Source organism: Shewanella sp. BJSY2023SW001, assembly GCF_047314685.1.
Classification (GTDB): domain Bacteria; phylum Pseudomonadota; class Gammaproteobacteria; order Enterobacterales; family Shewanellaceae; genus Shewanella; species Shewanella indica.
Genome location: NZ_JBKORF010000036.1, coordinates 1 through 57,671, shown reverse-complemented (window position 1 = coordinate 57,671; position 57,671 = coordinate 1). Strand labels below are relative to the sequence as shown.

47 protein-coding genes (1 of these 47 running past the window's edge) are annotated in these 57,671 nt (G+C 51.8%); 26 read left to right on the top strand and 21 right to left on the bottom strand.

Going from position 1 to position 57,671, the window contains the following annotated elements; genetic code table 11:
- Positions 1–322: the final stretch of a DNA topoisomerase III gene (locus tag ACMHXH_RS08460; RefSeq protein ID WP_162206274.1), read on the top strand. 1,715 nt of this gene lie to the left of the window's left edge; 322 of the gene's 2,037 nt are visible here — the last part of the coding sequence; its start codon lies off the left edge, out of view; it ends in the stop codon at positions 320–322.
- 10 nt (positions 323–332) lie between these two features.
- Here ACMHXH_RS08460 and ACMHXH_RS08455 read toward each other — a convergent pair whose 3' ends face one another.
- Positions 333–524: a DUF4250 domain-containing protein gene (locus tag ACMHXH_RS08455; protein WP_162206273.1), complete on the bottom strand. Its 192-nt coding sequence runs from the start codon at positions 522–524 to the stop codon at positions 333–335.
- Positions 525–1,036: 512 nt separating this feature from the next.
- On the opposite strand from ACMHXH_RS08455, the gene ACMHXH_RS08450 reads away from it, so the two are divergent.
- Together ACMHXH_RS08450 and ACMHXH_RS08445 are read left to right on the top strand one after the other, a co-directional pair.
- Positions 1,037–2,209, top strand: a complete 1,173-nt coding sequence (locus ACMHXH_RS08450) for a porin (protein WP_039032790.1) — start codon at positions 1,037–1,039, stop codon at positions 2,207–2,209.
- A gap of 91 nt (positions 2,210–2,300) precedes the next feature.
- Positions 2,301–3,056: a hypothetical protein gene (locus ACMHXH_RS08445; RefSeq protein WP_162206272.1), complete on the top strand. Its 756-nt coding sequence runs from the start codon at positions 2,301–2,303 to the stop codon at positions 3,054–3,056.
- Positions 3,057–3,117: 61 nt separating this feature from the next.
- On the opposite strand, the gene ACMHXH_RS08440 is transcribed toward ACMHXH_RS08445, so the two are convergent.
- The gene (locus ACMHXH_RS08440; RefSeq protein ID WP_071475949.1) at positions 3,118–4,641 is read right to left on the bottom strand and encodes a sigma-54-dependent Fis family transcriptional regulator; all 1,524 of its coding nucleotides are present in this window, start codon (positions 4,639–4,641) and stop codon (positions 3,118–3,120) included.
- A 167-nt stretch (positions 4,642–4,808) separates the two neighbouring features.
- Here ACMHXH_RS08440 and ACMHXH_RS08435 point away from each other — a divergent pair, with 167 nt between their 5' ends.
- The 3 genes from ACMHXH_RS08435 to ACMHXH_RS08425 are packed head-to-tail and all read left to right on the top strand — an operon-like array spanning position 4,809 to position 8,460.
- Positions 4,809–6,368 (top strand): flavocytochrome c, encoded by a 1,560-nt coding sequence (locus ACMHXH_RS08435; RefSeq protein WP_039032793.1) that lies wholly within the window; start codon positions 4,809–4,811, stop codon positions 6,366–6,368.
- A gap of 26 nt (positions 6,369–6,394) precedes the next feature.
- The gene (locus ACMHXH_RS08430) at positions 6,395–8,032 is read left to right on the top strand and encodes an HAL/PAL/TAL family ammonia-lyase (RefSeq protein ID WP_162206299.1); all 1,638 of its coding nucleotides are present in this window, start codon (positions 6,395–6,397) and stop codon (positions 8,030–8,032) included.
- Between the two features lie 44 nt (positions 8,033–8,076).
- Complete coding sequence (locus ACMHXH_RS08425; protein ID WP_039032795.1) at positions 8,077–8,460, top strand: cytochrome c3 family protein; 384 nt, start codon at positions 8,077–8,079, stop codon at positions 8,458–8,460.
- A 203-nt stretch (positions 8,461–8,663) separates the two neighbouring features.
- On the opposite strand, the gene ACMHXH_RS08420 is transcribed toward ACMHXH_RS08425, so the two are convergent.
- The gene (locus ACMHXH_RS08420; protein WP_162206271.1) at positions 8,664–9,950 is read right to left on the bottom strand and encodes an alpha/beta fold hydrolase; all 1,287 of its coding nucleotides are present in this window, start codon (positions 9,948–9,950) and stop codon (positions 8,664–8,666) included.
- Positions 9,951–10,142: 192 nt separating this feature from the next.
- Here ACMHXH_RS08420 and ACMHXH_RS08415 point away from each other — a divergent pair, with 192 nt between their 5' ends.
- The 3 genes from ACMHXH_RS08415 to ACMHXH_RS08405 all read left to right on the top strand — a co-directional run bounded on the left by ACMHXH_RS08415 (position 10,143) and on the right by ACMHXH_RS08405 (position 12,967).
- Positions 10,143–10,790, top strand: coding sequence for an MBL fold metallo-hydrolase (locus ACMHXH_RS08415; protein WP_028781082.1), 648 nt, complete (start codon positions 10,143–10,145; stop codon positions 10,788–10,790).
- Positions 10,791–10,991: 201 nt separating this feature from the next.
- Positions 10,992–11,495, top strand: coding sequence for a DUF1097 domain-containing protein (locus ACMHXH_RS08410; protein ID WP_162206270.1), 504 nt, complete (start codon positions 10,992–10,994; stop codon positions 11,493–11,495).
- 56 nt (positions 11,496–11,551) lie between these two features.
- The gene (locus ACMHXH_RS08405; protein ID WP_162206269.1) at positions 11,552–12,967 is read left to right on the top strand and encodes a methyl-accepting chemotaxis protein; all 1,416 of its coding nucleotides are present in this window, start codon (positions 11,552–11,554) and stop codon (positions 12,965–12,967) included.
- Here ACMHXH_RS08405 and ACMHXH_RS08400 read toward each other — a convergent pair.
- The 7 genes from ACMHXH_RS08400 to ackA form a co-directional block, all read right to left on the bottom strand.
- Entirely contained in the window at positions 12,964–13,095 is a 132-nt protein-coding gene (locus ACMHXH_RS08400; RefSeq protein ID WP_274380899.1) for a hypothetical protein, read from the bottom strand. The genes ACMHXH_RS08405 and ACMHXH_RS08400 overlap by 4 nt on opposite strands.
- Positions 13,096–13,112: 17 nt before the next feature.
- Positions 13,113–13,919, bottom strand: a complete 807-nt coding sequence (gene xthA / locus ACMHXH_RS08395; RefSeq protein ID WP_025011773.1) for an exodeoxyribonuclease III — start codon at positions 13,917–13,919, stop codon at positions 13,113–13,115.
- Positions 13,919–14,218 carry a YciI family protein gene (locus ACMHXH_RS08390; protein WP_071475945.1) on the bottom strand — a complete coding sequence of 100 codons (300 nt, stop codon included), beginning with the start codon at positions 14,216–14,218 and terminating at the stop codon, positions 13,919–13,921. Before ACMHXH_RS08390 ends, xthA begins: the two co-directional genes overlap by 1 nt.
- Positions 14,218–14,763, bottom strand: coding sequence for a septation protein A (locus ACMHXH_RS08385; protein ID WP_039032799.1), 546 nt, complete (start codon positions 14,761–14,763; stop codon positions 14,218–14,220). The genes ACMHXH_RS08390 and ACMHXH_RS08385 overlap by 1 nt, the downstream gene beginning before the upstream one ends.
- Positions 14,764–14,858: 95 nt before the next feature.
- The gene (locus tag ACMHXH_RS08380; RefSeq protein WP_039032800.1) at positions 14,859–15,299 is read right to left on the bottom strand and encodes a hypothetical protein; all 441 of its coding nucleotides are present in this window, start codon (positions 15,297–15,299) and stop codon (positions 14,859–14,861) included.
- Between the two features lie 511 nt (positions 15,300–15,810).
- The gene (gene pta / locus ACMHXH_RS08375; protein ID WP_039032801.1) at positions 15,811–17,952 is read right to left on the bottom strand and encodes a phosphate acetyltransferase; all 2,142 of its coding nucleotides are present in this window, start codon (positions 17,950–17,952) and stop codon (positions 15,811–15,813) included.
- Between the two features lie 93 nt (positions 17,953–18,045).
- Positions 18,046–19,245 (bottom strand): acetate kinase, encoded by a 1,200-nt coding sequence (ackA, locus tag ACMHXH_RS08370; RefSeq protein WP_025011777.1) that lies wholly within the window; start codon positions 19,243–19,245, stop codon positions 18,046–18,048.
- A 159-nt stretch (positions 19,246–19,404) separates the two neighbouring features.
- On the opposite strand from ackA, the gene yfbV reads away from it, so the two are divergent.
- Entirely contained in the window at positions 19,405–19,848 is a 444-nt protein-coding gene (gene yfbV, locus ACMHXH_RS08365; protein ID WP_028779375.1) for a terminus macrodomain insulation protein YfbV, read from the top strand.
- A 1-nt stretch (position 19,849) separates the two neighbouring features.
- Here yfbV and pflA read toward each other — a convergent pair whose 3' ends face one another.
- Genes pflA through focA form a run of 3 tightly spaced genes read right to left on the bottom strand, consistent with a single transcriptional unit; the run spans position 19,850 to position 23,841 of the window.
- Positions 19,850–20,590: a pyruvate formate lyase 1-activating protein gene (gene pflA / locus ACMHXH_RS08360; protein ID WP_215773002.1), complete on the bottom strand. Its 741-nt coding sequence runs from the start codon at positions 20,588–20,590 to the stop codon at positions 19,850–19,852.
- Between the two features lie 57 nt (positions 20,591–20,647).
- Positions 20,648–22,930 (bottom strand): formate C-acetyltransferase, encoded by a 2,283-nt coding sequence (gene pflB, locus ACMHXH_RS08355; RefSeq protein ID WP_215773001.1) that lies wholly within the window; start codon positions 22,928–22,930, stop codon positions 20,648–20,650.
- 29 nt (positions 22,931–22,959) lie between these two features.
- Positions 22,960–23,841: a formate transporter FocA gene (focA, locus tag ACMHXH_RS08350; RefSeq protein ID WP_071475943.1), complete on the bottom strand. Its 882-nt coding sequence runs from the start codon at positions 23,839–23,841 to the stop codon at positions 22,960–22,962.
- A 940-nt stretch (positions 23,842–24,781) separates the two neighbouring features.
- On the opposite strand from focA, the gene ACMHXH_RS08345 reads away from it, so the two are divergent.
- Positions 24,782–24,994, top strand: a complete 213-nt coding sequence (locus ACMHXH_RS08345; RefSeq protein ID WP_162206267.1) for a DUF997 family protein — start codon at positions 24,782–24,784, stop codon at positions 24,992–24,994.
- Positions 24,991–26,439 (top strand): sodium/pantothenate symporter, encoded by a 1,449-nt coding sequence (gene panF / locus ACMHXH_RS08340; RefSeq protein ID WP_039032806.1) that lies wholly within the window; start codon positions 24,991–24,993, stop codon positions 26,437–26,439. Before ACMHXH_RS08345 ends, panF begins: the two co-directional genes overlap by 4 nt.
- A gap of 82 nt (positions 26,440–26,521) precedes the next feature.
- Here panF and ACMHXH_RS08335 read toward each other — a convergent pair whose 3' ends face one another.
- The 5 genes from ACMHXH_RS08335 to cysK all read right to left on the bottom strand — a co-directional run bounded on the left by ACMHXH_RS08335 (position 26,522) and on the right by cysK (position 36,153).
- Complete coding sequence (locus tag ACMHXH_RS08335) at positions 26,522–29,170, bottom strand: TonB-dependent receptor plug domain-containing protein (protein WP_039032807.1); 2,649 nt, start codon at positions 29,168–29,170, stop codon at positions 26,522–26,524.
- Between the two features lie 304 nt (positions 29,171–29,474).
- The gene (locus ACMHXH_RS08330; RefSeq protein ID WP_039032808.1) at positions 29,475–32,369 is read right to left on the bottom strand and encodes a TonB-dependent receptor domain-containing protein; all 2,895 of its coding nucleotides are present in this window, start codon (positions 32,367–32,369) and stop codon (positions 29,475–29,477) included.
- Positions 32,370–32,796: 427 nt separating this feature from the next.
- Entirely contained in the window at positions 32,797–33,801 is a 1,005-nt protein-coding gene (locus ACMHXH_RS08325; RefSeq protein WP_335911555.1) for a TDT family transporter, read from the bottom strand.
- Positions 33,802–33,892: 91 nt separating this feature from the next.
- On the bottom strand, positions 33,893–34,963 hold the full coding sequence (locus ACMHXH_RS08320; protein ID WP_335911554.1) for a methyltransferase: 1,071 nt from the start codon (positions 34,961–34,963) through the stop codon (positions 33,893–33,895).
- Positions 34,964–35,184: 221 nt separating this feature from the next.
- Positions 35,185–36,153 carry a cysteine synthase A gene (gene cysK / locus ACMHXH_RS08315; protein WP_039032811.1) on the bottom strand — a complete coding sequence of 323 codons (969 nt, stop codon included), beginning with the start codon at positions 36,151–36,153 and terminating at the stop codon, positions 35,185–35,187.
- 212 nt (positions 36,154–36,365) lie between these two features.
- On the opposite strand from cysK, the gene ACMHXH_RS08310 reads away from it, so the two are divergent.
- Both ACMHXH_RS08310 and ACMHXH_RS08305 read left to right on the top strand, forming a co-directional pair.
- A complete protein-coding gene (locus ACMHXH_RS08310; RefSeq protein ID WP_335911553.1) occupies positions 36,366–37,538 on the top strand; it encodes an RDD family protein in 1,173 nt (390 codons plus the stop codon).
- An 11-nt stretch (positions 37,539–37,549) separates the two neighbouring features.
- Positions 37,550–38,674 carry a beta-ketoacyl-ACP synthase III gene (locus ACMHXH_RS08305; protein WP_335911552.1) on the top strand — a complete coding sequence of 375 codons (1,125 nt, stop codon included), beginning with the start codon at positions 37,550–37,552 and terminating at the stop codon, positions 38,672–38,674.
- 80 nt (positions 38,675–38,754) lie between these two features.
- Here the strand turns inward: ACMHXH_RS08305 and cysZ are convergent, their stop codons facing one another.
- Positions 38,755–39,525 carry a sulfate transporter CysZ gene (cysZ, locus tag ACMHXH_RS08300; protein WP_071475941.1) on the bottom strand — a complete coding sequence of 257 codons (771 nt, stop codon included), beginning with the start codon at positions 39,523–39,525 and terminating at the stop codon, positions 38,755–38,757.
- Between the two features lie 242 nt (positions 39,526–39,767).
- On the opposite strand from cysZ, the gene ACMHXH_RS08295 reads away from it, so the two are divergent.
- From ACMHXH_RS08295 to ACMHXH_RS08245, 11 genes are all read left to right on the top strand, one after another.
- Positions 39,768–43,193 carry a chromosome segregation protein SMC gene (locus ACMHXH_RS08295; RefSeq protein WP_335911551.1) on the top strand — a complete coding sequence of 1,142 codons (3,426 nt, stop codon included), beginning with the start codon at positions 39,768–39,770 and terminating at the stop codon, positions 43,191–43,193.
- A 21-nt stretch (positions 43,194–43,214) separates the two neighbouring features.
- Positions 43,215–44,186 (top strand): cell division protein ZipA, encoded by a 972-nt coding sequence (gene zipA / locus ACMHXH_RS08290; RefSeq protein ID WP_335911550.1) that lies wholly within the window; start codon positions 43,215–43,217, stop codon positions 44,184–44,186.
- Between the two features lie 74 nt (positions 44,187–44,260).
- Entirely contained in the window at positions 44,261–46,267 is a 2,007-nt protein-coding gene (ligA, locus tag ACMHXH_RS08285) for an NAD-dependent DNA ligase LigA (protein WP_335908326.1), read from the top strand.
- Positions 46,268–46,622: 355 nt separating this feature from the next.
- Positions 46,623–47,108 carry a DUF2919 domain-containing protein gene (locus ACMHXH_RS08280; protein ID WP_101094802.1) on the top strand — a complete coding sequence of 162 codons (486 nt, stop codon included), beginning with the start codon at positions 46,623–46,625 and terminating at the stop codon, positions 47,106–47,108.
- Between the two features lie 291 nt (positions 47,109–47,399).
- Positions 47,400–48,608, top strand: a complete 1,209-nt coding sequence (locus ACMHXH_RS08275; RefSeq protein ID WP_039032817.1) for an HD-GYP domain-containing protein — start codon at positions 47,400–47,402, stop codon at positions 48,606–48,608.
- 117 nt (positions 48,609–48,725) lie between these two features.
- Positions 48,726–49,547, top strand: a complete 822-nt coding sequence (locus ACMHXH_RS08270) for an SDR family oxidoreductase (RefSeq protein ID WP_335911549.1) — start codon at positions 48,726–48,728, stop codon at positions 49,545–49,547.
- Positions 49,548–49,582: 35 nt separating this feature from the next.
- Positions 49,583–50,203, top strand: coding sequence for a thiol:disulfide interchange protein DsbA/DsbL (locus ACMHXH_RS08265; RefSeq protein ID WP_039032819.1), 621 nt, complete (start codon positions 49,583–49,585; stop codon positions 50,201–50,203).
- 414 nt (positions 50,204–50,617) lie between these two features.
- Positions 50,618–50,884: a DUF4212 domain-containing protein gene (locus ACMHXH_RS08260; RefSeq protein ID WP_039032820.1), complete on the top strand. Its 267-nt coding sequence runs from the start codon at positions 50,618–50,620 to the stop codon at positions 50,882–50,884.
- An 11-nt stretch (positions 50,885–50,895) separates the two neighbouring features.
- Positions 50,896–52,629: a sodium:solute symporter family protein gene (locus ACMHXH_RS08255; protein WP_039032821.1), complete on the top strand. Its 1,734-nt coding sequence runs from the start codon at positions 50,896–50,898 to the stop codon at positions 52,627–52,629.
- Positions 52,630–52,846: 217 nt separating this feature from the next.
- Positions 52,847–54,694, top strand: coding sequence for a DUF294 nucleotidyltransferase-like domain-containing protein (locus ACMHXH_RS08250; protein WP_162206261.1), 1,848 nt, complete (start codon positions 52,847–52,849; stop codon positions 54,692–54,694).
- Between the two features lies 1 nt (position 54,695).
- Positions 54,696–55,367: an exonuclease domain-containing protein gene (locus ACMHXH_RS08245; RefSeq protein ID WP_039032823.1), complete on the top strand. Its 672-nt coding sequence runs from the start codon at positions 54,696–54,698 to the stop codon at positions 55,365–55,367.
- Between the two features lie 168 nt (positions 55,368–55,535).
- Here ACMHXH_RS08245 and ACMHXH_RS08240 read toward each other — a convergent pair whose 3' ends face one another.
- Together ACMHXH_RS08240 and ACMHXH_RS08235 are read right to left on the bottom strand one after the other, a co-directional pair.
- Positions 55,536–56,240, bottom strand: a complete 705-nt coding sequence (locus ACMHXH_RS08240) for a DUF3379 domain-containing protein (RefSeq protein WP_413737955.1) — start codon at positions 56,238–56,240, stop codon at positions 55,536–55,538.
- Positions 56,233–56,796 carry a sigma-70 family RNA polymerase sigma factor gene (locus ACMHXH_RS08235; protein ID WP_039032825.1) on the bottom strand — a complete coding sequence of 188 codons (564 nt, stop codon included), beginning with the start codon at positions 56,794–56,796 and terminating at the stop codon, positions 56,233–56,235. Before ACMHXH_RS08235 ends, ACMHXH_RS08240 begins: the two co-directional genes overlap by 8 nt.
- 324 nt (positions 56,797–57,120) lie before the next feature.
- Here ACMHXH_RS08235 and ACMHXH_RS08230 point away from each other — a divergent pair.
- The coding region (locus ACMHXH_RS08230; protein ID WP_413737953.1) for an IS4 family transposase at positions 57,121–57,671 on the top strand (551 nt) is incomplete at its 3' end.

Below are 57,671 nucleotides of genomic sequence, written 5' to 3'. Positions count from 1 at the left end.
GGATATGACGGCGCTGTGGGAAAGTAGCCTGGATGCGATTTGTCGCCGTGAACTTAAATATCAGGCTTTTATGCAGCCCTTGACGGCTAAATTGGGCGAGCTTATTGAGCAGGCCAAGGCACAACTGCCTACGGCCTTGAGCGGCGTGAAAAGTACAGGCTTCAAAGGACGTAAACGTCGCAGTGGCGCTTATGCCGCTAAGGCCGGTGCCTCCAAGGGCGCAAGCATCAAGAAGGGCACTGGCGTTAAGACCGGCACCGCCAAGCGCAGCTATCGCTCAGCGACCAAGAGCAAAACCAAAGCCCAGTCTGCAACTTCCTGAGGACTGGCGGTTATTTCAAGCGTCGGTATTGGTTGGACAGGGGATGGTACTCGTATCCCAGCGCCCTGAGCTTATGCTCGAGCAGGGTAGGTGACAGGTCAAGCTCGTAATAAAGTGCATCTTTGTCCGGGCAACTTAGCCTCAGTTTCTCATTGACTATGCCCAACAGTATTTCGGCGGGCAGATGTTGCAGGCTTTCCATATTCCCTCCAAGTGTCAGCTATTGACTGCCCCATAATGCAATAGAGTTGGCTTGGGTTGCAAATCTCACCTGAGTGTATTTAAAGTTTTAAAAAAATCAACATCTTAATAAAGTAATTTTATTTTCTGTTCCAGGCGGTTTTATCAATCTTTTTACCGGTTCCTGCTAGATCAAATATTCGCAAACACTTTAACTAAATTCAATATAATTGTTTAAAAATCAATCTGTTAATGTTTGTTATCAAGGTATTTGATTCTGCCCTTGTCGATACGCATGCATTCCTTTTGCTGCAGAAACAGTTCGCTTGTTACAACGATATTTAATTCTTCTCACGGCATTTAACGCTTTCCAATCACGATATTTCACGATTTGTCGATCCAGCGCAGGAAACCAGGGGCTGGAATTGGCTTTTTTACAGCTGGCACGCAAACTGCAGCCCTCGAGTAACACATATAAATATGTCTAATAAATCAGCGTATTAAACGCGTTTTACTTATAAAAGGGTAATGAATATGAACAAGAAGATCCTGGCACTTGTGATCCCGGCTATGCTGGCAAGTGGCGCTTCCCAGGCTGTGGAGCTGTATAAAGATCAGACCAACAGTGTAAACATGATCGGCTGGCTGGGTTTTGCTGCCTTCAATGATGGTCATGAAACCTCTGTTATCGATAATTTCTCTCGCGTAGGTTTCCGTTTTGATCGTCAGGAACGCAATGGCTGGCGCGCCTTTGCCCACACTGAGTGGGGCATCAACATGGTGACCAGTGATGACGGCCTGATCTACACCCAAGGCCAGGGCGGTGGTCAGATGCGCGCCGAGAAGAACAGTGACTTCTTGTTCAACCGCTTGGGTTATGTGGGTATGGCTCACGACAAGTGGGGTACTCTGACTTTCGGTAAGCAGTGGGGGGCATATTATGATGTGGCTTATACCACAGATATCCTGGATGCCTTCACTGGTTGGTCTGTTGGTGCCTACACCTTTGGTGACGGCGGCCTGACAGGTGCCGGTCGTGCCGATGCTGCCTTCCAGTATCGCAATACCTTCTTCGGCAAGCTGCATATCGCCCTGCAGTATGCTTCCAAGCAAAATGACGATGTTGCCCTGTTTGACGAAAACGGCGTGGCGCTCAACGATGGCTCTGAGCTGAGCTTTGACTCCAGCTATGGTGCCAGCGTGACTTACTATGTAACCGATAAGTTCAAGGTGTTGGCCGGTTTCAACCGTGGTGACTTTGAAGGCAACCTGGCCGGTGTCGCCGTTGATGATACCAACCAGATCGTCGGTATCGGTGCCCAGTACGGCAGCTTCTACCAGTATGCTCCAGGCCGCGAAGCAGATGGTCTGTACGTTGGCTTCAACGCTCACAAGAGCAAGCAAAACGAACTGGTTGGTGGCAACCTGTACGATTCTACCGGTGGAGAATTCATCGTTGCTTACCAGTATGACAACGGCTTTGTTCCTTCATTCCTGTTGAGCTATCAGGATCTGGATACTGATGCCAACACCGCCATCCAAGGCGACTGGACCCGCCAATTTGCAGTTCTGGGTCTGCACTACCGTTACAGCCGTGACACTGTGATGTATGCCGAAGCCAAGATTGACTTCAGCAGCATGGATGACAAGTCCTGGGAAGATCTGCAGGACAACAACTATGCGGTAGGTATCCGTTACTTCTTCTAAGGGGCTCCCTGTATTTCCCTGCAAAGGCCACCTTAGGGTGGCCTTTTTTTCACTTTTGTTGCCTTGATTCGAAAGGAGAACAAGCGAAACTATGACAGTGAGTAAAGGTCTGTGGTTAACGGCATTATTTAGCTTGTTGGCATTGGGAGAGACTGGTGCCGCCGCGGCATCTACTCGTGTGGAAATTGGTTACCTGGGGTTTTCCGGGGATACCCGTAGCGACAATCGCGGCGCTTTCAACCAACCTTTTGTGGCTTTGAGCTATTTTAATCGTGATGAACATAACACCTTTTATCAACTATTGAAGGTGGAGAACCCGGCTAAAGCCGTCGCCGATAAACGGGTTGCATTTAAATCTTTGACCATTTGGCATTATCGCCTTAATGAAGAGCGTACCGCCTTATGGTTACAAAATTTTCTCGGTACTCATAAACATTTGACCGAAGATAATTTCTATTTGGGATTAAAACAGCATTTTGATTACGGCTCGCTGCGTTTTAATCTGGGGCTGGCGGGGCACTATAGCGTAAGCCAGTCCAATCTGACCGACAGGGATTACTCAGGGGTATCCGGCGTGGTGCTCAATGGCAACAGTTATTACGACTTGCCAGTGTTTCCCAAGGGCTGGAAATTAAACCTGGATTATACTGCGGCTTTTGGGCGTGACCGCGAGCATGCGGCGGTATTTGGTTATGACGACGATTATGGGCATCAGTTGTTTGCAGCGATCTCCGGTTCATTAGTCAAAGATCTGAACCTGAAACTGCAGTTGACGCATTACCAAAGTTGGGGCACTGCGCCCAACGATGGTTTGGAATACAGTGTTGCCGTCAATTACGCATTTTGATCTATTAAACCAATAAGGCCGAAAGAGATGACTTTCGGCCTTATTATTTTTGAGTTGTCGATTACACAATTCCCAGTTTTTTCATTTTGCTGCGCAGCGTATTGGGGTTGATATCCAACAGCTCGGCAGCGCCGCCGGGGCCGTAGAGTTTGCCGCCGGTCACTTTAAGGGCGTGCTCTATGTATTTACGGGTCATGGTTTCCAATGGTACCAGTTGATTGCCCGCATGACTGGGGTCGACCACTATGGTCTGGCCGCTGGCAGTGGCCACGGCTTCGGTTTGCGGCGCCAGGAAACTGAAGTCCAGTGGTCCGGCCGGGTTTTGAATGATGGCCCGTTCCAGCACATTGATCAGCTCCCGGACATTACCGGGCCAATTGTACTGGCTGAGAATGGCCAACTGCTCAGGGCGGATGCAGGGGAGTTTGAGCAACTGGAATCGGGCGCTCAGCTGTTCAATGAAATGCTGTACCAATAGCGGAATATCTGTCCTTCGTTGGCGCAGAGAAGGGATATCAATCGGGAATACTGCCAGTCGGTACCAGAGATCCTCGCGAAAATCCCCCTGATGCACCATGGCTTGCAGGTGTCTGTGAGTCGCGGCAATCACCCTGATATCCAAATGCACCTGTTCATGGCCGCCGACCCTGGTGATGGTGCTGTTTTGCAGTACCCTGAGCAATCTCACCTGAGCCGAGAGTGGCAGTTCACCAATCTCATCGAGGAAGATGGTGCCGCCATTGGCTTGTTCAAAGTAACCGGCCTTGCGCGACTCGGCGCCGGTAAAGGCGCCTTTTTCATAGCCGAACAACTCAGAGTCGATCAGGGTTTCAGGAATGGCGCCGCAGTTGACTTTGACAAAGGGTTTGCCGACTCTGGCCGAGAGTTCATGAATGGCGTTGGCGATCACTTCTTTACCGCAACCGGTTTCCCCCAGCATCAATACTGTGGTGTTGAGGTGGGCGATGGATTGCACCTGTTGCATCACCTGCTTTAGCCCTGAATTGGCACCGACCACACCGTTTTGTACATCAAGAGTGCGTTTGAGGCTAACGTTTTGTTTTGCCAGCGCCTGATTTTCCAGCAGCAGATTACGACCTCTGAGATTGAGGGCGGTGATCAGGGCAAAGGTACTCATCTGCGGCGCCAGCATATCTGCGTGGCGGGGACGGAAAGTGCCGACGCTCTTGGAGTAAAAGCCTACTATGCCCAAATGGGTATCTTCCATCGACATACGTAAAATGATCAGTGAGCGGATCCCGGGGATCACCTTAGGGGCAGCCTGGGATGTCACGGGATCATGATCAATGTCGTTAACAATCCTCACCCTGGGCCTATCGGGATCTTCCAGTGTTTTGGCCAGTCCCTCAGGGAGGGATACCTGGATATCGAGGGTACTTGCCTGCGTTTCGCTTGCCTGGGCGATAAATTGTATGTCATTGAATTCTTTTCGATAAATGTTAATGAATAGGCCGTCGAGTGGCACTGAGTCACGTACATAGTCGAAGTAGTGTTTAAGCGAGGTTTCCAACTGCAGGCTACTGCAGAGCCGCCTGGTACACTCGTAATAAAAGTGTTTTTCCATTGATATTTCAAATAAACCGCGAAGTTTCGTGATTGTAGATCTTTATATTTCGTGATTCTGTGGCCGTAATCATAAATCTCCCCCTGAGCACCTCTTTTTGGTTAGTTGGCATGGCCGGTGCAACTGGTTGACTGAGTTCTTTCCCTGCATGAAAGGAAAATAAGTACATGACAGAAAAACAGAAAATAGACAGTAGTCGTCGTCAGTTGCTCAAAGGCGGCGCCGCTCTGGCAGTGACCGGGGTGGGGATGGCTGTCAGCAATGGTGCCATGGCCCAGTGCCGCGAACAGGCGCCGGAATCCTTTGATGAACTGGTAGACGTATTGGTAGTCGGCAGTGGCTTTGCCGGTATGGCTGCGGCGCTGCAGGCCCGGGAAGCCGGCGTCAGCGTAATGGTTATCGACAAGATGCCTGTTTTTGGCGGCAACTCAACCATTAACGGTGGTGCCATGGCGGTTGCCGGTTCTCCGTTGCAAAAGCAGGCCGGTATTGAAGATTCAGTTGATGCCATGGTCGCCGACATGTTGCGCGCAGGTCGAGGCATGAATGATGTTGAGATGCTCAAGCTGGTATGTAACGGCACGGCGGAATCTTGCCAGTGGCTGATAGATTATGGCGTCAAGTGGAAGCCTTTCGTACAGCATTTCGGTGGTCACAGTGTGCAGCGGGTACTGCAGACAGTTGAGAGCTCCGGCGCCGGTATCATACGTCCGCTGGTCAAGGCTGCCCGCGCCAAAGGCGTGATCATGAAAAATCAAACCAAGCTCGAATCTTTTATCCGAGATGATGAAGGCCGCGTGATCGGGGTCGAGGTTCGTGAAGGTTATTATTTCCCAAGGGAGCGGACAGGTAAGATACGCACCATAGGTGCCCGCAAAGGGGTGATCATGGCGACCGGCGGCTTTGGTCGGGATATCGAATATCGCATGATGCAGCTGCCTGAGCTGAACAATGACCTGGACTCAACCAACCATCCGGGTGCCACATCTGAAGCACTGAAGCAGATGATGCTTCTGGGTGCCAACCCTATCCATCTGGATCAAATCCAATTGGGTCCGTGGGCATCACCCGATGAGAAAGGTTTTGGAACTGCATCCCAGTTCAACACCATTGCCACTTATCCTCACGGCATAGTAGTGGATGTGCGCACCGGTGAGCGTTTCTTTAATGAGTTGGCCGACCGTAAGGCGCGTGCCGATGCCATCATGACCCGCAGAGATGAGCACAACAACCCTGTGTATCCCATTGGCTTTACCAATGCCGAAGGCGCCAAGAATGCCCAAACTTTGGATTGGGGCATCAAGTACAAGGTGATCACCAAGGCCGATACCTTGGATGAGCTGGCCAAGGCTTATGGTATGCCGGCCGACAAGCTCAAGGCGCAGGTGGCCCGTTGGAACGAAGCGGTCAAGAGCGGTGATGACAAAGAGTTTGGTCGACCAATGCAGGAAGCCATAGTGCTGGACAAGGGCCCATGGTACGCAGTGCGTATGTGGCCGAAAGTTCACTACTGCATGGGTGGTGTCAAGGTTAATACCAATTCTGAAGTTCTGCATCTGGTCAGTAACCAGCCGATTGCAGGCTTGTATGCGGCCGGCGAATCCACCGGCGGTATTCACGGTGCCAGCCGTCTAGGTGCTTGCGCCGTGGCTGAAGGTATTGTTACTGGCCGTAACGCCGGCCGTAATTGTGCTGCTGCCAAGCCGGTTGCACTGAAACAAGCGTAACAAATTCAATAATAAGGAGTAAGATGATGAACAAATCTCTAATGCTGGCGTCGCTGACGCTGGGTCTGATGTCAGGTAGTGCTCTGGCAATGGAACAAGTGGTTCTGGATGGCAAGCATATGACTCAGGATCAAGCCTGGGCCATTGCCGATGGCGCCAAAGTCAAAGTAGCCTCTCAGGCCCGTACCAAACTGGTTAAGGCGCACGAGCTGTTGATGGAAGCTGCGCGTCTGGGTAAGCCGGTTTATGGTCTGACTGTAGGTGTGGGCCTGAACAAAGACCACAAGCTGTTTGATGCCAACGGTAAACTGAGTGCCGCTGTTATGGATGCTTCCCGCAGCTTCAACTACAGCACATTGCGCGCTCACAGTGCCGGTGTTGGCGAGCCAATGCCTGTACGTCTGACCCGTGTGGCTCTGGCCGTGCGTCTGAACACCATTTTGGCCGGTCAAACCGGGGTTCAGCCTGTGGTTGCCGACCTTTACGAAGCCTACCTGAACAAGGGTATTACTCCTGTCATTCCTTCACAGGGTACTGTGGGTGAAGCCGACATCCTGCTGGCTTCTCACGTCGGTCTGGCGATGATTGGTGAGTGGGAAGTGTTCTACAAGGGCAAGCGCGTAAGCAGCCGTGAAGCCATGGCTGATGCCGGTGTTCCTTTGCTGGAGCCTATGGGGAAAGATGCCCTGTCTATCCTGTCCAACAACGCAGTGGCTGTAGCCTATGCAATGAAGGGTTATCAGGATGCCAAGCATCTGCTGGAAGTGTCTCCAACCGTATTCGGTTTGAGCCTTGAAGGTTTGAACGGTAACGTGGCGCCTTTCCTGCCACAAACCAATGACATCCGTCCTTTCCCATATATTCAGGCCACCACCAAGGATATTCTGGCGCAGCTGGATGGCAGCTATCTGTGGCAACTGAATGATGAGCGTCCGCTGCAGGATCCTCTGAGCTACCGTACCACAGCCTATACTCTGGCCAGCGCCAAGAAAGCCCTGGTGGATCTGGGCGAAGTGATCGATATCCAGATCAACCACTCAGACGATAACCCAGCCGTAGTACTGGGTGCCTCCAAGGACTACAGCCAATTCCCTCAGGTTGCCAAGTACATGGTTGAAGGCAAGGGCGGTGTGTTCCCAACCACCAACTTCGAGCCTCTGCCTGTCGCCCTGGCAGTACAGAACCTGAGCACTGCTTTGACTCACGTGTCTCACAACAGCGTGATGCGTACTATCCACCTGTCTGATGCTCACTTTACCCGTCTGAGCCGCTTCCTGGCCGGTCCGGAAAATAATGGTCATGCTTTCGGTGCTATCCAGAAAGCCTTCGTTGACATGCAGGTACGTAACAAGCAACTGGCTAGCCCGGTTTCATTCGATGGTGTTCAGATTGCCGGTAATATTGAAGACACTTTCACCAACCTGAAACTGGCTTCTGACAATCTGGTTCAGATTGTTGATAACACCAACACCATCTATGGTCTGGAGCTGCTGCACTCTACTCAAGCTGTTGATCTGCGCAAGATGCACGATAAGAGCTTGAAGCAGGGTAAAGCCACAGGCGCCATGTATGAAGCTTATCGTCAGAAAGTGCCTTTCGTAAGCAAGGATCGTCCTTTCACTCCTGATATTCAGGCGTCACACGACTTTATTGCCAACTACTGATAGAAGAGCGGGGCAGGTCACTGCCCCGCAACAGGAAGCCCAAGATGTTGAAGATGATATCCACTGTTCTTGTAGCCTGCGCCTTGATGCTGCCTGGAGCGGCCAACGCCATGAAGATCAAGGACTACCATAAAGAAGTCATGACGACTGAAAATGGTCGTATTGATTGCGCCGCCTGCCATGGTGACGCTAAGCGCAAGACTATTCCCGATGCGACAGCCTGTGAAGCCTGCCACGGTACTCCTGAAGACGTTGCCAAGCAGACTGCACGTCCGGCCAACGCCGGTCATGATGTTGAACCCAACCCCCATGACAGCCTGCACTATGGCACGGACTTGCCATGTACTTACTGCCATCAGGAGCACAAAGAGAGCAAGGTTTATTGCAATCAGTGCCATGAGTTCACTTATCCAGCAATGAAGCGCTAAGTCGGCGGTTCGAGTCTCCCTGTATTTTTGGATTGGACCCCGTCCGTTTTTTCCACCGCAGCCAAGGCTGCGGTTTTTTTTTGGATAAAAAAGGTCTGCCAAAAGAGCAGACCGGGACGACACCAAAATAAGCGTTTAAGCAAAGCGTCAATGGATGTGGAACCAAGTTCAGTGTGCGCTTTGTAAATTAACCTAAGCTGAAATCACCTGAGTGCCTGGCCACGATTGAGGGCGATAAGCTTATCCAAGATCCGCTCACCATCCATGCGTATGCCATTGTGCTCATACTCAGAGGTCAACCAATACTTGAGGTTGCCCACCTTGGCGGCGGTTTCCAGGCTGTAGGCCTGCTCGACATACATATCTTCGCTGTAGATGGCAGCGGCGACAGGTACGCGGTTGTTGGCGAGAATGTTAGGGTCATAGAGTGAGGGCCAATCGGCTTTGGCGGCCAGCAATTCGGCGCAGGCTTTCAGCGGCTTGAGGTTGGCAAACTGTTCGAACATCCAGGGATAAATCATCTCACCACTGAAAAGCAGCTCTTTGGCGTCCGGGGCAAAAGCCGGATATTCGGCCCGCACCCTGTGGGCAGCCCAGTTGGCGGCTTGCTGCTGGCAGTAGATGGACTCGTGCATGATGGCAAACAGTGGGTTGGTATTGTAATCCAGCATTTGGCAGAACTGCGCCTCAAACAGAGGATTCAGTGCCTTGCCACTTGGGGTATCTATCAAGGCTTGCTCCAGCAGATAGTAGACGGCCTCCGGCCCTTGCTCCATGCCTAAGTTGACCCCCAAAAGTTGCAGCATTTCCTGGGTCAGCCGCTCTCCTGTAGCCAGGCGCGCATCATGGTTATTGATAAAGTCTCTGAGCTCGACCAATAGGGCTTTGGCATCCTTGAAGCGGGCAAAGAAATCCTGGTTTTTGGCCAGCAAGCGCTGATAAGTTGCCCGGTAAACTTCGGCTGCGGGGCGCTCAAGGGAAGGGATACCGCCGGTAATATAGGCTTCCTTGAGTCCTTGCGGTGCGGCGCTCAGGTATCTGAGTACGCAAAAACCACCGAAACTCTGACCAAGAATGCTCCAGGGAGTATCAGGACTAAGTTGCGCCCGAATCGCCTCGGCATCGCGGATGATGTTGTCGGCGCGAAAATGGCTCAGATACTCGGCCTGCTCGTCAGGCGTCATGCCGTCCAGCGTCTTGAAGCTGACCGGACTTGAAAGACCAGTACCGCGCTGATCCAACAAGAGTACCCTATACTCCTTGAGTGCTCTTTTAATCCAGCCACCATTGGCAAGGGGGCGGGCGGCACCAAAGCCAGGGCCACCCTGAAAGAACACCAAGAGTGGCAGGGTCGCGGCGTTATCTTGGGTGCCGATAAGCTGCCGGGCAAAAATTTGCAGTTGTTCCCCGGTGGGATGCTGATAATCCAGTGGCAGAGAGAAGAAGTGTTTGCGGCTCAGGATGCCAGCAAGACGGCTGTCTGTTATCATGTAGGGCCTTGGGCTTGATAGTGGATGGCTCAAAATTGTATACAAAAATCCCTGCGCTGCAAACCGGCGCCAGAAAAGCCGCCTATCTGGCGCTTTCCTGCCCGGGATCAATTTTTCTGTTGCAGGGTTGATGGATCATGCACCGAGACGATCTATCGATCATGGAACGATAACAGCCTGCGAGTGTGTGTAATGAAATACCAGATCATCCCAGTGACCCCTTTCCAGCAGAATTGCAGCCTCATCTGGTGTGAGAAGAGTGGCAAAGCCGCTGTGATAGATCCAGGTGGTAACCATGAGCGCATCATGGATGCCCTGGCGCAGCACGGCCTGCAGTTGCAATATATTCTTTTGACTCACGGCCACATAGATCATGTTGGTGCCGCCAAGGCTTTGGCCACCGAATGTGACGTGCAGATTATTGGCCCGCATATCGACGATAAATTTTGGCTGGAGAACCTGCCACGCCAAAGCCAGAACTTTGGTTTCCCGGCCTGCGCCGCCTTCGAGGCTGACCGCTATCTGGAAGATGGCGAAGAGGTTATCTTGGGCGAGCAGGCATTGCAGGTGTTTCACTGTCCGGGGCATACACCCGGGCATGTGATCTTCTTTGACCGCGAAGAGAACCTGGCTTGGGTGGGAGATGTCCTTTTCCGTGGCTCTATAGGCCGTACTGACTTTCCCGGCTCCAACTATCAGCAGCTGATTGACTCCATTCGTTACAAACTCTGGCCTTTGGGCGAGCAGGTCAATTTCATTCCCGGCCACGGCCCAATGTCGAGCTTTGGTGAAGAAAGGCGTAATAACCCCTTTGTTGCCGATCAGCTACTGGCCGATTGAGGCATTCCAGTCGCAACAGACCCGGGCATGCCCGGGTTTTTATTTGGCTAAAATTCACTCCATTATTGTTTTTTTACTACCAAACGTTTGCAAAGTGAGCCGGATCTCGGCATTAATAAGCCCTTTTTTGGTGTAGATCCGGTTTTTGTTATCAAAATCGGGGTAATTTAACCAATGTTTACATTTTGTGGAGATACTCCTATGCAACAGCGTTGGCATGCAGCAATATCTGCCGGTCTCTTGGCCACTGTCTGGTGTGGGGTTGCCGACACCTTTGGGCTGCTCACCTGGATAGGGTTTCTAGGATGCAGTACTTTCTTTGCTCAAGGACGCAGTGGTTTTGCCGGTCTGCTTCAGGCCTGGTGCACCAATACATCGGGAGTATTCTGGGCTTGGCTTATCATCAGTGGTAGTAGCTTCTTTGTCTCGCCGCTATTTGGCTGGATCTTCACAGGTATAGCCACCAGTGCCATGTGCCTGCAGGCCTGTTTCGGTAAACTTAACTTTATTCCCGGTGCCTTTATTGGTTGTTGCATCACCTTTGCCATGTCGGCGGATATTACAGCTATTATGCCGCCCCTGCTGATTGGCGCCGTATTCGGTTATGCCATGAGTCGCTTGACCGACCTCATGGGCTATTGCCAAACCAGTCGCAGTCGTCAAACTCAAACAAAACCTCTGCCGGTCGAAAGGGCGGTGGAGTAATAGATTATATTGCCAGGATCCTGTCCCGGCTTTTAGCTTCGCGCTGAGGAGCACTGATGAAGCAGATCCAGTTTAGAAAAGTTGATGCCATGCTGATTAAGTTCAGTCTCAACGGTAAATTCTGGCTTGTGTGTTCGCTGGTTAGCGCCATAACCGTCGCTATCGCACTGGCTAACTGGTGGCAGTTGGATGCCAGTGTAACCCAGGGCGCTGAGGCGCGTTTACAAGCCAAAGCCGAGACCCTGCTACAGCTGGCGCCCAAGCAGGGGCGCGATCTTTGGCTACAGCAGCAAGGTCTTAGCCGTAATGAACCGCGCGCCGAGATCAAAGTTATGCTCAGTAGCCATGATGGTAACTACTGGCTCGGTGACAGCTTAACACTGCAAGAGCAAGAGATGCTCAGCAGGGCGAACTGGTTGCTGCTGTTGGCTTTTGTCGGGCTGTTGCCACTGTTTCAACTCAGCTATTGGATCTCCACCTCTCTCGGCGGCGGACTCTGGGATATGTATATGGCGATCAAACGCCTGGCTGACGGCGATTTGAGCTTTAGGCTCAATTTCTTCGGTACAGATGATTTCAGCCTGATAGCCCGCGAGATTGACCGCTGCGCCGATAACATGAGCGAAATGGTCACCGCCATCAGCAGTAATGCTGAAACCTTGTCGATGGCGGCTTCCGAATTTGCCGAGCAAGCCGCTGCCGGTGATGAGATGGGCAAAATTCAGTGGCAGTTTCTCGATACTGTGGCCACGGCGATGGAGCAGATGAGCAATGCCATTACCGAAGTGTCCCACAACGCCGCCGAAACCTCTTCCCAGACCCGGGACAATGCCTCTCAGATGGGCCAGGGTGCCAGACATATAGCAGAAACGGTTGCCAGCATAGGTGAGTTGTCGAGCCGGATTGCCGAGGCGTTCTCTTCGGTATCGCAACTGTCGCGGGAGGCTACCGAGATTGGCGCTGTGGTGACCACTATTGATGGCATTTCCGAGCAGACCAATCTGCTGGCGCTCAATGCCGCTATTGAGGCGGCCAGAGCCGGTGAACAGGGGCGTGGCTTTGCCGTGGTTGCCGACGAGGTGCGGACCCTGGCGGGACGAACCCAGGAAGCGACAGTGGAAATTCAACGTATGATAGAGGGTTTACAGGCGGGCAGCCGCAATTTGTCTCAGCTGACCGAGGCGATAGTGTCGCAGGCCGATGAAAGCCGCCAGGCGATCATTCAGGTGGGTACGGATGTTGAGGGGATGCGTGGCTCAGTGGATGCGGTATTTGATCGCAGCAGCCAAATCGCAGCCTCGGCCGAAGAGCAAAGCGTGTCGGCCCGGGAGATCAGCTCGCAGCTTGGCGATATCCGCAGCCACTCGGATCAGATGCGCCAGGCCAGCGAAAGGGCGATAGAGCTGAGTCAAAAACTGGCCCAGGCTTCAGCCTCTCTGACCCGGCTGTTGGCACAGTATAAAACCAGTTAAACGGGAGACAGTAGAGCCATAAAAAACGCCGGCATCATCAGATGTCGGCGTTTTGCGTTATAGCGTTTCCTGAGCTTTGTTTTTGCCTCAAGCGCGCCGCTTGCTGTGGTCAGCATCAGCAGCGCCATCAGCGCTCACAACCAGGTCAGCGAAAACAGCTCCAGATAGGCGCGTGATCCGAGGGCTTGTCGATGCCGCGAAGCGCGTAATCCACGTCGGCCTCACTCAAGCGGCTTGCCAGCGACTCGGTTGCCAGGATCACATCGATACGCAGGCCGCGGTTATCATCAAAGCCACGGCTGCGATAATCAAACCAGGAGTAGCGTTCGCTGCGCTGCGGGTGCAACTGGCGGAAGGTATCCACCAAACCCCAGTCCAGCAGGGTTTGCAACCATTCACGCTCTTCCGGCTGGAAGCTGCATTTACCCGTCTTCAGCCAACGTTTGGCATTGGCGTCGCCAATGCCGATATCCAGATCCAGCGGCGAGATATTGATATCTCCTATGATGGCAATATCCTGATCCGGGCTGAATGAGTTTTGCAGATACTGCATCAGATCGGCATAAAACTTACGCTTGGCCGGGTACTTGGTCTCGTGATTGATATTCTCCCCCTGGGGGAAGTAGCCGTTGATCACTGTCAGTACACGGCCGTTGTCCTGGATGAACTTGCCGGCGATAAGCCGGCGCTGGGCATCTTCATCGTCGGTGGGAAAGCCTTTTTGAACCTCAATGGGGGCCTGTTTGGATAACAGAGCCACACCATAGTGGGCCTTGCCACCGTGGAAATGTACCTGATAACCCATGGCTTCCACTTCGGCCAGAGGGAAGGCCTCGTCGTGCACCTTGGTTTCCTGCAGCCCTATGATGTCCGGTTGGTGGCTGTCTATCAACTGTTGCAGCTGATGCAGACGGGCTCTCAATCCGTTGATGTTGAAGGAAACGATTTTCATCAGGGCAGCACTCGTTTGAAGGGTTTAACGATAACACTCAGATAAACGCCGGCGGCAACATAAGGATCGGCATTGGCCCAGGCCTGGGCGGCTTCCAGCGATTCAAACTCGGCCACCACCAAAGAGCCGCTGAATCCTGCGTCCCCCGGGTTTTCACTGTCCACGGCGGGATGTGGACCGGCCAGCATCAATCGTCCTTCATCGGCCAGCTGTTGCAGGCGCTGTAGATGGGCCGGACGAGCGGCAAGACGTTTTTCCAGGCTGTTTTCAACATCTTGGGATGAGATCATATACCACATTATTTGAGTTCCTTGCGTTGCTCTTCGGGGATGTGTTTAAAGAGATAAACCACGGTTGCTATGGTGTTCAGCAGCGTCACTGCGGTCAAGCCAAAGACCTTGAAGTTGACCCAGGTTTCCTGACTCAGACTGAAGGCGACATAGATATTGATAATGCCGCAGACAATAAAGAAACTGACCCAGTACCAGGTGACTTGGGCCCATATCTTGTCGGCGACCTTGAGTTCTTGCCCCAGCATGCCCTTGAGTACAGGCTTATTCAGCAATTGGCTGACACCCAGACCCAAGGCGAACAGGGCATAGACTATGGTGACTTTCCATTTGATAAAGGTATCGTCGTGAAACACCAGAGTCAGGGTGCCGAATACGGCCACCATGGCAAAGGTGATGAGATGCATTTTCTCAAGCTTGCGGTACAAGAGATAGGTCACCACGAGTTGCAGCGCCGTTGCGGCTATCAGGGCGCCACTGGCGACGTAGATATCGTAAAACTTATAAACGGCGAAGAAGATGACCAGCGGCAGGAAATCCAGCAGTTGTTTCATAGTAATCAGACTGAGTGAAAATTGCCTGTGAGTTTAGCACGGCGGGCTTTGAGGGATAAACCTCTTCGGCCCTTGCGTGGGTCAGTGCACAATTATTACAGGGAACCTGAGTTGATCTTGCCGGTCTCCGGGATAATTTCCACTATCACCCAGGCCCGGCCTCGTTTATGCAGGCGAATGGTTCTGTCATCGACCCAGGGACGACCACCTCTACGACCGGTAAATTTGACCACGACAGTCACGTCATCGGTGAACTTGCGAAAGAAGTCGATATCTATCTCCTCAATCTCCAGGGTGACATCTGTCATCTGTAGATTGAGCATATGGCGCTGCACAGAGGCGGCGATATAGTAACTTTTCAGCACCTCCTTCATAGGGTCGTCGACATACAGGCTCGCCTTCTCGACATCCTTATCTACGTAGATGGCCTGAAAGAATCCCAGGGCGACTTGCTCTGGGGTATCTATGGTGGCTTGACTCGGGTCATCATTGCAGCCAAATAGGCCGAGCAGACAAAGAAAAAGCAGATATCTCATAGTGTTGACCCTGGTGATTGGTGCCAAACAGTATCGTTTTTTTTAGCATTTATCGCAAGCCGCTGCCTCGGGCTTGACGGGATCGGCGATCCTGTGGCATATAGAAAGGGTAGTATAAAGATTCTTATCCACAGAATCTGTGGACAAGTGTGTTGAAGACTCAATAGATACTTCCTAAGCGATTGATATCGTCGTTAAATTGTCGCTGGTCAATTTTTGACGCTTGGCGTTTTCCCCTATCAATTTCTTCCCTGATTACTTATTTCTGACTTAATCATCCCTGGCGTAAATGATCCTTTGCGTCGAATTTGTACAGCATTTGCTGATAAAAGCCGCAGTCAGTCCATAATACCGTTTAAATAACAAAATCAAACTGCTGAAGCGAATGGGCTATGGCTACCGGATATCAAATACTTCCTTTTGACTGTCAGAGTGGCATTCCCCGGAGAGCCGCGATGAACCAAAAAAAAGCGCCTGCAGTAGCAGACGCTTTTGAATTGGCTATAGGCCGTTAATCGTTCTGGGTGGCCTGAATGGCGGTCAGGGCGATGGTGTAAACAATATCATCCACCAGGGCGCCGCGGGACAGATCGTTCACCGGCTTACGCATACCTTGCAGCATAGGACCTATGCTGATCAGATCGGCGCTTCGTTGAACGGCCTTATAAGTGGTGTTACCCGTGTTGAGATCCGGGAACACAAACACAGTCGCCTTACCGGCAACCGGGCTGTCCGGCGCCTTGGAGCGAGCCACGTTGGGCATTACCGCAGCGTCGTATTGCAGTGGGCCGTCAATCACCAGATCCGGACGCTTCTCTTTGGCAATCCGGGTGGCTTCACGCACCTTATCCACATCCGAGCCTGTACCTGAGTCACCGGTTGAGTAGCTGATCATCGCCACTCTGGGCTCAATGCCGAAGGCTTTGGCCGACTCGGCCGATTGGATGGCGATATCGGCCAACTGCTCGGCATTGGGATCCGGGTTGATGGCGCAGTCACCATATACCAGCACTTGATCCGGCATCAGCATGAAGAAGATGGAAGAGACCAGGCTGGAGCCGGGCGCTGTCTTAATCAGCTGCAGTGGCGGACGAATGGTGTTGGCCGTGGTATTGACCGCACCGGAAACGATACCGTCCACTTCATTCTGGGCCAGCATCATGGTGCCCAGCACCATGTTGTCTTCCAACTGTTCACGGGCAACTACTTCGGTCAGGCCCTTGTGACGGCGAAGATCCAGCATAGGTTCGACATAGCGATCACGCACTTCATCGGGATCGATAATCTCGACACCTTCTCCCAGAATAACGTCCTGCTGGGCTGCGATACGCAGAATTTCATCGCGTTTGCCAAGCAGTACGCAGCGGGCAATGCCACGCTCGGCGCAGATGGCGGCGGCTTTGATGGTGCGCGGCTCATCGCCTTCAGGCAGTACCACTGTCTTGTGCGCTGCGCGAGCCAGCTCGGTAAGCTTGTAGCGGAAAGCCGGTGGCGACAGGCGGTGCTCGCGAGGCGAGTTTTCGGTGACGCTTTCTATCCAGCTCTGATCGATATGACCGGCAACGTATTCCTGTACCAGTTCAATACGCACTGCATCGTCCACAGGGACTTCGTGGTCAAAGCGTTGAATATTGAGTGAGGTCTGCCAGGTATTGGTGTCGATAAGGAACACAGGCAGGCCGGTTTCAAAAGCTTGTTCACACAAAGCCATGATCTCGGGCTCAGGTTCATAACCGCCACTCAGCAGCAAGGCACCAATTTTGACGCCGTTCATCGCCGCCAGACAGGCTGAAACGATAACGTCGGAGCGATCGCCAGAGGTGACCAGCAGCGAGTCTGTCTTGATGTGCTGCACCATGTTGGGAATCGAGCGGGCACAGAAGGTTACCTTGCGCAGACGGCGAGTGTTCATCTCACCGGCATTGATGATGCGGGCGCGCAGGTGCTTGGCTAAATCAGAGGCCCTGGGGGACACCAGATCCAGGTTATAAGGCACGCTGCCGAGGATCCTCAGTGGGCTCTTGCCCGGCAACTGGAACATACCGGCAGTATCGCTGCGCTGAACACCCTGATGGTCGAATACTTCAGACAGATCCGGACGGGCACGGCCTTCGTCGTCCACAGGCGCACCAATCTTGTTGATGATGGCACCGATAAGGCGTTTGTTCTTGTTGCCACCCCAGGAATTAAAGGCGATTTCGAGGCGGTTCATCAGTCCGGTCGGGCTGTCGTTGCCTGGGGTTGCCACAAAGATCACATCGGCGTCGAGCGCCTTGGCAATGGCATAATTGACATCATCGGCAAACGGATGGCTACGGGTGTGCACCAGGCCTTCGATGATCAGGGTTTCAGTGTTGTCGGCAATTTCACTGGCGCGGGCGATGATTTGCTCCATCAGCACATCTGTCTGATCGGCACGGATCAGCGCTTCGGCGTGGATCATCTCAAACGGTTCAAGCGGGTTGACCGTAGGGGATTTGCTGAGGATGGTGGTTGAACGCTCAGGGCCGTGGTCCTGCGGGCGCAACTGGGAAATGGGTTTAAAGAATTGCACTTTAACGCCGTGGCGTTCCAATGCGCGAACCATCCCCAGGCTGATAGACGTCAGGCCGACGCCTGTGCCTATGGGGATCAACATAATGTTACGGGACATAAAAACCTCTTCGGAGTCGATGGTTTTCCGGTGAATCTTGTAAAGTCAAAAACATGAAAGCCGCCAGGTTAACCCGGCGGCTGATTGGTCATATTATTCTTCTATCAAACTAATAGCGTCTTCGGCGATGACCCACTCTTCATTGGTGGGAATGACCATGGCCAGAGTGCCTTCATCTTTAGTGATAATTCCGCCATTGCCGAAGCGGGCGGCCAGGTTGCGTTCATCATCGACCTGGAAGTTGAAGATGGACAGTAGTTCCAGCACTTTCTTGCGGATAATGTCGGAGTTTTCACCTATGCCGCCGGTAAAGACCACGGCATCCAGACGGCCCAATGGCACAGTGTAGGAGGCGATGTATTTTGCCAGACGATAGCAGAAGATTTCCAGTGCCAGTGTCGCACCTTTGTGACCTTCGGCATATCCTTCTTCGATACCACGGCAATCATTGGTCAGTTCGCTGATCCCCAAAAGGCCACTTTGCTTGTTCAGCAGGTTGTTGACCTCTTCCAGGGTGTAGCCCAACTGGTGTACCAGATGATAGATGATGGAGGGGTCGATATCGCCGCAGCGGGTTCCCATCACCAAGCCTTCCAGTGGTGTCAGGCCCATGGAAGTATCCATGCTCTTGCCACCTTTAACTGCCGTAACCGAAGCGCCGTTGCCCAGGTGAGCACAGATCACATTGGTATCAGCCAGCTCTTTACCCAGCACCTTGGCCGCTTCGCGGCTGACAAACAGATGGCTGGTGCCGTGCATACCGTAACGACGAATGCCGTGTTCACGGTAAAGCTTATAGGGCAAGGCGTAGACAAAGGCGTGCTCAGGCATACTCTGGTGGAAGGCGGTGTCAAACACGGCAACCTGAGGCAGGCTTGGGAACGAGGCCATGGCAGCACGAATACCTATCAGGTGCGCCGGGTTGTGCAGCGGTGCCAGTGAGGCACAGTCTTCGATACCTTTAATCACCTGATCGTCAATGATAACCGAGCGGGTGAATTTTTCGCCGCCGTGCACGATACGGTGACCCACCGCCAGGATCTGTGACGCCAGTTCAGGCAGGGGAGCCAAAATCTGGTTTACAATAAACTCCACGGCTTCACGGTGCGCGGTAAATGCGCCCAGTGCGGCTTCATGCTTTTCGCCATTGTGTTTCCATTTGATGCGGGAGTTTTCCAGACCAAAGCACTCGGCCAGACCTGAGATTTGATCATCGCCCGTGAGTGCATCCATGACTGCAAATTTCAAAGAAGAGCTGCCGCAATTTAGAACCAATACCAGTTTTTTAGACATGTTAAAAACCTTTCGCCGTTTTTAATTAATGAGTTACGGGTGAACTGGACTCGCCTGTAACCTGTTTCACTGTGTTCCTGCCGTCAAGCCGTTGTTGGGGCCGAATAGGGAACTGTGCTAAGGTAAAAGCAATATTATGCTTGTTTTCAGGTGCCTTGATTGAGCCTTAACTTTCTCAAAACCGTGAGGGAAGGTCATCGTTATATGAAGACCTGGCCCATGGTCAGACAACTGGGTTTCTTTTTTCCTGAGTTTCGCGTTATTCGTGCCACTCAGTTGGCGTTGCAATTGATGCCTGTGTTGGCCATGCTATCGGCTGCCGCGCCACTCTATTTCTATGGTTGGGACTATCTGCCCCAGGCCATTGCTATCTTTCTGTTCTTTCTCAGCCTGCCTTTGCAGGGCTATCTGTGGCTGGGTTGGCGTGCTCGCCATCCCTTGCCGCTGTCCTTGCTCGATTGGGGTAATCAACTCAATGCCAAGCTTTCCGGGCTTGGGGTAAGCAGCCGCCCTTTAGGGGCCAAGGCCTGCTATATGGATATGGCGCAGATCCTCAAATTGGCCTTTGAACGTCTCGACGCCGGATTTTGGGAAGAGCTCTGAATCAGTAGTCGGCGTTGATCCCTTTCTGAATAAATATAGCCTTTATTCGCTCCATGGTTTCGCGATTCGGTGGCGACACGCCGTCGAGTTCATAGTGCTCACCCATAGCTTCCCACTTGTGTTTGCCCAGTTCGTGGTAGGGCAGCAACTCTACTTTTTCCACATTGGTCATTGGCTTGATGAACTTTGCCAGTTTTTCGGCCGAGGCTTCATCGTCTGTATAGCCGCCGACAACCACGTAACGGATCCAGGTTTTCTGGCCTCGTTGTGCCAGATATTCGGCAAACTGCAATGTTCGCTGATTACTGACCTTGGTGAGATCTATATGCTTGGCATCATCCATCTGTTTGATGTCCAGCAGCACCAGATCTGTGTTATCCAGCAACTGGTCAATTACTTCTGTGTACTTACGAACAAAGCCGTTGGTATCCAGACAGGTGTGTATGCCTTCGGCCTTACAGGCTTTGAATAGCTCGGCAACGAATTCTGCCTGCAACACGGCTTCACCACCGCTGGCGGTCACGCCACCACCGCTGGCTTCCAAAAAAGGTCGGTAGCTGACTATCTGTTCCATCAGCTCCGCGACCGTCACTTCCTTGCCGCCATCCAGATCCCAGGTGTCGCGATTGTGACAGTATTTACAGCGCATCAGGCAACCCTGCATAAAGGCGATAAAGCGAATGCCGGGACCATCTACTGTGCCAAAGGATTCCACCGAGTGGATCCGTCCTTTTACTGTCATGTGCTCTCCTTGGAATGGCTGCAGCGGCGGCCGCTGCAGCCTGGTTTCAAACGTGAATTACAGTGCTTTGGTGAAAGTACGGGTAATCACGTCTTGCTGCTGCTCAGGGGTCAGTGAGTTGAAGCGCACTGCGTAGCCTGAAACGCGTATGGTCAGCTGTGGATACTTGTCAGGGTTGACGACAGCATCTTCCAGCATTTCACGGTTCATCACGTTGACGTTCAGGTGCTGACCACCTTCATGGCCTGGCTTGTGGGCGAAGTATCCGTCCATCAGCGCGGCCAGGTTGGTGCGGCGGGCATCTTCATCTTTACCCAGTGCATTGGGCACAATGGAGAAGGTGTAAGAGATACCGTCCTGAGCGTGAGCGAAGGGCAGCTTGGCCACTGAGGTCAGTGAAGCGATAGCGCCTTTTTCGTCACGGCCGTGCATTGGGTTGGCTCCCGGGGCAAATGGTGCACCAGCACGGCGACCATCCGGAGTGTTACCTGTCTTCTTACCATACACCACGTTGGAAGTAATGGTCAGGATTGACTGGGTTGGGATGGCGTTGCGGTACATCTTTTTGTCACGAATTTTGGCCATAAAGCCTTCGACCAGCATGCAGGCGATGTCATCAACACGGGCGTCGTTGTTACCGAACTTGGGATAATCACCCTCGATTTCGAAGTCTACGGCAATACCGTTTTCATCGCGAACCGGTTTCACCTTGGCATACTTGATGGCAGACAGGGAGTCGGCAGCAATAGATAAACCGGCGATACCACAGGCCATGGTGCGACGTACGTCTCTGTCATGCAGCGCCATCAGCGCGGCTTCGTAGGAGTACTTGTCGTGCATGTAGTGGATGGTGTTCAGCGCAGTGACATACTGAGTTGCCAACCAGTCCATCAGGCCATCGAGACGGCTCATGACGTCATCATAGTTGAGCACTTCGTCTGTGATAGGATCTGCCTTGGGAGCGACCTGAATTTTCAGCTTTTCATCCACACCGCCGTTGATGGCGTACAACATGGTCTTGGCCAGGTTGGCACGGGCACCAAAGAACTGCATGTGTTTGCCGACAACCATGGGGCTCACGCAGCAGGCGATGGCGTAGTCATCAGACTCGAAGTCAGGACGCATCAGGTCATCGTTTTCATACTGGATGGAGCTGGTGTCGATAGACACTTTGGCACAGTATTTTTTGAATGGCTGAGGCAGCTGCTCGGACCAAAGCACAGTGATGTTTGGCTCTGGGCTTGGGCCCATGTTGTACAGGGTGTGCAGGAAGCGGAAGCTGGTCTTGCTCACCAGTGGACGACCGTCCAGACCTATACCACCGATAGATTCGGTAGCCCAGATTGGGTCGCCGGAGAACAGCTCATCGTATTCAGGAGTACGCAGGAAGCGCACCATACGCAGCTTCATCACGAAATGGTCGATCATCTCCTGAGCCTGCTCTTCGGTGAGCACGCCGTTTTTCAGATCGCGTTCGATATAAACGTCGATGAAGGTTGAAGTACGGCCCAGAGACATGGCGGCGCCGTTTTGGCTCTTCACCGCAGCCAGATAGCCGAAGTAGGTCCACTGGATGGCTTCTTTGGCATTCTTGGCAGGGCCGGAGATGTCATAACCGTATTTGGCTGCCATCTTTTTCATCTTGCCCAGCGCTCTGTGCTGCTCGGCAATCTCTTCACGTAACTGGATAACGTTGCTCAGATCTTCACCGGCTTCCATTTGAGCCTGCAGTGAAGTGAACTGGGCAACCTTGTCTTTCATCAGGTAGTCGATACCGTAGAGGGCTACGCGGCGGTAGTCACCAATGATACGGCCACGACCGTAGGCATCGGGCAAACCTGTCAGTACACCTGACTTACGGCAAGCGAGGATTTCCGGAGTGTAAACATCGAACACGCCCTGGTTGTGGGTCTTACGCAGTTCGGAGTAGACATATTTGATTTCAGGATCCAACTCGCGATCATAGGCGGCGCAGGAGCCTTCAACCATGCGGATACCACCGTTGGGCAGCATGGCGCGTTTGAGTGGCGCATCAGTCTGCAAACCAACAATGGTTTCCAGTTCCTGATTGATGTAGCCGGCATCATGGGAATCTATGGTAGAGACTTTGTCTGTATCAAAGTCGACCGGAGCGTGGGTGCGGTTTTCCTGCTTGATGCCTTCCATGACTTTGTCCCACAGGGCTGTGGTCGCAGTGGTGGGGCCAGCCAGGAAAGACTCATCACCTTCATAGGGGGTGTAGTTCTTCTGGATAAAGTCACGTACATTGACTTCGGTCTTCCAATCGCCGGGAACAAAGCCTTCCCATGCGCTTGCAAACAGCTCAGTTTTCTCGGTCATAGTACTCATACCTTCTAGTTGAGATAAAGTTACTTGCTGGCCTCGCTACCTTGCTTGGCCAGCAAGGGACGGCGATACACAAACCAGTAAGTCAACCCTACAAATAAAGCTCCCCCCACGATATTACCCAGAGTGACGGGAACCAGATTATGGAACACGAATTGGCTCCATGTGAGATCGGCAAACTGCTCGGGGCTGACCCCGGCGCTTGTCCAGAATTCAGTGCCGGCCATATTTTTGCTGATAATGGCCATAGGAATAAGGAACATGTTGGCGATGCAGTGCTCAAAGCCTGCGGCGACAAACATAGCAACCGGTAGCACCACGGCCAGCAGCTTGTCAGTGACCGAGCGACCGGCATAGGCCATCCATACCGCCAGACACACCATGATGTTACACATGATCCCGAGGGCAATAGCCTGGGTAAAGTCATGGTGCAGTTTCGCCTGGGCGGTTTTCATATAGCCTAGGCCTATTAAACCGTGGCCGGCATCATAGTGTTTGGCGGTGATCATCAGGCCTACCAGTAGCATGGCGCCGATAAAGTTGCCCAGATAGACCAGCCCCCAGTTACGCAGTAAGGCTTTGGTGGTGACCCGTTTGCTGGCTCTGGCAGTAATGGTTAATACTGTTGAGGTGAAAAGTTCGCCGCCCAGTACCACCACCAACATCAGGCCCAGGCTGAAGCACAGACCGCCGATGAGTTTGTTGAGACCGTAGGGAAGGGCGCTGCCGCCGGCAGTGGCGACGACATAGAAGATAAACGCGAGGCCAATAAACACCCCCGCAGTCATGGCCAGCAACAAGGTCGACTGGGTATCACGGCCGATTTTGACGACGGCCGCATCCTCGACCTTCTGCGCAGTATTGGCAGGGGTTGATGCATCAAATGGGCTAGGACTGTTGTTCATAGTTGCCTTCTTTCGCTCATTTGGTGGCTGGCCACCGGTTTAGGTTATAAAGTTCATTTATCGCTTATTCTATAGTGATGGCTGCGAGCCATCGAGTTCATCAACTATAAGCAATGTGTAATTAAATTACGTGATTTAGATCAATTTAACCGCTGATTAATCTAAATTATGAAATTAAACTACGTTTTGCTACTCTTTTTTGTCTAAAATTTCCTTGAAATAATTCACCGAAATTCGAGTTGTCTTCCAGTGTCATCTACCAAGGTTTGTGCTTTTAATTGGTTTTTGGTCCAAGTATAAGCTTGTAACACGTTATAAAAGTCCAGTCTGTGCTCTTGCTCGCGGTGAATGGCTGCAAACAGAAATGTTGACCTTTCCCGTGTTGTCGCAATCCTCGCCTTCTTTGACTTACAGAGCCTTGATGAGGTTTTAGTGACCTCTGGGGAACTGTGTAAAGAATCGCCTCACATGTATTGAACCTTAAAATTGGTCTTACCAATTTACCATAAAAATATTAACACAGAGCCGTGCTGTCGGCATCTGATATCGGCCTTTACCCATAGGGAAAAGCTAAATTTTGCGAGCAGGTTAACAATTGTATGTCATTGCGTCGACGCGGGGGGAGCTGGCGCCAGTTTATTTCAGTAAAGGCTTATGCCTGTGGCCTCACAAACCCATATCAAAACTTGATTCGGGTCTTGATTTTTGGGCTGTTGTGACCCGCCTGGGAGCAGGCTCAGGGCTGTGAGTCCTGTCATGGTTCATTAGGCATGCAGTCAAAAAGTTAACGGAATATCATCAGGTAACCGGGTGGTAACTTTATCCAACAACCAAAGCGTAACTTGCGTCATGCCTTGGCACTCGAGGGAAGAGTTGATTAGAATCAAGGCTTTCTTTTGCTGTCACGCTCCATTTCAAGGAGCTATCCAAGGAGGCCGTTATGCCACCCATGGCACGTCTGGCCATCATACTTACCCTGATTTATGCCCTGTTTTGGGCTCTTGGGCCCTTGTTGACCGATATAGGGATCTGGGGAGCACAAGCTGATTATTACGGCCTGCCTTTGTGGTTTTGGCTGTCCTGTATTCTGACTCCATTATGTTTCATTCTGGGGCTCTTCTACCTGTTTGGCCGGGGAGGGCATAAAGAGTGACCACCCTTATCCCCGTATTGGTTTATCTGTTGCTCAGCCTGGTGTTGACCCGCTTTATTGCCGCCAGACAAGACAAGGCCAGCCTCTATCAGGATAAGGCGGCGCGCTTTTTTATCGGTGGCCGTTTTCTCAATGGCCCCATGTTGGCCTTGACGCTGGTGGCCACCTATACCAGCGCCAGCTCTTTTATCGGTGGTCCGGGCGCCGCTTACAAGATAGGTTTGGGCTGGGTATGGCTTGCCTTGATCCAGGTGCCGGTTGCCATGCTGACCCTGGGAGTGTTGGGGCCGAAAATTCTCGCGGCCAAGGCGCCTTACGCCACTTTGATTGAGTGGTTGGATGCTCGCTTTGAGCATAAAGGAGTCAGCATGTTGGCGCTGGGCTCCTTGGTGCTTGGATTTGTCGCCATGATTACGGTGCAGTTTATCGGTGGCGCCAGGTTGTTTGCCGGCGTCAGCGGTATCGACTACAGCTTGGGGCTGGCTCTGTTTGTGGTGACTGTGCTGGCTTACACCCTGAGCGGAGGTTTTCGGGCGGTGACCATCACTGATGCCTTTCAGGGGATAGTGATGCTGCTGGGGCTATTGCTGCTGTTTTTCACCCTGCTTGGCCATGGGGGGATGACAGAGTTGATGTCCAAGGTGGCCAGTGAAGACCCGGCATTGTTGCAACCCCACGGCAATGAAGGACAACTGGGCTGGCCCATGATGCTGTCGTTTTGGGTGCTTATCTGTTTTGGCACGCTTGGGTTGCCACATACTGTGGTGCGTTTGCTGGCGGTTAAAAATACCCAGGCGCTCAAGAAAGGTATTATTTGGGGCACCCTTATCAGTGTCTTGATGACACTGTTACCGCATCTCATTGGATTGATGGGGCGGGCGCTTTATCCCGATTTGCAAGTACCGGATGAGATCATGCCAACTTTGATCTCCGGACTGTTTTCGCCACTTTTGGCCGGGGTGCTGCTGGCGGCGCCCATTGCCGCCGTGATGTCGTCGGTGGACTCTATGTTGCTGCAGGCGGCGGTCAGTCTGGTGCGGGATGCCTGGGTTAAAGTCAGGCCACAAACCTCGGCGCAAAGCCAGCTGCGTTTGAGTCGCATTGCCATGTTGATGATTGCTGCGCTCGCCTGCTACTGGGCGCTGGAGCCTCCGGCCATGATAGTCTGGCTCAATCTGGCGGCTTTCGGTGCGCTGCAGGCGGTGTTTCTCTGGCCAATTTTAGCGGCGGTATTCTGGCCTTCATTGACTGGCAACGCCGTATTTGCCGCGATGATTTCCGGATTGCTGAGTTATGGAATGCTGCAATGGCAGGCCTTGCCTTTACCATTTCATATTCACCCTGTGGTCCCGGCCTTGCTGGTTTCACTCTTGGCCATGTTGGGCTGCCATGCATGGTTGTCTGCGCGAGCGGTTTTGGCGGTAGCGCCGGATAAGGCAGAGTAAAGAGCTATGCTTGATTGTTGAGTAAGGGATGAAACAAAAAAAGCGCAGTCATTGACTGCGCTTTTGGCTATTAAAGCGCTTATCAGAAACGGATCTGATAACCCGCGTAGACTACGCGGCCGATAATGTTGTGGGTATCGGCGTCATAACCTGGGTAGGACAGCTCATAGTTAACCGTAGGCATGGCATCGAACAGGTTACGGGCACCGACCGTGACTTTACCGAACTGGTCAAAGTCATAGTTCATGGCCAGATCCCAAGTGGTGAAGGAACCAAAGTCCTGCTTGTCGATGTTGGCAGCTTGCTGCTGTGGTGTTTCACCGGCATAGGAGTCGATGTACTTGGCGATCAGCGAGGCGCTGAAGGCATCGTACTCATAGCTAAAGGTGGAGTTGAAACGCAGCTCAGGATATCCCTTGGTACCCAGCACGTCGTAACGTGGATCGACCGGACTGGCTTGCTCTGTGTACTCCAGTGCATAGGTGCCGTCCAGGGCAAATTTCAGACTGCCGTAGTTACCCAGCTCGAAGCGCGAGCTGAAAGAGACGTCCAGACCCGAGGTTTGCACCCCGTCCATGTTGATGTAACCGGCGCCAATCTCTTCAATCTTGCCGTCGGTATCACGCTTCACATAGACATATTTAGGATCGTAGGCACCGAGACCTGTAGTGGCCTCCAGATCCAGGATAGTCTGGGCACCGACATAGCTGACCTGGTTGCTGATCTCAATGTTGTAGTAGTCCACAACCAGAGAGATATCATCTGTGATGTTCCACACAGCACCGAAGGCATACTGATCAGACTCTTCAGGTTTCAGCTCCGGATTACCTGAGCTCTTGCGCAGATACTGAGTTGACTCACACACATCGGCCCCTTCGCGTTGGTCAGGCGGTAGCATCTGACAACCTTTGGTGTCGATCACTCGGTCATAACTGGTAGCAGCTTCGCCCAGCAGATCATCCAGTGACGGAGCACGGAAGCCCTGGCCGTAAGAGGCGCGCAGGACCAGGTTATCCAACAACTGGTAACGCAGGTTGATAGAGCTGGACAGCTGGCCTTCATCCGGCAGGCTGTATTGGTCATAACGGCTGGCCAGTTTAACGTTCAGATCGTCGGTGACCGGCAGTTCCAACTCAACGAAGGCAGCCTTGTAGTTACGCTCACCGGCAGAGTCGCCACCGTAAGTACCCAGTACTTTGCCGGCAGCTTGCTGCGCATCGCGGCGATCGCTGAATTCCATCTTCTGGTACTCGGCGCCCACAGCGTAACCTATGTCACCGCCTGGCAGGGCGATAGGTGCCAGGGCTGCCCAGGAAATGGCTGTTGCTGTGGTCTTGGAATCCGCCTGACGGGTGGCTGTGTGCAGGAAGCTGTCCAGGGTTGCCTGAGTGGCATTACCGCCCAGAACAAATGGGTTATAAAGCCCGGCATCGACGGCTTGCTGCAGGTTGTCTTCAAACACATAAGAGTCTGTGCTTATATCCACCTGCTGATCAGAGTACTGTACGTACCAGTTCAGTGAACCGGCATCCAGCTCCAGGTTCAGCCCTGTCACCACGTCAACAACATCGGATTTGAACGTCGTGCTGCGATCGGCCACGCCTGTCAGACGGTGGTAAGCCTGTACTTCAGTTGCACCGGCTGTGCCATAAGTTGGGTTCAGTGGGTTGTCGGCTGCGATAAACAGGTTAGGGGTCCACAGTGCGGTTGAAGAAGTGGTGGACTTGTCACGCATCACAATCGCCTGACCGAACCACTCCAGATTATCGGTGATCTTGTAAGTCAGGTTGCTGAACAAGGAGTCTTTGGTCTGGTCCGGCAGATAATCGGTACCATCAAACATACTGTAGCCACAACGTGGACCATCTTTACTCTGAACGATTTGATCGGCGGGGCAGTCTTTACCTGGAACATAGTCACCAGTGTAGCTTGGCGTCTCAAAGGTTCCATCTTCTTTTTTGCCTGGGCGAGCAGCTACAGGGCGCCAGGTGCCTTCCGGTGCATACAGAGAACTGCGACCATAAGCTTTATCCCAGTTGGCAGTGAGATGTTCACGCTGGCCACCCTTGAGAGGATCAAACTTCTTATGCTCTATGATAACCAGACTGCTGCTCTTGTCGCTGGTGTTACCAAAGGTCATCGACGCCGACATTTCATCACGGCCACCCTGAGTCGGGTTGGCGAATTTCAGATCAAATCCGAGGCCATCATAATTTTTCTTCAGAATGATGTTGATTACACCGCCAATGGCATCGGAACCATAGATGGCTGATGCACCGTCACGAAGAATTTCAATACGCTCGATGGCGTCCATGGGGATTAGGTTAAGGTTGGTTGCATCGGCACCGAAGGTGGCTGATGGTGCAATCCGGCGGCCATTGATCAGGGTCAGGGTACGGTTTGAACCCAGGCCTCGCATGCCTGAGCTGGCGTGGTTACTGGCAGAGCTACCAGCGTCGCTGATAAAGCTGCCCGCCGTATTGTATGGCATTTGTGCCAGTACCGCAGAAACATCTGTCAGACCGGTTTTGGCTATGTCTTCAGAACTCATTACCGTCACCGGCAGTGCCGATTCCATGTCGGTACGCTTAATGCGCGAGCCGGTAACTTCGATGCGCTCCAGTTGTTGTTCGTTTTCGTTGGCTTGAACAGCGGGTAAGCTAAGAGAGGCAGCTGCAGCGCCGCCAAACAAGGCGAAGCGCACAGCTTTGCTGACACTGAGATTCATCATTTATATCCTTTTATGATATTTGTTTTATCTTTTTGTATTTATTAGGGCCGATAAAGAACAATTCGGCGACAAAATGTAACCATTAAGATACAAATAATACAAGTGGTTAAATGCTTATTGACTATCTTTTTGTTGTAATAAAGATGTAACCAAGTATTTTTAAATATTATTGATACAAAGGTTATTAAAATAAAAAACACAAAGAAAACAATGTTGCAACAATTGGCGAGAAATTAAGATGAGCAAATAATAAGCGGCGCGAATGCGCCGCTTATTTACAGGATTAAGTTCTGTTTAATCCAGTTTAGAAGGAATAGTTCAAACTAGTGTAGTAGAAGCGGCCGATGTTATCGTATGCAGCAGATCCTGCACTGGTTCCGGTTGAACCATAAGGCAAGTCCTTATCGAATAAGTTATCGATACCAAACTTGAGGGTTATGCCGGAATCAAATTGATAACCCAAAGCAACATCACTGATGAAGTAATCGTCGTACTGCATGTTGGAACTTGGGTTGGCATTAAGGGCCAGATCCTTATCTGTGTACAAGCTGACATCATTGACGAAACGGGTACGCCAGTAGCTGAGCCAGTTTTCATACTTGTAATTCAGAGTCAAGTTAGCCTGCCAATCGGCATATCCCAAAGTACCCGCCAACTCTTCATAATCACTGGGATCATCTTGGAAGGAGAAGTTACGACGTTTTATCAGGTGGGTCGCGATCAGGTTAGCACTGAAATCACCGCCGAGAATATCAGCCTTATAGGCCAGATCCAGATCCACCCCGGCTGCTTCCAGTGATGCCACGTTCAGCGCATGGCTTTGGATCAAGGTTATTTGGTGGGTTGAAGGATCGCGGGTGATCAAGTCACAGTACTGATTATTTATACCACTGGCCGAATCCAGGCATCGGTCAACTATGGTCTGTGCTCCGATGGAGCTGATGGCATCGTCGATCTTGATGTTCCAGTAATCGAGTGTCAAAGATAGACCTTCGATAAACTCAGGCTGGTAGATAAGCCCAACAGTGTAGCTGGTGGACTCTTCTGGCTTCAGTTCCCGGTTACCACTGCTCTTACCTTCTATCCTTTTGGCATCGTACTCATCATTGAAATCGGCAGGTACACCCATTGCAGCACAGTTCTTACGGCGGGTGGCTGAATCAGCCAATGTATTGAGGTTATCGATACGGCAGCTGTCTTTAACACTAAAGTATGTTTGACTCGGTGCACCAAACAGTTCGCTGATATTTGGAGCTCTGATGGCTTCGGCATAGGTACTGCGCATTCTCAGCTCATCGTTGATTTCCCAGCTTAGACCGGCTTTCCAGGTGGTCGCATTGCCTATGGTGCTGTAATCGGCGAACCGGACTGCCAGATCCATATCCAGCTGGCGGATCAGCGGTAAGTCGGCCAACAGCGGGATTGATACTTCCGCAAATACTTCCTTAACATCGAAATCACCTTTGTCTTCGCCCAAGGCATTGAAGAATGTACCTCCGGCATTCTCAGGCTCTTTAGTCTCACTTTCTTCTTTGCGGTACTCAACCCCGGTAGACAAGCCTACATAGCCCGCCGGTAATTCAAATAGCCCGGAATTGGTGATGGTGCCACCCAAAACAGTTTGCTTAATTACTGCATTGCCAACAGAAGTGGTATTGATATAGTCAATGGCTTCCTGGCTTGGATTACCGGCACCAAAAATGTTGACCGGTACACAACCTTCAGCGCGGGCGGTTTCGCTGCGACAGACTATGTTACCGTCGAGCATAACGGCATCGAGGGCATTTTGGTAGTTGGCATAGATCAGGTTGTTTTTGTTTACCCGCTCCAGATCTGTCTGACCATAGATGGCGTACAGATCATAGTCCCAATCGTCGGCCAAGACGCCTTCAAGGCCCAATACATAGCGCTGGGTTTCACGGGTGTCATCTTCTATACGTTGGCCCAGGTCAGCCATGAAACGGTTGATGACGATTGAATCCAGTGGTTGAGGAGTACCGTCCGCATTCTTGTTGTTCTTCATCAGAGCAACCAGGTTGGGATCCAGATAAGGGTTGTCAATCTTCACTGAGTTAAGCTTATTGCCAAAGAAGAAGGCCGGTTGGCTATAATTACTGGCCTGGCTGTTGACATATTTTGCCTCAAAGTAGAGGTTCATATCGTCATTCAACTGATAATTGCTTTTCAAGTTGAGGTTATAGCGTTTGAACTCGGGCTGCAGATCTTCAAACTGTCTCAAGTTGGTAAAGTCGCAGTCGACACAGTAGTTACCGTCGACTTTTGGGCCTATGTAAACATCACCTATGGTTCCGTCTGGATTGAAGGTTTTCCAACCATCCAAAAAGAAGGTACCGGCGTTGCTGATCCTGTAATGTCCGCCGTTTGGCAGGAAATACTTGTCCGGATCAGACGGATTGTTGGAGTCAATGTAATTACCGTTAGCATCCTTGGGTCTATCGGTATTTTTCAGACTGGTAAATGAGGTTCTGGTTTGATCACGATCGAAAGCTCTGAGTCTATCCTGAGCGCTGTATTCCGCAGCGAAGGCGATATTACCGCGACCATCATTAATATCTTTGCCGTAAGAAAGCGAAATTCTGTCTTTACCAAAGTTACTGTCATCAGCCCGACCTTTAATAGCCGAGATATCCAAGCCGACAATATCTTTTTTCAGAATAAAGTTAACCACACCAGTGACCGCATCGGCACCATAAATGGCAGATGCTCCGCCGGTAATGACTTCTACTTTTTCGACCCAGGCACTTGGAATCGTGTTGACGTCAACCGAAGAGCTTCCCGCTGAGCTGGCAACATGACGTTTGCCGTTTACCAGCACCAAGGTTCTGTCGGTACCCATGGTACGCAGATCCAACAGGTTGGCACCGGCAGTACCAATGTAACGCCCGGAGTTGGCAAGGGAATAAGTGTTACCCAGCGCAGGCAACTGGTTGAGGGCTTCACCTATGTTGGTCACACCGGTAGACAGGAGTTCTTCACCTGAGATTACAGTCACTGGCGTTGGCGCCACGGCACCTTCACGAATGATACGTGAGCCTGTGATAGAGATTCGCTCAACGGCTGAATTTGCCGTTTGTTGTTCTTGTTCTGCCGACAATGCTGGTGCGGAATAGGCTGCAGTTGCAACACCACCAATTAACGCAAAGCGCACCGCTTTGGCTAATTTAGAATTAACTTGCATTATATCTCCCTGATACTTATGTATGATTTTTTTATTTTTACACCCGAATTAATTAATAGATGTTTACGGATGTATCAAGAATATAACCTTGCAGAAATAAAAAGTGCAACATAGATGAAACAGATATAAATTGTTTGAATTAATAACAAATAAAGCTCTTTTGGTAACAAAGATATAACGTACGGTGTTTATTTTTTTAATTGCTTGATAATGTCGTGTTGTGTTTTATTTTTGTTTTTCCAGGGTGCGTTGTTTGTGGTGGTTTTGTTTTTATTGTGTGGTATTTTTGTTTTTTTACTTTTTTATTTAAGAGATGTTTTTATTTGTCTAGATACTTGAGTGAATATTTGTTGGCCATTGAAGATCTATTAATTTACCAAAAGTGTGACAAGCGTCACACTTTTGGCGTTGTTGTAACTGGGTTTCATCATACAGATGACCAGGGGCGGTAGTGTCTGAGGTAACTGATAGCAACGAAGCCGACGATAGCACTGGCTATCACAAGCTCAATATTTCCAAGTAGCGCCAGTGGCCGGTGCAGTGATTGCAGCATGGGTTGGCTGTTGCACCAGGCGGCTGTTTTCAGTAGAGCTGTGGCGCCTATCACCATGGGGAAGGTGTAAGCAGCAAACCCAGGGCTGAAAGGGAGGCGCAGCAAGTGCAGGAAGGCCAGATAGATGACCAGGGTCATCAGCAGGGCCAGACTCAGCAGCAGGGCGACCAACCAAAGCTCAGGCTCAGGAGTCAGGGTCAGATAGCCGGCCAAAGACAAGCTGGCCGGTGCTGCCAGAATCGCTATGGTAGGTTTGGCTGCATCCGCGACCGGATCACAGAAAATCAAGCGATAGAGCATCACAGGCAGCATCACCAAGTAACTCACCAGGCCGAACATCAGAATGATGTGAGCGATTTGAGCGCCTACCTCGCCGGCTTCGGCGCCGGGAAAGGTCACAGCTGCCACCACCATGCCGATAGGGGGCACAAACCAACTTGGCACCATATGCTCCAGGTTGAAGTCCATTGCTCTATGCAGCACAAAGGCAGCCAGTAAACAGCAGTGAATGGCGATAGCCGCCAGCCAGATCAGGAAACCACACAAAGGAAGATGGATCCCTACGGCTTTGGAGATCACCATCAGTGCCATGGCAAAGGTGGGCAGCACACTGCCGACCACAGGGTGGCGCAGTTCTTCATTCAGTAATTCAGGATGCAGAATGAATTTGACTGTCAGCAGAGACAGTAATATGCCGGCAACCACCGCGCCCAATGCCAGACCGGGAAATTCTGCTGATACGTTTTCCCAGGCCCAGCCCAGGCTAGCGATAGCCAGCGCCAATCCGGCCAATGGGCTTGGCAGTCGCTTGAAAGCGGCTTTACTAAACTTGGACTCGCGAGTGCTGAGTTCTTCAGTGGTAGTGGCAACGAGTTTCATACTGTGACCTCTAGATTCCAATTTGATGGTCCTAGTCTAAAATCGGTCTTTGGTTAATAAAATTGAAATTAAATTATTCATTGATTCAAATTTATTTAAGCTTGCAGCGCAGCAGAGTATGCCCAAGTCCTATGTCATCGATATCTTCATCGACATAAAAACCCGCTTGTTGCAGTAGTTTCAGCAGTACCTTGGAGTGATACATACGACTGTTACCATTGGCCATGGTGGTGAAGTAGAGCGAGGTGGCATTGACACAATAGGCGGAGGCGGCATTGGGTTGTCTGTCCCAGAAGGTTTCCAGAATGCAGAGCTCGGCTGTCGCCGGCATGGCTTTGGCACAAGCCTGCAGGATGGCCAGGATTTGTGCCTCGCTGAAACAGTCGAGGAATTGGCTCATCCAATAGAGATCGCCGTCGCTAACAAAGGGGCCGTCAGGAGCAAGCAGATCGCACGCCAGACCGGATATCCGCTCGCTTAAACCTGCAGCTTTTGCGGCCTCTGCGGCCAGTTCAAGCTGGGGAGCGAGATCCATTATGGTTACCCGGCACTGTGTGTTGTATTCGGCACACTTCAAGGCCCACTTGCCGGTATTGCCGCCGATATCCACCAAATGAGTCGGCCCATTGGCAAATATGCGCGGCATCAGGCTGTCAAAGGCATGATCTGAATAATAGTGGTCAAAGGCGAACCAGCTGTGTTTGGCTTCTGTCGGTAACTGGCTCAGAGCCGGGTAAATAGTGGGCCAATCGCCGAATACTTTCAGTCCCTCGGGAGAGCCTTGTTCCAGCGCCTGTTGCAGATGAAACAGGCCTTGGTAGCAAATGTCGTGGATAAAATTGAGATTGGTGGCGGCCATATCGTCATGCAGCAGAAACCAGCCTGTCTTGTCGAGAATGTAATTGTCTCCCTTGTGCCAAACTAGTCCCATGGAGAGCGCCATATCGAGTAAAACGCCCAGAGCATATTCTGTCAGCCCGGTTTTTTCTTTGAGTATCTCAAGGCTGGTACCTTCATCGCCTGCGGCATCTATATGCTTGAGGATGTCGAACTGCAGCAGGCAGCGGGTCACCTGAAAACTGACTGGAGCGAAGGCGATTTTTTGTGCTTCAAATTTGGCCTCGAAGGCACTGAGTTTGGCGGGTTCACTAAAAAAGGGCATTGTCTTAGCCGTGGAAAAGGTTCAAAAAGAGTCTTTATGGCGCAAAGCACAAGGCAAGTACAGGCCAGCTGAATGAAACTTTGATCAAGAGGGCAAATATGTGGTTAATGCCGCTTTTGATTTCGGGATCAAACGGGATATTTTGAGCGATAGAGTTCAGGACGAGAGGTTGGCATAAAAAAGCCCCATCATTAGACAGGGCTTTCAAGTTGCGATTTTACTTACTGCACGTTTTCCTGATCGCCGAATTGGCCGACAAACAGGGCTGAGGACAGATAACGCTCGGCAGCCGATGGCAGGATCACCACTATGTTTTTGTCTGCAAATTCCGGTAGGGCGGCGATGCGGTTGGCGGCAACGACGGCAGCACCGGAGGAGATACCCACTAAAATGCCTTCCTCTTTCATCAGCCTGTGAGCCATCTCTATCGCTTCGTCATTGGTGACCAGTTCTACCTTGTCAATCAGTTCCAGATCCAGGTTACCCGGAATAAAGCCAGCGCCTATGCCCTGGATCTTGTGCGGACCCGGCTGCACGGGTTGGCCCGCCAGAGTTTGGCTGATCACCGGCGAGTCGGTTGGTTCAACGGCCACAGCTGTGATTGCCTTGCCTTGGGTGTTTTTGATATAGCGGCTCACACCTGTGATGGTGCCGCCGGTACCGACACCGGCAACAAATACATCGATTTGACCATCGGTATCGTTCCAGATCTCTGGACCTGTGGTTTTTTCGTGGATTTCAGGGTTGGCCGGGTTGTCAAACTGCTGCAGCAGCAGATATTTATCCGGCGCCGATTGGCGGATTTCCTCGGCCTTTTCGATGGCCCCTTTCATGCCCTTGGCACCATCAGTCAGTACCAGGTTGGCGCCCAGAGCCTTGAGCAGCTTACGGCGCTCGAGACTCATGGTGTTGGGCATGGTTAAAGTCAATTTGTAACCTCTGGCCGCGGCAACATAGGCCAGCGCAATACCCGTATTTCCTGAGGTGGGTTCAATCAGCTCTATGTCTTTGGTCAACAGGCCTTTTTTCTCGGCGTCCCAAATCATATTGGCACCAATACGGCATTTGACACTGAAGCTTGGGTTACGGGCTTCTACCTTGGCCAGCACCTTGCCGTTGCTGACGCGGTTAAGACGAACCAGTGGGGTGTTACCAATGGTATAGGAATTGTCTTCGAAAATTTTGCTCATGGCTTGCTGGCCTCCTTTGATTGCATCCCTAAAGCATAATCCTCATGAGATCAAAGAGAAGTGAATCTTTGTTCTTCTTTATTCTTTTTAGTTATTACATGAATCTCTGTTATTCGTAACTTCGGAGTAAGCCAGTTTCGCTTTATGTTAATCTCAACGCCGAATTGATGTTAACCAAAAAACAACATTCTATTTCAAATAGGAGAATAGCCTTGGATTACAAGGGTAATGCCCAGGAGGCAAATCCGAATCGCACCGGGGAACAGGGCGGTCGTAAACGGTATCCGGGTAAAGATCCCCGCAGCATAGTGACGCCGGCCGCATTCAGCGTGGCGCCGGAGCTGCTCTACACCCCCTTGGCAAAACCTTGGAAACGGGCGCTGGCTATCATGATAGATGGTTTATTGGTGGCTATACTGGCAGAACAGGCCGGCCCCTTGTTTGTGCTTTTGGTGTGCCTGCTGGCTTACTATATACACAATCATGCCAACAGGATCTCCACTTGGGCCAAGGGGCTTTTGTATCTGTTTATGGCGGCGGTTTTGCTTTGGTCTGCGGTGCCACAGATGATTAAGGTCAACGGCCTGCAACAGAGTCGCGATAATGAGATTCAGGGGCAGACACTGCTGACCTTGACGCCGCAACTACTGCGTTTGAGTCTGTGTGAGGACAAGGCCTGCGCCCAACATGAAGCGGGTTTGCTGGTCAATGCCGCGGCTGAGACTGAGATGTCACGCACCCAGGCCGAGACTATGCTGCAAGGTGCATTGAATGAGTTGCCGCTTGCTTCAGCCGATATTGCGGCGATAAATGCAGACTTGATGCCGCAATTGGCTTCAATGAAGCACGAGTCTGTAGCGGCACTCAATGCACAGACTAACGCACAAACCGATGCAAAAAACGATGTAAAAACTGATGTAAAAAACAATGCAAAAATCGACACACAAACCAAGCCAGTATCTGCCGAAGACGACTCAAGACCGGAAGCAGAAGAGGACGAACAGCAGGAAGAGGCACAATACAGCTTGCTCGTTTGGGCCAAGGGGATGCTCAATGACCTCGGGCTTGGATTTGGCTGGGCGGCATTCTATTTTACCTTGTTCACTGCCTGGTTTGATGGTCAGACTTTAGGCAAAAAAATCATGCGGGTGCGGGTGATTGCCCTCGGAGGTGGTAAGCTTTCCCTATGGGACGCCTTTGGCCGTTACGGGGGATACGGCGCAGGCTTTGCCACTGGACTGCTGGGTTTCTTGCAGATTTTTTGGGATGCCAACAGGCAAGCCATCCAGGATAAGATCTCAGCAACAGTTGTCATTGATCTGAGTAAGCCACGCGTGAGTCCAACAGAGACGATGCTGCAGGCAGAACAGGTCACAAAACAATAAGAAGGTAGTTTATGAAGGATGCGATTGTCATTTCCGGTACCGGGCTGTTTACCCCACCGGAAGGAATAACCAATCAAGAATTGGTGGACAGCTTCAATCAGTATGTTGACCTATTCAATACCGAGAACCGCGCCCAGATAGATCTTGGCCATGTGGCGGCGCTGAATTACTCATCGAGTGAGTTTATCGAGAAGGCTTCAGGCATCAAACACAGATTTGTGATGGTCAAAGAGGGGATCTTGGATCCTGAAGTCATGATGCCGTTGATCCCTGAGCGTGCCAGCGACAACCTGTCACTGCAGGCTGAAATGGGCGTGCATGCGGCCAAGCAAGCGCTTGATAACGCCGGCCTCAAGGCGGATGACATTGACTTGGTGATAGTTGCCTGTGCCTACACCCAGCGGGCCTATCCGGCGATGGCGATTGAAATTCAGCAGGCTCTTGGTACCCGGGGTTATGGCTTTGATATGCAGGTCGCCTGTTCCTCGGCGACTTTTGCCCTGGTGACAGCGGCTAATGCCATTCGCAGTGGTAGCGCCAGGCGTGTGTTGGTCATCAATCCTGAGATATGTTCGGCTCAGGTCAATTATCGTGACCGCGACAGCCACTTTATTTTCGGTGATGTGGCTACGGCTTTGGTATTGGAGCCGGCTGCGACTTGCCGCGCCCAGCAAGCCTTTGAAATTCTGTCGAGCCGCTGTTTTACCCATTACTCAAACAATATCCGCAGCAACTTTGGTTTCCTTAACCGTTGTGATCCGGCCACGTCCGGCGAGGCCGATAAGCTGTTTCATCAACAGGGACGCAAGGTCTTTAAAGAGCTGCTGCCCATGATATACAAGCATTTGGATGTACAGCTCGAAGAAGCTGGTATCACGCCGGAACAGTTTAAGCGTCTGTGGCTGCATCAGGCCAATATCAATATGAATCAGTTTGTGGTGAAAAAGCTCCTGGGTGAAACGCCTGAGCCTTTGAAGGCGCCTGTGGTGCTGGATCAATACGCCAATACGGCATCGGCCGGTTCTGTAATCGCTTTCCATAAATATCACCAGGACTTCAAATCGGGGGACTTGGGCCTGTTGAGCTCCTTCGGCGCAGGTTACTCCATCGGCAGTTTAATTCTGCGAGCTTGTTAAGACCTGGCTTTCCTCTACCATGAAGCATAAAAAATGCCTGCAACAGCAGGCATTTTTGTGTCTCAATCGACCTACGGCGCTTAATCTGGCGCTATGGCCGGGTTGCGATAAGCTTCGCGATACTTGTCGACCCACATGGAAGTGGCACCGCAAATGGCAACCGGCATCACGATAAAGTTGACTATAGGGATCATGGAAAACAGGGTGACGGCGGCGCCGAAGCTCATACTGCTGCCCTTGGTATTTTTCAGGGCAAACTTCATCTCTTTGAACGCCACCTTGTGGTTATCGAAAGGATAGTCACAGTATTGGATACTCATCATCCAGGCACTGAAAATAAACCAGACCACAGGGAAAACGGTTTGGCCAATCACAGGGATAAAAAACAGCAGTAAGATCAATATGGCCCGCGGCAGGTAATACACCAGCTTTTGCCATTCGCGGCCGAGGATCCGCGGCAGATCCTTGATTAAATCCAAGGTGCCGCCGGTATTGAGCGGCTTGCCGGTCAGCAGTTGCTCTACCTTTTCGGCCAACAGGCCGTTAAATGGCGCTGCCAGCCAGTTCATCACGGAACTGAAGATAAACGACAGCAGCACCAGCAAGGTGATAATCGCCAGTGGCCAGAGGATCACATTAAGCCAACTGAGATAGTCCGGCAGTTGGCCTTCGAGCCAGGCAAACACATTTCCCAGTTGGCCTATGGCAAAATAGATGACGCCGGCAAACAACAGCAGGTTGATCATCAGCGGAATAAACACAAAGCTGCGCAAGCCCGGTTGCTTGATCAGGCTAAAGCCTTGGAGAAAATAGTTGACGCCGCTCTTGGCGGGTCTTGAAGATGCGGACATGTACCACTTACTCTCAATAAAAGAATACTTAGGCCGATTTTGAGCAACCAAGGCCACGAAAACAAGGGAAAAACGCAGCCAAGGGAATAAAAAGCGTTACAAAATGCGGCCCGCTTTGCTAAAGTGACAGCGCTTATACAGCTTCTTGGGCCAGGACGGCGGCGTTTCAATCAGGCTATTGAATTTCCTTCAGGATTGGCCCGCAAAACAAAAACAATCGGCACTGACATCCAACGGCAAATATGAGACTCAAACAGATAAAACTCGCTGGCTTCAAGTCATTTGTCGATGCTACCAAAATCCCTTTTCTCAATCCGCTGACGGCCATTATCGGCCCCAATGGCTGCGGTAAATCCAATGTGATTGATGCCGTGCGCTGGGTGCTGGGTGAAAGCTCGGCCAAACATCTGCGCGGTGACTCCATGGCCGATGTTATCTTTAACGGCTCCAGTGCCCGTAAGCCTGTTTCTGTCGCCGGCGTTGAGCTGGTATTCGACAACGCCCTTGGGCGTATCGGCGGCCAGTATGCCAACTACGGTGAGATTTCCGTCAAGCGCCAGGTCTCCCGCGATGGCGAAGCCCTTTATTTTCTCAACGGTCAAAAATGCCGCCGCAAGGATATTACGGATATCTTTATGGGTACCGGCCTTGGGCCGCGCAGCTATGCCATCATAGGTCAAGGCACCATCTCCCGCTTGATAGAATGCAAACCCCAGGAACTCAGGGTCTTTATCGAAGAGGCCGCGGGTATCTCCCGTTATAAAGAGCGACGCAAGGACACGGAAAACCGGATTCGCCATACCCGTGAAAACCTTGAGCGCCTGGGGGATATTCGCTCCGAGCTGGGTAAGCAACTGGATAAGTTGACGATTCAGGCTCAGGCCGCCAAACGCTATCGGGAATACAAGCAAAGTGAGCGGCGCTTGCATGCCGAACTCTTGGTGATGCGTTTCCTGGAGCTCAATGAGCAGGCCGAGGCGCAAAACAGCGAGATAGAAAGGCTGGAGACTGAGCTGGCCCAGCAGCAGGCGCTGAAACAAGAGTTGGAGTTGAGTTTGACTCAGCAAAAGCTGGCTCTGGATGAACTCAGTGAAAAGGAGCAGCGCCAGGTTGCCGATTTTTATCATAACAACACTGAAATCGCCCGTATCGAGCAGCAACTCAAGTATCTCAAAGAGCGGGATAAACAGCAGGCATCTGAATTGGGTGCGCTGCAACAGCAAATCGCCACATTGAATGAACAGCTGGCTCAGGCCAAGCAGCAGGAGCAAACTCTGGATGACAGTTTGCAGCAACATTTGCCGCGCCAGGAGGTGCTGGAAGAGCAGCAGTTTGAACTGAGCCAACAGTATGAAGCGGCGCTCTGGCAAAGTGAAAGTCTTGCCGGTGAGTTGCAACAGGCGGTGACTGCAGTCAGAGATATCAAGCATCAGCAGGAGCTCGCCGCCACCCGGGAGCAGCATCTTAAACAGCAACATGCCCAGCGCAGCGAGCAGCTCGATAAGCTTAGTGCAAGATTGCAGCAACCTGAGGCCGATAACGGGGCAAACCCGGCTGAGCTTCAGCAGCAGGTCAGCTTGTGTGAGTCACAATTGGCGGCAGCTAAGGCCGATGTCGAACGCCATGGTGCAGAGTTGATTGAGGCCCAGGAAACGTGGGAGCGGGCAAGACAAGCGGAGCAACAGCTGGTGCAGCGCCGCTCGGGGCTAACTGGTCGCCTGGAGCTGATAAGTCAGTGGCTCGAAGGCGCCGCTCAAGCAACGCAAGAGACACAAACTGCCTTGATTCAGCTTTGGCAGGACATTCAGGTCGAGGCCGGTTGGGAGCAAGTGGTTGAGGCTTGGCTTGGCCCCTTGATGCGCGCCGCTGTCTATCCTGACTGCAAACCATTTGATGGCCAAGGTTTTGCTCAGACTCGTCGCCAAAGTTGGGGGCCGGTCAGCGCTAGCGTCAACTTAAGCCCCTGGCTTAACAGGGTGCGCTGGGCCGAGTCGGCGCAGCAGGCATCCAACTTGCTCGAGCAGGGGCTGGCAGAGGGGGAGCTGATCCTCTGCCGTGATGGCAACCTTTTTGCGCATGATGTAAAGCTGACGCTTGCCGAGGATGGTCAGTCACTGGTGAAGTTGACCGCCGAGCAGGGCGCCATTCAGGCTGAGCTCGATAAGCTTGCGAGCGAGAGCCGGCAGGCGCAGCAGCAAACTACAGCGGCCCAGGATAGGTTCAACGAATTAAGGCTGGCTCAGCAGCTCAAGTCCGAGGCGCTACAGCAACAGCAACTGGCATTGACCCGCGCAGTGATGGCTTGTGAGGCGGCCACCGAGCAGGCGGCACGCGAACTTAGACAAAAGCAACAGATAGAAGCGGAAATTACCGAGCTGAAAGAGCGCCTCGAGCAGGAGCAGTTTGAGCTGGAGACGCTGATTGAGAGTCAGTTCGCTGCCGATGATACTCTTTATGAGCGTCAGCGGCAGGAGCGATTGCTGAGTGAGCGTCACAACGAGGCCAATCAGCAAAAAAACAGCCTTAAAGTCAGCCTGAGTGAACTTGAGCGCCAGTTAAAAACCTTGAACGGAACTCTGGCGGAGCAGAAAACCGCCTTGGCGTTGGCCGTGCAGCGGCGCAAACAGTTGACCGAGCAATTGCAGCAGGCCGAGCACAAACGCAGTGAGTTGCTGGATAAACCGCAGCAGGGTGCAGATAGTGCCGAGCTGCAACCGCTTGAGCAACGCCTGGAGGGATTGCTTACGCAGCAACACAGGATGCAGACGGAGCTTGAGCGCACCCGGGCCAAACTTGCCGAGCAGCAACAGCAGTTGGATAGTACAGCTTTAAAGCAAAAACAACAGCTTGGACAACTGGAGCACTTGACTCAGACAATCAGCACGTTAAAGTTACGTCGCGAGGGATTGAAAGGTCAGGCCGACAGCCAATTGGCGCAGCTCAGTGAGCAGCAGATCAAGCTGCATGAAGTGGCGGCAAACCTGCCTGATGAAGCAAAAATCGCGCCCTGGCAGGACCAACTGGAATCGGTTCGGCGCAAGATAAGTCGCCTCGGCGCCATTAACCTGGCGGCCATTGAAGAGTATGAGCAGCAAAAAGAGCGTAAGGCTTATCTCGATGCCCAGGATGAAGACCTCAACAAGGCGCTGGCCAGTCTCGAAGAGGCGATCCGCAAGATAGACAGAGAGACCCGCAGTCGCTTCAAGGCGACTTTTGAGCAGGTCAATGCCGGACTGGGAGAGTTGTTTCCCAAGGTATTTGGTGGCGGCAGTGCCTATCTGGCGCTGACAGATGATGATTTACTCGATACCGGAGTGACCATCATGGCCCGGCCACCGGGCAAGAAGAACAGCACGATTCATCTACTTTCGGGTGGAGAAAAGGCGCTGACGGCTTTATCATTGGTGTTTGCGATTTTCAGACTCAACCCGGCGCCTTTTTGTATGCTGGATGAGGTCGATGCACCTTTGGATGACGCCAACGTCGACAGATTCTGCCGTCTTTTGCAGGAGATGTCGGACAGCGTACAGTTTATCTATATCAGCCACAATAAACTCACTATGGAGATGGCTGATCAACTGATAGGTGTCACTATGCATGAGCCGGGTGTCTCTCGCATAGTCGCAGTCGATATTGAAGAAGCGGTGGCTATGGCCGACGCCGGATAACCATAGGAAAACAGGTAACCAATGGAAGATTTGCAACTGGTATTGTCTGTGTTGGGCGCGATTGCCATTATTGCCGTGCTGGTTCACGGTTTCTGGTCTATCCGCAAACAACAGCCCAAGTCGCTGAAAGAAAATCCGCTGACAGGTTTCTACAAGGACCAGGCCCGGCGTGACAGTGAAGGTTTCGATGCCGATGGAATTGGAGAGGTGAGGGTGCGTAAAGTCTCACCGGATGAAAAGCCACCCAAGCTCAAGAGCAGCAAGTTGCGTAAACCTGGCTTTCAGTCACCTCAAGCAGATGAGAGCGAAAGTGAACAGGCGTTTTCCCTCTCAGGGGCCAAACCCGAGCCCAGAGTGAACAGCAAGTCGCAACGGCAGGAGCCTGTGTTGCATCTCGATGATGACCAAGATACCGCCGAAATGCAGATGGAGTTGGGGCTGGGTGCCGATGCACAGACAGACAATGCCCATTCCACAGTTGAAGCTGAACATCAGGAAAACAGCCAGCCAGAGCCACAACTTGCCACTGAGCAACAGACCCGCGAGCAGGCCAAGGAAGAGTCGCGCCACGATGAGTTGCCCGATCCCAAGGATGTTTTGGTTCTGCATGTGGTTGCCAAAGAAGGCGAGAGCCTCAGCGGCGCCGAGTTGCTGCCTTGCCTGTTGGCACTGAACTTCAAGTTCGGTGATATGAATATTTTCCATCGCCATGAAGACAACGCCGGTACGGGGCGGGTGCTGTTTTCCCTGGCCAACATGGTTAAGCCCGGGGTGTTTGACCCGGACAATATGGAGCAGTTCAGCACTCAGGGGGTAGTCCTGTTTATGACCTTGCCTTGTCATGGCGATCCGCTGATGAACTTTTCCATCATGCTCAACTCCGCCCATCAATTGGCGGATGACCTCGGTGCCGAACTGCTGGACGGCCAGCGTCAGCCATGGCATCAGGATACCAAACAAGCCTACCTGGGCCGTATTCGGGCTCAGGGCTGATATTCATCAGGGAGCCAGTGTGAGTCTCTCTATCCAAGGCCGCCTCTGCGGCCTTTGTTTTGTGCGGAATTTTTATGCAAGCCATTGAAAACGAAATTGATCAGCTGATAAGCGCCATTAATGAGCACAACATTCGCTACTATGTGGATGACAACCCCAGTATTCCCGATGCCGAATATGACCGCCTGATGCAGCGGCTCAAGGCGCTGGAGACCGAGCACCCTGAGTTGCAACGTAGCGACTCGCCAAGCCTCAGAGTCGGTGGGCTGGCGTTGGCCAAGTTTGAACAGGTAACTCACCTCAAACCTATGCTTAGTCTGGACAACGCCTTCAGCGAAGAAGATTTTGCCGCCTTCCATAAGCGGGTGACTGACAGAGTTGGCGAGTTCAGCTATTGCTGCGAGCCCAAGCTCGATGGGCTGGCTGTCAGTATCCTCTATCGCGATGGCGTGCTGGAGCGTGCCGCCACCCGTGGCGATGGTGCGGTCGGCGAAGATATTACCGAAAACGTTCGCACCATTCGGGCGGTGCCGCTGAAACTCAGGGGCGATGACTATCCGCCGCTGTTGGAAGTGCGTGGTGAAGTATTCATGCCCAAGGCGGCCTTCGAGGCACTCAACGAGCGCAACCGGGTCAAGGGAGACAAGCTGTTTGTCAATCCGCGTAATGCCGCCGCCGGCAGTTTGCGGCAGCTGGATTCCAGGATAACCGCCTCTCGGGCACTGGCGTTTTACGCTTATGCATTGGGCGTGGTTGAGCCGGAATCCTTCCCGCTGGCGGACACCCATCTTGGGCAGTTGCAGCAGCTTAAAACCTGGGGATTGCCGGTCAGCAGTGAGATCCGCCTTGCCAAGGACCTCAGCGAAGTGGATGACTACTACCGGGATATTATGGCGCGCCGCAGTGCTTTGGCCTATGAAATCGATGGTGTGGTATTTAAGGTCAACAGCATAGAAGCGCAGCAGACACTGGGATTTGTCTCCCGTGCACCGCGCTGGGCCATCGCCTATAAGTTTCCGGCCCAGGAAGAGATGACTCTGCTCGAAGGGGTCGACTTTCAGGTAGGCCGCACCGGCGCCGTGACACCGGTTGCCAGGCTTAAGCCTGTGTTTGTCGGTGGGGTGACAGTTTCCAACGCCACTTTGCACAACGCCGACGAAATCGCCCGCCTTGGGGTCAAAGTTGGCGATACCGTGATCATTCGCCGCGCCGGTGATGTAATTCCGCAAGTGGTTGCCGTGGTGCCGGAAAAAAGACCTGAGGATGCCACAGAGATCCGTTTCCCGGAGCAATGCCCGGTTTGTGGCTCTCAGGTGGAACGTCTTGAGGGGGAAGCCGTGGCCCGCTGCACCGGTGGCTTGTTCTGCGAAGCGCAGCGTAAGGAAGCCATCAAACACTTTGCTTCCCGCAAGGCGTTGGATATAGACGGCATGGGCGACAAGATAGTCGAGCAGCTGATCGATAAGGAGCTGGTACAGAGCCCGGCGGATCTGTTCTCACTCACGGCTTCGGCCCTGACCATGCTGGAGCGGATGGGGCTTAAGTCGGCCACCAATCTGGTGCAGGCCATAGAGGCGGCCAAACAAACAACCCTGGCCAAGTTTCTCTACGCCTTGGGGATCCGTGAGGTGGGTGAATCCACCGCCGCCAACCTGGCACGGCACTTCAAAGAGCTGGATGCCCTCAAGCAGGCGAGTGTCGAGCAGCTTATCGAAGTGGAAGATGTTGGTGCCATAGTGGCTCAGCATGTGGCGCACTTCTTTGCTCAGCCCCACAACCTTGAAGTTATTGATAAACTGCTGGCTGCCGGGGTGACTTGGCCGGCCATCGAAGCGCCGTCTGAAGACAAGCAACCGCTCAAGGGCCAGACCTGGGTATTGACCGGCACTTTGAGCCAGATGAGCCGCACTGACGCCAAGGCGCAGCTTGAGGCGCTTGGCGCCAAAGTGTCCGGCAGTGTCTCCAAGAAGACAGACTGCGTGGTGGCCGGCGAGGCCGCTGGCTCTAAATTGACCAAGGCCAATGAGCTTGGGGTCAAGGTGTTGGATGAAGCCGGCCTGCTGGCGCTGCTGCAATCCTGAGCTTAATCTATCTGCTTGAGCCCCGGCAGGCAGCGGGGCTTTTTTATCTTCACTCAGTGGCAACCAATCCGGGGGATATGGGACTCTTGAGATTGTAGAGTCAAAATAGCCAAACAGCTTGTACCTGGCTTCTATTTATTGCGCCACATAACTTGAATTGTGTTGCCACAGGACCCACCTCATTATTTCGTAAGATGGCTGGCCGAGACTCGCTCTCAGATCGCCTCATTGAGGCTGCTTATGGAAGAGGCGTATCCCGGCTTAAAAAAAGAGTCAGTCATACGGGTGAACGTGGTCGGTTATTTTTATCATGGCTATGCCAGGCCTTGCCGGGTGGAGTCACAATGATGGGATTATGTCCTTGCTTAAATTTGAACATGTGCGCTGGCTTGACAATGACGGCCATATTAAGCCGCCATTACTGCTTTACATCATAGTGCTGTTTCTGGCCCGCGGCTGGTGTGTGTTTGTTGCATCCCTGACCCAAGCCAGCGACAGGGCCGCTCTGGTGCGGCTGTTTTATCCGGAAAAGAGTGACTTTCTATCATCTCTGGCCGCCGGCGCCGGCGCCTTGTTGATCTATGGTTTGATCCTGGCCGAGCGTAAACGGGTATTTGAGGCATTGATCCCACTGTTTCGGCAAATTCGCGGGTGGTTGGTGCTGTTGCTAGGGATAGACGGCGTGCTGCTTATTCAGCGTCTTGGTCACAACGATTGGTTGTTTAGCTGGAATCTGGCGTTGGATGCTTTATTGCTGTTCTGGTCCTTGCTCTACCTCGTTAAGTCGGTTCATTTGCGCCATTATCTCAACGACTGGCAAAAACAGGAGAAATTGGAGTGAGATAAGGAGCGATCCAATAAGGCAAGGTCGACAAATTTTTACTATATAAAACAGAGAGTGGCTGGCAGATTTCGGCTTGAAAAGTTATCACTAGCGACTTTTGGGATGAAATCTGAACAGAAAATTGTATGTATGGTGGATTAACGACTAATACACTGTCAAACAAGCGATTTTTGTCATAAATTTGTCATTTCATTCTTACGTTTGGTTTCCAATGGTCTATAGTTAAGATTCTTGGATTTCATTTTTTAAAACCTTGTTTTATCAAGTTGTTCTCTGGAGAAACTTTGAGTGGCCAAAGCTGAAAGGATCCATCTCCCTCTGTCACGCCTGCAAACCGGCATCACAGTCAAACTGCCGCTGTCCTGGACAGATCATCCTTTTTTGTTCAATCGCATTGAAATCAAAGATGCCGGTCAGATAGAAATGATCCGTAATCTTGGTGTGCCCTATGTCATTTTAATCTCTGACGAAGACCTACTTAATGATGTGATTGAAGAGGAAAACGAGGCGCAGCAAGCAACAGAGCGAACAAAGGACAACCAACCGGATCCCAAAGCCTCTGCCCGCAAGGCGATACGCAAGAGTCAGGGACGCTTTTTGAATGCCATTAATGACTGTCGTACCGTAGTCAGTAAGTTAGTGTCTGATCCTGAAGGCGCCATTCGTGAAGCCTCTGCTTTAGTTGAGCAAATGCTGGACCATCTATTGGAGTCTGGTAATCCCAAGTTGGCCTTGGTGTCCAGTGGTGAAGGGACTCCCAGCGTGACACAGCACGGGATATCAGTTGCGGTACTGGCCTTGATGATCGGCCATTCGCTTGAGTTGTCCAAGGACAAGCTGAGGGATATAGCATTGGGTGCGTTGCTGCATGATATTGGCAAACTCAAGGTGCCAGATGCCATCAGGCGTAAGCGCAATCCCTTGAGTCAGCATGAAAGCAACTTTCTCTCCATGCATCCCAATTTTGGTTATGACATGCTCAAACGCAGTGGCTTGTTTGGTAATGAGGTGTTGCATATTGTGAAGCATCACCATGAGTTTATCGATGGCTCAGGTTATCCCGATAGGCTTAAGCTGGCCAAGCTGCCATTGACCACTCAGATAGTCGCGCTGGCCAATGATTATGACAGTCAATTGGCTCGTCAAGAGATAGTCTCGCCGCAAATTGCTTTGGGATATCTGTTTAAGAATCGGGTTGGCAAGCATCAGGAGCAGCTGATTTCGGCGCTGGTGAAGGTCTTGGGGATTTACCCGCCAGGCACCTTGGTGAGCTTGTCTGATAATAATGTTGGTAAGGTGATGATGACCACATCGGAGGTGCGCCAACCTCAGGTATGGGCTTGTAAAAACGATGGCAGCGAGCCTAAGTTACGTTTTTTGATGGACGAAGAGGTTAGCGTGGAAGCCGTACTCAAGTCTGAAGAGCTGACTGAAGGTGCTTCAAGAACCCTGCAGGCCGGTGCTGGCATCAGTTTCTATTTCAGCGCGTTGGAGTAGCTTGCAACCCGCGTTCTCTTGCCGTGAGCGGCCAAACTTTGGCCATTCATATAACCACCTCTGGTTTTTATTCTCATTTGTCTTATGCTTGAGCTCGGTATACAGCGGAGTAGGTCGATGAAACATGTTGCGGTTTGGGGCTGCGGTTGGTTCGGTTTGCCATTGGCAAGGGAACTGGTCACCAGAGGAGTTAAGGTATGCGGCAGTAAGCGTACCGAGGAGGGGGCGGAGCTGTTAAGAAAAGAAGGGATGGATGCCGTGACCCTCAACCTTGCTGAGCCCGCACCTTTACCTTCGTTGCCGGATGACTGTGATGCTCTGGTACTCAATATTCCCCCCGGTCTCAGGCGCGGCGACAATGATTATCTAGCTTCTCTCGAGCGTTTATTACCAGTAGTTGCAGTAAGCGGTATCAAACGTCTGTTGTTTATCAGTAGTTCAGGGGTTTACCCTCAATCCCAAGGTGTAGTCACTGAGGTGACTCCTGTTGATGCATCGCCGGACAGTTATTCCGGCACCTTGGCGATGGCTGAGCGGAAGATACTGGCGCTTGCCAGTGAAGGTCTCAAAGTCACTGTCATTCGCTTTGCCGGTTTAGTCGGCCCAGGGCGCCACCCCGGGCGCTTCCTCGCAGGGAAGACCGGGTTGCCCGGCGCAAACGCCGTGGTGAATCTGGTGCATCTCGATGACTGCATAAATGCTTGCCTGCAGTTATTGACCGTCGCTAACCCCGGGGCCATCTATAACCTTTGTACGCCCTGTCATCCAACCAGGAAAGAGTTTTATCCGGCAGCTGCCAAAGCGCTCGGTTTGGCGGTGCCCGAATTTGCTACTGATAATGGAACGGGTAAGTGGGTGGATGGTTCTCTCATCTGCCGCGAGCTTGAGTTTGAATACTGTTATCCCGAGGCAGAGAGTCTTATTGCTGCTTGCCAATAAAAAGCGTGACTAAAAAAAGAACATGAGGAAAACCTATGTCTTTGTTATCCAAAATGGTTAGAGTCTTACCTTTGATACTCCTGGCCCTCAGTAGTGTAAGTGTCAGTGCGGCCGATTTTCAGGAAGGGCGAGACTATATCAAGGTGCCTGGGATCCCTGAAGCAAAGAGCGGTATAGTCAGAGAGTTTTTCTCCTATAACTGCCCCCATTGCTACTACAAAGATCCCTTGATGCAGCAGACTGCTGAACTGCTCAAGGGTAAGCTGGATTTTGAGCGCACTCCGGTCGGTGCGGGGCGCCCTTCCTGGATCCTCAGTCAGGAAGCCTATTATCTGGCGCAAAAATTCAGGATTACCAATCAGGTGCACGGCAATATTTTTAACCGGATCCATGAGAAGCATCAGGCCTTCGAACGACCTCAGCAGTTGAAGGACTTCTTTTTGGCGCAGGGGGTCAATGAGCAAGAACTCAACCAGACTTTGGGCTCGGCCGACAGCAAGCTGGCACTGGCCAATTATGATACTCAAACTCAGCTCTCCGGGATCCGGGGAGTGCCTTCTCTCTTGGTCAATGGCAAATATTTGATCACCTCGAAAAGTTCAGACCCCAAGGAACTGGCGGCGCTTATCCTCTACCTGAACCAGGAAGCGCCATAGATACAACACTGTTTTAAATACAATCAAGAGGCCAAAAGGCCTCTTTTTTTATCTCGTTTCTAATGCTTAGAGTTAATTCTGTACGGGTTAGTGGCTGGGTTTGGTTAGCCGTAACTCCATCTTGCCCACTTTTCATTAAGGAGATTGGACTCTTGCTCTATTCACTAAATGGGGGAATAGAGCAGCTTTTTTATCAAAATATCCTGAAAATCACTTCGACATTGGTCTAATAATTCGTAGCAAATAAACGAGCGTTTAATTGATGATTTTCATCTTAACTTTTTGATTTTACTTGCTTTAGGTGAATTGTTAATGGTGTGTGAATTTTAGCTTAGACTAAGGTCTTGATTGTAGCGCTCCCGGCGGTTGCTAGATTAACTGTGACTTAATAATTATTACCACAGGGGAGTCGCTATGGGTTTTGAAAACAATGACAAGGCAAAGGGGTACTGGCGCGAAAATTTGCGCTTGGTACTGGGACTGCTGGCCATCTGGTTTGCTGTTTCCTACGGTTGTGGGATTTTACTGGTGGACGTTCTCAATGAAATTCATTTTATGGGATTCAAGCTTGGCTTCTGGTTCGCCCAGCAAGGTTCCATGTATGTGTTCGTAGTGCTGATTTTCGTTTATGCGGCCAAAGCGAATGCCTTAGATAAAAAATATAACGTACACGAAGACTAAGGAGCTGGCCGATGGATGTTCAAACACTAACATTTTTAATTGTGGGGCTCTCGTTTGCCCTTTATATCGGGATTGCCATCTGGTCAAGAGCCGGTTCTACCAAAGATTTTTATGTTGCAGGTGGTGGGGTGCACCCTGTGATGAATGGGATGGCGACGGCGGCAGACTGGATGTCGGCAGCTTCCTTTATCTCGCTGGCAGGTATCGTCTCCTTTGTGGGGTTTGACGGCAGCGTGTACCTGATGGGCTGGACCGGCGGCTATGTGTTGCTGGCTTTGTGTATGGCACCTTACCTTCGTAAGTTCGGCAAGTTTACTGTGCCTGACTTTATTGGTGAGCGTTATTACTCCCAGGCGGCTCGAGTCGTGGCTGTGATCTGTGCCATTTTCATCTGTTTTACCTATATTGCCGGACAAATGCGTGGTGTTGGTGTGGTGTTCTCTCGCTTCCTGGAAGTGGATGTCGATACCGGGGTGTATATAGGTATGGCAGTAGTGTTCTTCTACGCGGTACTCGGAGGCATGAAGGGGATCACCTACACTCAGGTGGCGCAATACTGTGTGCTGATCTTCGCTTTTATGGTTCCGGCCATCTTTATCTCTGTGATGATGACAGGTCATGTCATTCCGCAAATCGGTTTTGGCGCTGAGCTGATAGATGCCGCCGGGAATGATACCGGGGTGTATCTGTTGCAAAAGCTCGACGGCCTGCAAACCCAGCTGGGGTTCTCTGAATATACCGAAGGCGCTAAAAGCACCATAGATGTATTTGCTATCACGGCAGCGCTTATGGTGGGGACTGCCGGTTTGCCCCACGTGATTGTGCGCTTTTTTACCGTACCCAAGGTAAAAGATGCCCGTATTAGCGCCGGTTGGGCACTGGTATTTATTTCCATCATGTATACCACTGTGCCGGCCTTGTCAGCATTCTCCCGGGTAAACATGATAGAAACCATCAATGGCCCTGAATCTACCGGTGTCGCCTATGAGTCTGCGCCGCAGTGGATTAAAAACTGGGAAAGTACCGGGCTTATCAAGTGGAACGATAAGAACGGCGACGGCAAGATGTACTATGCCAAGGGTAACCTCACCGACGACAGCAATAATGAAATGGATATCGATCGCGATATCATGGTGCTGGCGACCCCTGAAATCGCCGATCTGCCGGCTTGGGTGATTGCCTTGGTGGCGGCCGGTGGTCTGGCGGCAGCGCTGTCTACTTCTGCGGGCTTGTTGCTGGTGATCTCAACTTCGGTATCCCATGACTTATTGAAGAAAAACTTAATGCCGGACATTTCAGACAAGAAGGAGCTGTTCTATGCGCGAACCGCGGCGGCTGTAGGCGTTGTTATCGCAGGCTACTTCGGGATCAACCCACCCGGTTTTGTGGCGGCAGTGGTGGCTTTGGCATTCGGGTTGGCGGCATCGTCACTGTTCCCGGCAATTGTGATGGGGATTTTCTCCAAGTCGATGAACAAGGAAGGGGCCATTGCCGGTATGGTGATGGGGCTTGGTTTTACTGCGGGCTATATCATCTACTTCAAGTTTATCAATCCGGCTGGCAATAATGCCGATAACTGGTTGTTTGGTATTTCGCCGGAAGGTATCGGCATGGTTGGCATGATAATCAACTTTGTTGTAGCGATTATCGTTGCCAAGATGACAGCCGCTGTTCCTGAACATGTGCAGGAAATGGTTGAGTCTATTCGCTTCCCTAAAGGGGCAGGCACGGCGCAGGATCATTGATCTGCAGTCGCATAAATAGAAGATCCCCCGCTTAGCCGGGGGATTTTTTATCAATCTCGCTTGGGTTGGATGCTTACCTTGCTATTTTTCTTTGGTTTGGGCTTTCTGTTTCGGGCCTTTTGTTTCAGAGCCGGCGATATTCGACTAAAGCCAGATAGTCAGTACTCTTCAGAGTGGGCAATACTGTGATGAGTCAATTCAACTTTAAAGGCCGCCCATGGATGAGAGTGAACTGCTGCCCATTCGCAACTTTCTGCAACAGACGGTTCCTTTCGATGAACTGCCGCAACCCATGCTGGAGCAATGTTGCCGCGCCATCAGCATAGGGTATTACAGCAAGTCGATGAAAGCCGTGCCGCTGGATTCAGCCAATCCCATGCTCTATATCGTTCGCAGTGGCGCCTTTGAAGTACGTGATGCCGAGGACGAACTACTTGACCGCCTGGGAGAGGGCGATTATTTCGGTTTTCCCTCTCTGTTGTCGGGTGAAGAGAGTTGTAACAAGGTACTGATCCTTGAAGATGGCTTGGTCTATCATGTGCCGCCGGCGCTGTTTGATACTCTGCGTCTGGAATGCCGCAGCTTCGATCGTTTTTTTAACCGAGCCTATGCCAAGAGGTTGCGCCATCAAGGGCGTTTTCGGGCCAGGGATCTGACCACTACCAGCCGGATCAGCACTCTGATGACCCATGAGCCCATTGGCGTCGATCACCGCTTTTCCATCACAGACGCGGCCAAGCTGATGCGGAAGCACAGGGTGTCGTCTGTACTGGTACTGGATAATCACAAACTGGTGGGGATACTCACCGACAGGGACCTGCGTAATCGGGTGCTGGCCGAGGGGCTTACCGGCAATGAAGCCGTGTTTCAGGCCATGACAGGTCAGCCTGTGCATATAGAGGCTCAGGCTTTGGTATTTGAAGCCATGCTGCTGATGAGCGAGCACAACATTCACCATCTGCCTGTCATGGAGCAAGGGCAGCCGGTGGGGATGATCACCAGTACAGACATATTGCGCAGCCAGGCATCCCAACCTTTGCTGCTGATAGGCGAGATAGAACGGCAAAAAGATTTACAAAGCCTCATCAGTGTCAGTCGGCAGATCCCACTTTTGCTGCAAAATCTTATCAGCGCCGATGCCCGCGCCGAGGAGATTGGCCGGGTACTGACCTCAGTTACCGATGCGCTTACCCGCAGGCTTATCCAGCTCAATCAGGCGCTGCTTGGGGAGGCGCCGATGGCGTTTTGTTGGTTGGCATTTGGCTCACAGGGACGGCAGGATCAGGCCGCCTGCTCGGATCAGGACAACGGTCTACTGCTGGCCGAAGAGCCGGATGAGCATGCCAGAGGTTACTTTCAGGCCTTGGCAAAGGGGGTGTGCGCCGGGCTCAATGAATGCGGTTATGTATACTGCCCCGGGGATATCATGGCGCAAAACCCCAACTGGTGTTTGTCGCTGGCAAGCTGGCAGCAGAAGTTCGCCTCCTGGGTTAACACCCCTGAGCCCAAGGCCTTGATGCATGCCAGCATCTTTTTTGATATGCGCTCCGTATATGGGCCGGACAGCCTGTTTGCTGCGCTGCAGGACAAGGTGCTGGCGCAGACCAAAGATAACGATATCTTTCTGGCGGCCTTGACCGGCAACGCCTTAAGTGAGTCGCCGCCATTGGGGTTCTTCCGTAAATTCGTGCTTGATAGGGATGGCAGTGAGATCAAGGGGATGGACCTTAAACACAGGGGCAGCGCCCTTATCAATGATATCGCCCGGGTATATGCCCTGGCCGCCGGCGTTAAAGAGGTTAATACCGCCAAACGGATCCGCGCCTTGATGGAGAGCAAGCTGTTGAGCCGCAAAGATGCCCTCAATCTTGCCGATGCCCATGAATTTATTGCCCATATGCGGCTGGCCAATCAGGGGCGTCAGTTTGACCAGGGCCAGAAGATAAGCAATTTTCTGATGCCGCAGGCACTCTCTTCGCTGATGCGCCACCAACTCAGGGATGCCTTCAAAGTGGTGCATGATGCCCAGGCGGCGCTGAAACTCAAATTTACCCGGAGTTTCTAGGATGCATTTGCTGCATAGAACCCGTCTGGCCTGGCATTGCTGGCAGGCAAGAGAGCCACTCAAGTCTTTTTATCAGGCCTTGAGCCTTGTGTTATCCAAGCCTGTGGCAGAGGCACCCCTGATGGCGCTGGACCTGGAAATGACCGGCCTTAAGCCGGGTTGCGATCAGATCCTCTCCATAGGTGTGGTGCCGATCAACAAAGGCAGACTGGAGCTCAGCGGCGCGCGCCACAAATTGGTGAGTATTGACGGCAGTGTCGGTCAGAGCGCCACGATTCACGGCATTATGGATCGCCATCTTGAACAGGGGGCGCTGGCGCCCGAACAGCTCTTGCCTTGGCTGCTACGGCAAAGTCAGGGGCGCATTTTACTGATGCATCATGCTCCGTTGGACTGCGCTTTTCTCAGCAGGCTTTGTCAGCAGGCGTATGGTACTAAGCTGCATCTTCCTGTGATAGATACGCTATTGTTGGAAAAGACGCGCCTGCAGCGACAGCAGGAGGTATTGTCAAGCGGTAGTCTGCGCCTCGGTGCCTGTCGCAGCCGCTATCATTTGCCGCCGTACTCGGCCCACAACGCGCTGACCGATGCGCTGGCTTGTGGCGAGCTGTTTCTGGCTCAAAGTAGTGATGCCGCCAAAGAGCCCGTGGCCGATTTCCTATCCTGGATATGACAAGGTACTGAAAAATTATATTAAAAAACTGCATTTAAGACCGAGGATTAAGTCGGTTTAATCCGATAAACTTTTCAAGGCCAACCTTCCCCAAGGCTTTTCATGCTTACCTATGAGTCAACTACTAGGCAATACTGCCTCATATTTGGTACTGCAAAGCCTGATTCTTCAAATAAAGCTCTGTTTTATTTCTTCTTTAACAGCGTCCAGGTCTTGAGGATATTCGGCTACCAACACCAGGTAAGCTGAGTCGGTTTTTATCGCCTCTCCCCGGTATTCGCTATCGGCAAAGGCTTCGGCCAGCATCACCCTGTGTTCAGGGGGCACAATAAACACTGTTACCTTGCCTTGTTCACCGGCCAATACCAGGTGAATACTCTCAATTCCCTGAAAATCGCAGAAGGTGCTGTAAAATACCCGTCCTGGTTGGCTGTTGAATCTGACTGTTTCCAATCCTTTGAGCGATGCCAGTTCGGCATTGATCGCTTGATAAGAGATATCGGCATTACTGGTCATGGCCATGGTTTCATGGCGCACATGGGCAAGTGCGTGTTGTCCTAAGTCCACCGGTCCCTGACGCCAGAGACTGAAACTGACTCCGGCAACAAATGCGATGGATGCGGCCATCGCCAGCATCCAGCCTGTACGTTTGCGTTGATGATGGTGCACGGCCAACTGTTGTTTCAGCAGCAGTTTTTCGCTCAGGTCTTCGGCCACAGGAATTCTGAGCGCCTGACTTATCTTGCCATCGAGTGCCTTGAGTTCGGCGACAAACGCCTGATTGTCTTCGTTTTGGCTTAGGGCCTCGAGAAACTCGGGATCCTGATTATTGGGGTCGCCATAGGCCTGGCGGCGAAACTTCAGCTCATCCATTGGATTGACCTCTGACCTTGGAGTGTTCCAGTGCTTCTTTTAACTGATTTCTGGCCCGAAACAAGCGGGTCATGACAGTATTTCGGTTTAGATCCAGTAATTGGGCAATTTCATCGCCACTGAATCCGGCTATCAGCTGTAATAACAAAGGCTCCCGATACTCGGGTTCCAATTGGGCTATTTGACGCCTGAGCAGGTAGTGCTCGGCATGTTCTTCCTGGCTCTGGGAACCGGGATCCTGCCAATGCTCTTCGCCGATATCGGCATAATCAAACTGCTTACGCTCAAAGCGGCGGGCATTTTCCCGCCGTAAAATAGTGATTAACCACGCCTTGGCCGCCTTGTCATCTTTCAATGAATCCAGCGAGCGCCAGGCCCGGAGAAACGTTTCCTGGGTAATATCTTCGGCTATATGGCGATCGCCGCAAAGCCAGAAGGCGTAGCGGTAGATATCGGCATGCAGCGCCCTGACCAGGCTATCGTAACGTCTTTGTTTATTCAGCATGTCAGAAATGACCGCATCATCAGACTTTTTCTTTCGCCAGCTATCGAACATTTTCATGCTTGTTTTATTTTTGTTGCCGCTAAGCTTAATGGCCTTGTGGGCATTCTGGCAAATACCATGAGCGTAAATTTGGTTACAAGCCCGATTTAGCCTGGATTTAAGCTCAGTAAGTGGTAAAAGTGGTGGCTCCAATATTGGGAATTGGGTAAACACACTGTTGAAAAAAAAAGAGATAACCGTTTGTTTAAAGAGCCAGCGTTTGTTTAAAGAGTCAGCTGTTAAAGGTGTTGAAAAAGGGGGGGGACTGCGTAATGCCGATCAGTTAAGACAGATCGCTTGACGATCTCACTGAAAGGATCAAAATCCGATGACCTCATGTCATCGGATTTTTTTATGCAACTTTCAGAAGCTTTGGCGCGTACTCATATCAATCGTCTTACCGAATTCACCTGTCTGGCCGATGTGCTTGAGCCTGAGTTAATTCAGTCGTGCCTTGATTCACATGGTGTTGCCAGTTTAAGGCGNCGTAAGTTACCTATGGATGCCATGATTTGGGCGGTGATTGGTATGGCTCTATTCAGAGGCGAGTCCGTCCGCTCTCTCATCAATAAGCTTGATATCGTCTTACCTCAAGAGGTGGATTACGTTGCGCGCAGTGCTGTCACTCAAGCGCGCAAGCGGCTGGGCTCTGACGTTGTTCAGGATGTGTTTAAGCGAAGTGCCAAGACCTGGCATGAGAGAGCTGAGCATCCGCATTGGTGTGGGCTCAACCTCTATGGGGTCGATGGTGTCGTGTGGCGAACACCTGATAGTGAGCAAAACAATCAGGCTTTTGCCAAAACTGCCAACGCTTCTGGTGATGCTGCCTATCCTCAAATTCGCATGGTTTGCATGATGGAGTTAAGCAGTCACTTGGTATTGAACAG

Bases quoted from the DNA above. Each gene is read 5' to 3' on its own strand.
- pflA (WP_215773002.1), bottom strand. From the start codon at position 20,590: ATGACAGTAAAAGGACGGATCCACTCGGTGGAATCCTTTGGCACAGTA.
- ACMHXH_RS08425 (WP_039032795.1), top strand. From the start codon at position 8,077: ATGTTGAAGATGATATCCACTGTTCTTGTAGCCTGCGCCTTGATGCTG.
- ACMHXH_RS08435 (WP_039032793.1), top strand. From the start codon at position 4,809: ATGACAGAAAAACAGAAAATAGACAGTAGTCGTCGTCAGTTGCTCAAA.
- ACMHXH_RS08250 (WP_162206261.1), top strand. From the start codon at position 52,847: ATGGATGAGAGTGAACTGCTGCCCATTCGCAACTTTCTGCAACAGACG.
- ACMHXH_RS08330 (WP_039032808.1), bottom strand. From the start codon at position 32,369: ATGCAAGTTAATTCTAAATTAGCCAAAGCGGTGCGCTTTGCGTTAATT.
- ACMHXH_RS08280 (WP_101094802.1), top strand. From the start codon at position 46,623: ATGTCCTTGCTTAAATTTGAACATGTGCGCTGGCTTGACAATGACGGC.
- ACMHXH_RS08305 (WP_335911552.1), top strand. From the start codon at position 37,550: ATGAAGGATGCGATTGTCATTTCCGGTACCGGGCTGTTTACCCCACCG.
- ACMHXH_RS08455 (WP_162206273.1), bottom strand. From the start codon at position 524: ATGGAAAGCCTGCAACATCTGCCCGCCGAAATACTGTTGGGCATAGTC.
- cysZ (WP_071475941.1), bottom strand. From the start codon at position 39,525: ATGTCCGCATCTTCAAGACCCGCCAAGAGCGGCGTCAACTATTTTCTC.
- cysK (WP_039032811.1), bottom strand. From the start codon at position 36,153: ATGAGCAAAATTTTCGAAGACAATTCCTATACCATTGGTAACACCCCA.
- ACMHXH_RS08235 (WP_039032825.1), bottom strand. From the start codon at position 56,796: ATGTTCGATAGCTGGCGAAAGAAAAAGTCTGATGATGCGGTCATTTCT.
- ackA (WP_025011777.1), bottom strand. From the start codon at position 19,245: ATGTCTAAAAAACTGGTATTGGTTCTAAATTGCGGCAGCTCTTCTTTG.
- pflB (WP_215773001.1), bottom strand. From the start codon at position 22,930: ATGACCGAGAAAACTGAGCTGTTTGCAAGCGCATGGGAAGGCTTTGTT.
- ACMHXH_RS08430 (WP_162206299.1), top strand. From the start codon at position 6,395: ATGAACAAATCTCTAATGCTGGCGTCGCTGACGCTGGGTCTGATGTCA.
- ACMHXH_RS08380 (WP_039032800.1), bottom strand. From the start codon at position 15,299: ATGAGATATCTGCTTTTTCTTTGTCTGCTCGGCCTATTTGGCTGCAAT.
- ligA (WP_335908326.1), top strand. From the start codon at position 44,261: ATGCAAGCCATTGAAAACGAAATTGATCAGCTGATAAGCGCCATTAAT.
- pta (WP_039032801.1), bottom strand. From the start codon at position 17,952: ATGTCCCGTAACATTATGTTGATCCCCATAGGCACAGGCGTCGGCCTG.
- ACMHXH_RS08325 (WP_335911555.1), bottom strand. From the start codon at position 33,801: ATGAAACTCGTTGCCACTACCACTGAAGAACTCAGCACTCGCGAGTCC.
- focA (WP_071475943.1), bottom strand. From the start codon at position 23,841: ATGAACAACAGTCCTAGCCCATTTGATGCATCAACCCCTGCCAATACT.
- ACMHXH_RS08255 (WP_039032821.1), top strand. From the start codon at position 50,896: ATGGATGTTCAAACACTAACATTTTTAATTGTGGGGCTCTCGTTTGCC.
- ACMHXH_RS08335 (WP_039032807.1), bottom strand. From the start codon at position 29,170: ATGATGAATCTCAGTGTCAGCAAAGCTGTGCGCTTCGCCTTGTTTGGC.
- ACMHXH_RS08260 (WP_039032820.1), top strand. From the start codon at position 50,618: ATGGGTTTTGAAAACAATGACAAGGCAAAGGGGTACTGGCGCGAAAAT.
- ACMHXH_RS08440 (WP_071475949.1), bottom strand. From the start codon at position 4,641: ATGGAAAAACACTTTTATTACGAGTGTACCAGGCGGCTCTGCAGTAGC.
- ACMHXH_RS08240 (WP_413737955.1), bottom strand. From the start codon at position 56,240: ATGGATGAGCTGAAGTTTCGCCGCCAGGCCTATGGCGACCCCAATAAT.
- zipA (WP_335911550.1), top strand. From the start codon at position 43,215: ATGGAAGATTTGCAACTGGTATTGTCTGTGTTGGGCGCGATTGCCATT.
- ACMHXH_RS08345 (WP_162206267.1), top strand. From the start codon at position 24,782: ATGCCACCCATGGCACGTCTGGCCATCATACTTACCCTGATTTATGCC.
- ACMHXH_RS08390 (WP_071475945.1), bottom strand. From the start codon at position 14,218: ATGTGGTATATGATCTCATCCCAAGATGTTGAAAACAGCCTGGAAAAA.
- ACMHXH_RS08405 (WP_162206269.1), top strand. From the start codon at position 11,552: ATGAAGCAGATCCAGTTTAGAAAAGTTGATGCCATGCTGATTAAGTTC.
- ACMHXH_RS08245 (WP_039032823.1), top strand. From the start codon at position 54,696: ATGCATTTGCTGCATAGAACCCGTCTGGCCTGGCATTGCTGGCAGGCA.
- ACMHXH_RS08415 (WP_028781082.1), top strand. From the start codon at position 10,143: ATGAAATACCAGATCATCCCAGTGACCCCTTTCCAGCAGAATTGCAGC.
- ACMHXH_RS08265 (WP_039032819.1), top strand. From the start codon at position 49,583: ATGTCTTTGTTATCCAAAATGGTTAGAGTCTTACCTTTGATACTCCTG.
- ACMHXH_RS08450 (WP_039032790.1), top strand. From the start codon at position 1,037: ATGAACAAGAAGATCCTGGCACTTGTGATCCCGGCTATGCTGGCAAGT.
- ACMHXH_RS08295 (WP_335911551.1), top strand. From the start codon at position 39,768: ATGAGACTCAAACAGATAAAACTCGCTGGCTTCAAGTCATTTGTCGAT.
- ACMHXH_RS08270 (WP_335911549.1), top strand. From the start codon at position 48,726: ATGAAACATGTTGCGGTTTGGGGCTGCGGTTGGTTCGGTTTGCCATTG.
- xthA (WP_025011773.1), bottom strand. From the start codon at position 13,919: ATGAAAATCGTTTCCTTCAACATCAACGGATTGAGAGCCCGTCTGCAT.
- ACMHXH_RS08385 (WP_039032799.1), bottom strand. From the start codon at position 14,763: ATGAAACAACTGCTGGATTTCCTGCCGCTGGTCATCTTCTTCGCCGTT.
- ACMHXH_RS08420 (WP_162206271.1), bottom strand. From the start codon at position 9,950: ATGATAACAGACAGCCGTCTTGCTGGCATCCTGAGCCGCAAACACTTC.
- ACMHXH_RS08400 (WP_274380899.1), bottom strand. From the start codon at position 13,095: ATGGCGCTGCTGATGCTGACCACAGCAAGCGGCGCGCTTGAGGCAAAA.
- ACMHXH_RS08445 (WP_162206272.1), top strand. From the start codon at position 2,301: ATGACAGTGAGTAAAGGTCTGTGGTTAACGGCATTATTTAGCTTGTTG.
- ACMHXH_RS08320 (WP_335911554.1), bottom strand. From the start codon at position 34,963: ATGCCCTTTTTTAGTGAACCCGCCAAACTCAGTGCCTTCGAGGCCAAA.
- ACMHXH_RS08410 (WP_162206270.1), top strand. From the start codon at position 10,992: ATGCAACAGCGTTGGCATGCAGCAATATCTGCCGGTCTCTTGGCCACT.